We start from the raw sequence: 49,297 nt of genomic DNA, 5'->3' as shown, positions 1-49,297 counted from the left end.
TGTGTAGTTGCAAGTGAAGATATAAACACTGATAATGATGCAATTGCAAATGTTGAAGATCTTGAAGTGCAATCAGCACCAATAGATGACATTGATGATGATTTAAGTACGAATAATGGCATTGATACAATATCAGCCGATTCAAATAATAAGAAAAAAGATCCGAATTTGGATTGTGAACTTGAAAAAACCGATGCATATGTTACCATTACCGCTAATGTTAATAAAAATGCAACTGGTAATGTTGCAATCAAAATTAAAGAAGTCAATGCTAAAAATTATAAAGTAAATACCACTGTTAAAATTAAAAACGGAACTGCAGTCTGGTCAGAATATATGGCATTTGATAAAGGGGATTACAATGCAGATATAACTTATTTGGGAGACAACAATTACCTTTTAACTTCCAAAACCAAAGTATTTGAAATAAAAAAATTAACAACTGATTTTGCTGTTCGCGTTTCAACATCCCAAAGCTTTGTTCAACTAGTAGCAATAGCCAATGCAGATGCAACAGGTACTGTAACAGTCAACATTAAAAGATTTGAAGAAGAAAACTACGCCGAATATGCAACCATAGATATGGAAAACGGAGTTGCAGTATGGCAGAATGAAATAGTATTCCCTAAAGGAGATTATGTTGTATTCACTAAATATAACGGAAATGAGGAATACTTCCCTGCTACAAATACACAAACATTCATGATTAAAAAAGACAGAACTGACTTGAATCTTACAGTTACAACAGACGATAGTTTCGTGAATCTAAACGCTAGCGTTAATCCGAATGCAACAGGTAACGTCATAATCTACATTAAAAATGTTGATGAGGAAAACTTCACTAAATATGCAACCGAAAAAATAGAAAACGGAACCGCAATCTGGGGAGAATTCATATCATTCAAAAAAGGGGATTATGAATTAAAAGCTGAATACACCGGTGACGATAATTTCTTCAAAGCTGAAAATACACAATCATTTACTATTGAAAAAGAAATGCCTGAAATCAATGTTGAAATTATACCTGACAAACAATTCGTAACAATAGCTGCAGTTGTCAGTGAAAATGCAACAGGTAATGTGACAATCCGCATAAAAACTGCTGAAGAAGAAAATTTTACAGAATATGCAACCATAGATTTAGAAGATGAACTTGCAGTCTGGTCAGATTCAGTACCTTTTGACAAAGGGGATTACGTTGCATTTGTAATGTACAACGGAGATGAAAAATACTTCAAAGCTGGAAACACACAAACATTTTCAATTAAAAAACAAATGCCTGAATTTGATGTGAATATCTCTATCGATAAGTTTCTCATTGTTTTAAATGCTACACTTCCTGAAAATGCAACCGGTAATGTGACAGTCAACATTAAAAGGTCTGATGAAGAAAACTACACAGAATACACAATTCTTGATGTGACCAATGGAACTGCAATCTGGGCGGACTTTGCTCCATTCAACAAAGGGGATTATGTAGCATACACAAAATATAACGGTGATGAAAATTACTTCGATGCTGAAAATACTCAAAATTTCACAATTGAAAAGGAATTCCCTGGAATGATAGTCAGCAGCAACGTCAATGGCACAACTGCCACCATCAACGTTACACTTCCAGAAAATGCAACAGGCACTCTATCTTTCGTCAATAACCAAACCGGCGAAATTACAAATGTCACTTTAAGCGGAACTCCTATTACATTTATTGAAGAGATTGGTGAAGGATACAACGTATTCATGATTTACTATTCCGGTGATGATTATTACTTTGGAGTTGCAAATACCGTTGTTGAAACTATTCAACTGGAAACTAGTTTATACACTAAAGATACAATCAACGTTACTTACCTCAATACTGCTAAAAAAGTTATAAACTTGCTAGTGTTAAATGAAACAGGCAACCCAATATCCAATGGAGAGACTGTTACCATTACAGTTAACAATCAAACATACAACGGAACCTTGGAAAACGGTACTGTAACCATTAGCATTCTAGCTAGCTATGCGAAAAAATTCATTCCAAACACATATATTGCAAACGTTACATTTGATGGTAATGATAATCTTAAAAATGCTTCAACCAGTTTCAAATTAGTTGTTAAAAAAGGAACCCCAAAATTAACCGCAGGTGCAAAAACATTCAAGGTAAGTACCAAAACCAAGAAATACACCATTACTTTGAAAAACCATAAAAACGGCTTAATGAAAAATGCTAAAGTTACTATAAAAGTAAACGGTAAAACCTTCAAAGCTACAACAAACGAAAAAGGTAAGGCAACCTTTAAAATAACTAACTTGAAAAAAAGAGCAATTTATTACGCATTAGTTAAATACAACACAAGCAAATACTACAATACAGTAAGTAAAAAAGTAAAAATTACAGTTAAAAGATAAGGAGATTAAATTCTCCTAACTTTTTCTTTTTTTAAAATTAATCTATTCTTAACGGCAAATTACCGATAACATTCGCTTTTTTTGAAATTGAAACTGTATCTTCTAAACGAACTCCAAATTCACCTTCCAAATATATTCCAGGCTCTACAGTTATAACCATGCCTTTTTCAATTACTGTTTCATCACGCATGGAAAATCCTGGAGTTTCATGAATATCCAAACCTAAACTATGGCCTGTTGAGTGGATAAATTTATCCTCATAACCATAATCTTTAATAATATCACGAGCCACCTTATCAATCTCACAGCATTTAAGACCCGGTTCAATTGCTTTTATTGCCTTATCATGTGCCTCGGCTACAATATCCCAAATTTCCTGCTGTTTTTCGGTAAAAACCATTGTACGAGTATTGTCTGAACAATAACCTTCAAAAATAGCTCCCCAATCAATTAAAATGGGTTGAGATAATTTTTTAGCTTCGGGAATTGCATGAGGCAGACTTGAAGCAGGACCACTTGTTACGATTGTGTCAAATGATTCTTTTGATGCACCGTTTTCAATCATGAATCTGTTGAGGTCAAATGCAACCTCCTTTTCAGTTCCATTATTGTTTAAAATATCCAACTTTAAAAAAGCCTTTTGAGCAATTTCTGTGGCTTTTGTTATTTTTTCTATTTCTGAAGGAGTTTTGATCATTCTCTGTTTGTCAATGTATGTTTTTGAATCAACTTCAAAGTCATCCCTAAACTTGACATATGTGCTGAATGGCAGTGTTGGTTCAATAGCCAAACTTTTTATTCCTTCTTTTTTCAAATCATCAACAATTACCTCAAATGATTCATATTTCCTAACTTCAATTGATGAGTCCCTATTTGCCAGTTCCATGTCCATTCCTGATGCATAAATAATTGGATTTTCTTTTATTATGCAAAAAGCGAAGCTGGTAGGCCTATATCCTGAAATATATTCGACATTTGTAAATTGTGTGAGCAAATAAGCTTGAAAATTATCTTTTTCCAAATCTCTTAAAATATTATTTATATGCAAATCCATGTTTAATTATTTAGAAAAAGTATTATAAAAAAATAAGGAATCTTACGATGACTCTTTAAATTGCTCTGATTTTATTTGTGCATCTTTTATTTCGCAGTATACTGCCCCAATACCCAGATATTGAGTTGCAAATATTAAAAATCCGAAAACCATCTCCCATAAATTATCCAGAGCAAAATCATGTAATGAGATAGATTTGATTAAGGTTAAAATTGTAATTAGTAATATAATAACTGTATACTCTCTTACATAATTGCGAAAACCAAATATTCTGATGCTTTTGTAAATGGCTTTAACATTAAATGCTTGAAGGATGCTTTTAGTGTCCGCCAGTCTTGCCAGCCCAATTTCGGCCAAAAAGGCGGTGATATAAAATACAACACCTCCTATAATGATAAACATCAGCATATATTCTGGAGAATTAATGAAAAACATATGAATTGTCTCTCGGTAGTGCAATAGCAGTTCGTGCAAATCAAATATCGGAACGCCAAATAATAATGTAGTAACTGACAATAAAAATGTTTGAAAAGAAACAAAAATCGCATAAACAATAGTTGATTTAATTCCAAAATTAACAACATCACTAGGTATTATCTTAGGTAACCTATATCCGTGATTTATCCTATCATGAGCAATAATCATTCCATATCCATTCAATAGAATTAATACTATGACTTGAGTTAGTCTACCCACTTCCCAACCAAAATAAGTTGTAGAATAATCCGGAATTAAATTGAAAAAAAATATCAATAGACATATGAATATGAAAAATACAACATTATAACTGCAGTAATCCCACACTTTTTTCAGTTTTGATAATGGCATAAATTACACACCAATATTATTTTTTTGAACTTAACTTATAAAAAACTATTTTTCAATCACAGATTAAAAAACATGAAATCAAATTGAAAATCAAAAAAAAGATAATTTTATTAAAGTCAAATTAGATATTTTAACATTATGTTTAAATTTACAAGTAGCGAAGTGAGAGATTTAATAATTGCATTTATTGTTATTTCGCTTTCTTTTGCAATAGCAAATTCCGGAAGGAATATGACTGCTGCACTTCATATATTGCCTATGATTATGGTTGGCGTAGGTGCAGGTTTCATATTGCACGAACTCGGACATAAATTTGTGTCAATGAAATATGGATACTGGGCAGAATTCAAATTATGGCCTCAAGGATTACTGTTTGCACTCATTACATCATTTTTCGGATTCGTATTTGCAGCACCTGGTGCAGTTTACACTTATGCGAATTACATGACTGATGAAATTAACGGTAAAATATCAATTGCAGGACCGATTGTTAATATAATCCTTGCAATAATCTTTTTAGCCATATGTGTAGCGGTTTACCCCTCAGCAGTTTACCCTTCTGCAATTTACTCCGAGACTTCAGTATTAATATTTATTGTTTGTGCTTTGGGTTATTCAATCAACAGCTTTTTAGCAGTGTTTAACTTACTTCCAATTGGAAACCTTGATGGATCAAAAGTATTGAGATGGAATATTGGAATCTGGATTATTACAATTGCCGTTGCAGGAATTATGACATTTATGTCAATGACAATGGGTGTTGAAAATATTGTTAGATTAATTATGGGAATTTAAAATGACGGAAAAACTTACATACTTCAAAGGTACTCATAGAGTAATTGCTCCTAAAAAAACAATTGAAATTAATGAAGATAAGCTGAAAATCGCTGGAATTACCCGTATTGCAGATATAACTGATTTAGATAGGATTGGACTTCCAATCTATACTGCAATTAGACCCACTGCTGAAGAAGGGGCAGTGAGTATTTATGGTGGAAAAGGAATCTCAAAAGACCATGCTAAGGCTTCTGCAATGATGGAAGGTTTTGAGAGATATTCCGCTGAAAAACAGACTTCAGATGATACCGTAATAGCCAATCTAGATGAGATATCAAAAAAAGGAAATTATATTGATCCAAAATCTTTAAACCTGCCAAAGGAATTGGAAAAAGGCGACATTTCCAGTTTGAATTTGGAGTGGAATCTGGCTCATGACATAATTTCAGGTGAGGATTATTATGTTCCATCAAATGCGGTTTATCATCCATATACTCATGAAAATTCTACAAATAGCCTATTTAAATCAAATACCAACGGTTTGGCTTCAGGTAATGTCCTTGATGAAGCAATTTTGCATGGAATGTTTGAAGTAATTGAGAGGGATGCATGGAGCATTTTTGAGCTTACCCATAAAAATTATGCGCAAATTGATTTAGACAGCATTGAAAGTGAAATCGTCAATGATGCCATTGACAAATTCGAATCTGAAGGCATTAAGATTAAATTAATGGATTTTACAGCAGACATTGATATTCCAACAATCGCCGCATCAGCCGATGATACAGTAACAAAAGATGCGGGACTTCTGACTTTGGGAATGGGAACTCACCTTGATCCCGAAGTTGCAATCCTAAGGGCTTTAACAGAAGTGGCCCAAAGTAGAGCAACTCAAATTAATGGAGCTCGTGAAGATACTGTAAGGGCAGATTTTGCCCGTGAAGCCGGCTATGAGCGAATGAAGAGAATAAACAAATATTACTTCAGAGAGGAAGATGAAAAAATCAGTTTAGAAGATATTGAAAATAAATCCACAACATCAATAACCGAAGATATTGAGATTGTTAAAGACGAACTGATATCTAATGACATCAGCAAAATTTTATACACCGATTTAACAAGACCCGAATTGGGCATCAGTGTTGTTCGTGTCATCATTCCCGAAATGGAAATTTATGCAATAGACCCTTCAAGAGCAGGTTATAGATTTTTAAAAGTATGATAACATGACAAAAATAATCATTTATGCAGGACTGTCACTTTCATTTAGTGAAGCAAAAGAGATTTTAAACAGCGACGATAACAATGAAGTAATCTATAAAAGGCCGATTCAAAGAGGGGATTTGAGTTTGGCAATGAAAGAAAATCCTGACATTATTGGAATAATTGATGGAGTATTTCATCAAAACTCTGCTGTCGGCCATAAGGAAATCTTGAATGCAATCAAAAATGGCATTGAAGTTTATGGCGCTTCAAGTATGGGTGCATTGAGAGCATCCGAACTGGATACCTTGGGAATGACTGGCATAGGTTATGTTTACAACCAATATGCAAGTGGTGAAGTCGATTCAGATGACGATGTGGCAGTAATGCTTGATTCAGAAACCCTGGAAGCCCTTTCAGAACCTCTGATTAATATGAAATATGTTTTTACAAATGCAGTTACTGAAAACATCATTACTGAAGATGAAAAAGATGAACTGCTTCAAATAGCAAAAGAGACATTCTATCCAAAAAGAAATTATGCCCAAACATTAAAATCATCAAGTCTGGACAATGACAAGAAAGATAAACTTATAGATTTTATTAGAACATCACCTGACATTAAAAAGGAAGACGCAAAAAAATTACTTTACCATATAAAAAATGAACTATAACTACCTTTTTTAATTAACACATATATCTGCGAAAAAACAATTTATAAAAATTATAGATTGAAATTAAGTAAACAAAAATAACGTAAAAGTAAATAATAAAAATAGAATAAAACTATCAATTTAATTAATTGATAATTAATGTTAATGAAAGGAGTAACTCCTTCATCAAACACCACAAAATTAAAAAATTAAAACTCACTTATTCATTTCCTGATATTTTTTTAAAACAATGTCTGGAGTTTCAATAGTTTTTTCAACAGTTTTTACAACTTCACTAGCTTCAAATTCTTCGGAAACTTTTGACAAACCCTTTAAAATCAATTGTTTGCCATCAATTTTAAAACCTACATCATCAGCTTCAATCTCTATCAAACTGATTTCAAGGTCGGATGCCTTTTCCAAATCATTATTGGCCTTAAGTTCATATTTGAGTTTTAAACCCTTATGGGGCATCAACTCATTGATTGTCCTTTTGATAACAGACTCGAAAAGTTCCAAGAATTTGACAACTGGAGGCAAGTTATTAGCCCACCAATAAGCAAGAACAGAGTTAAGAACAATTTCGTGTTCGACAAAATCATCATATAATCTTGCACGAACACAAACCGCACTATCACCAACTGTTTTAATCACCAATACTGGACTAACAGCCATTATATCACAGTTATTCTACTAAAGCTTTGATTAAATCACTAGCTCTGACAAGACCAACTAAATCTCCTTCAACACCAATAACAGGAATTTGTTCAATGTTTAAGGATTTCATTTTTTTAGCGCAGTCAGAAACTTTAGTTTTAGAGTTAGCCACTTCAACATTGCCCACAGCAACATCACTAACTACTTTATCTGTAAATTTCAAGTGATTTTTTTCGATGTATAATACGGAAGTACTATCCCAAGACCATTTATCTCCTTCAGTACCTACGGTAGAGCTGTGTTCACTTCTTTCAGAAATGATTTCAATTTCAGAGATAAAATCTGTTTCGGTTAAAATACCAGATAATTTTGCATCATCATCCAATGCTAAAATGGATTTTAAACCAAACTGATTCATAGATTCAAAAGCAACATTTAATGGAGCTTTTTCCCAGGTGGTTGGAACAGTTGTAATCATATAATTTTCAACTGCATCATCAACAGTCATTTTGGTTAAAGCTTTAGATACCAAATCAAATGATGTGATAATTCCAACAAGTTCGCCGTCATCATTTACAACAGGAACTCTTCTAACATCATTTTCAATCATTTTTTTAGCTACTTCAGTTACATCTTCACTCGGACTGGCAGTAACCAAATCTCTAGTCATCAACATTGCAATTTGTTCTTCGTCAGGATTATTAATTAAATCAGAACGGGTTACTAGTCCTACTAAAATATCAGTACCATCTTTAACTACAGGAAGTACTGCTTTGTTTTCTTTTCTCATTAAGTCTAAAACTTTTTCTCTGTTACCTGGAACGGAAACGCTGACTACATTTTTAGACATTGTTCTTTTAACTAACATAAAAACACCTATATTAACAATATAATAATAAAAATAATACTCTAATGGATTACAAGCACTGCGCATTTAGCTGAATTTACAACCTTATCTGCTACACTACCCATGATAAACCTATCAAAACCAGATTTACCTGAACTACCCATAACAATCAAATCAATATCCTCTTCAGCTGCCACTTCTAAAATACAGCTTGCAGGAGAACCTTCTTTAATTACATGAGAAATCTTTATATCCTCTGCATTTAATTTATCAAATTCTTCAAGATTCTCTTGAGATCTTTCGTTTAAGACTTGATTTAACTGGTATACTTCATCATCCAATGGAAGCCCACTAATGAAATTATTTTCTGTGACACTCACAGCAACTATTTCAGCACCTGTAACACCTGCTAAAAATAATGCATGTTTTTGAGCTTTCTTTGCAAATTCTGATCCGTCAGTCGGAACCAATATTTTTTTATACATCATTAACAACTCCCATAATATATAGATTTATATCCATGATATTATACAATACATTTTTTATTAATGGTATATAATATATTTTTCGTTTCTAGCCTATTGCATATATTAAGGTATGGATTTTTAGAAAAAGATTTGAAAATAATAAATTCGGCGGAATAACCCTCATCTATAACAGATTTTTGTACAATATTATTTACATCAAAACTGCAAACATTGGTTGTAGCCATTTGTAATAATTGCTGAGGATTTATATAAGATTTATAATAGAGAGACATTACTTTCAAGGTAAATTCCAGCTCCCTTAGCATATTTGGAGAGTTCAGCATTACATTATCAGTTCCAAGCAGTGGTCTGATACCCAAATTCAACATTTCATTTAATCTGCAAACACCAACGTTCAATGTTGCATTAGCTCTAGGACAAACCACAACATTAGGGTTGGATTTTGAAACCAATTCCAGGTCATTGTTTTTGGGATTTGTAAGATGAACCAATTGGTCAAATTCATTAATGACACCCTTTTCAATTTCCGTTTTATTGAATTCATTTAATGATTCAATTTGGTTTGATTCAGATTCTGCAACATGAATTGATGAAATCTTACCCTGTTTACTGCATTCGCTAACAATCAAACTTGCAACCTCTTCAGTTATTTCGCCAAAACCGCTTGGAGCAATTCCATCTGCAACCTTCAAAAGTTTCCTTAAAGCTGTTTTGACTTTGCTTAAATCAGGATCATCACCATAAAAACTATCGTCACGGCCCAAAATTATTGGTTTAATTGGAATATCTTTAGAAGCCTTCCTTAGAAGTTTAACACCCTCAATTCCACCTTCACGATAATCTATGAAATGGGTGGTTCCTGAGTTGACCATGTCCCACATTGATTCCTGCATGGCATTAATCAGCTCTTCATCAGTTGCATTTGCCAATGCCTTATGTTTAACTCCATCCGGAGGCTTTACCATTTCGCTTAAGGATAAACCGTATCCCTCATCTTTAATTATTGAATCTCCGATATGAATATGGCCATTGATAAATGAAGGACATGCTACAGCACCATCTGCATCGATTATTTTGCCTTCTTTTGCATCCTTTTTTATTTCGATGATTTTACCTTCATCTACAACAATGTTTTCCCTAGACGGAATTAAATTTTGACCTTTTAAAATGATTGCGTTTGAAATTGTAAACATTAATGTAAAGTCTAATTTTTTTTATTAAAATATTTTTTCATTTTAACAAAATAAAGGGCAAACATAGAATATTTTAAAAAAATAACCCCTTATTGTCCAGTATTTGTCAATTGCCTGATTTTTATCTAAAAACGTTTTCAATTCAAAAAGAGTAATATATTAAAAAATATATAACTATAATCAACATCAAATAACTTTTTTTATTAGGTGATTTCTATTAACTCTCAAGAAATAAGATACTTTTACAGGAATATTGTTAAAACCGGTAATGTATACAGAGTTAAACACAATAATAAAGATTATGGAGAGTTTAGAAAATTATCTGACGCATTATATGAAAGAGATGCACTGTTTTTTTGTAATTTTGACTATGACCTGCTTGTTGAATGTGATCTTGAAAACAAGTATGAAAATATGGTGTTGCCTCCGTTTCCAGAAAAAAGGCCGAGAGGTAGAATAAAAGGAACAAAATTCAACAAAAAAGAAAGAGAAGGAGAAATCCTGTTTGACCATAAAGTTAAGGGTTTTTACATTAAGAGAATGGGCGAAATTATCGGTTACTACGACACAATGACTGAAGCGTTTTATTATAAAAAACTCCTTATGGACAATGACTGGGATAAAAGCGTTTTAAAAACAAACATCAGCAAAAGAATTGAAGTCAATATTGTTATTGATCAAACAAAAGAGTATGAGGTCAAATTAAACTTCTGTCCTAAGTGTAAAAGCAGGTTAAAAATTGGCGAGACAGAATGTCCTTCTTGCGGTATCAATATTGGAGAATACCTTTCAAATAATTAATAAAAAAAAGGATAGAGAAAAATTATTCTCCATCAGCATAGTCATTTAATGATTTTACATTAATTTCTCTATTTTGCACAGCAGCAATAGCATTTAAAGCTGCTCTTGCACCGGCCAAAGTGGTAACATAAGGTATACCAAGCTCAATAGCCAATCTTCTGATAATATATCCGTCTTTTGCAGATTGTTTTCCTTCAGAAGTGTTAATAATCAGATCAATTTCCTTATCAAGTATTGCATCCCTAATGTTAGGAGAGCCCTGTGAAACTTTTTTGATTATTTCAATATCTTCTAAACCTGTGGCTTGACCAGTACCATTGGTTGCAGCAATTTCAAATCCTAAATTAGCAGCCTTTTCTGCAATTGGTCTGATTTTTTTCTTATCCTGTTCTTTAACGGTGAGGAATATTTTTCCTTCTTTAGGAAGTTCCATACCTGCAGAAAGTTGAGATTTATAGAATGCCATTCCAAAGTTTTCATCTATACCTATACTTTCACCGGTGGATTTCATTTCAGGACCCAATATGGTGTCAGATTCAGGCAATTTTAAGAATGGGAATACTGACTCTTTTACTGCAACATGGTCTATTTTAATTTCTTTGGTTAAATTGAAGTCTTTTAATTTTGCTCCATGCATAATCCATGTTGCAACTTTTGCTAGAGGCACTCCAATAGCTTTACTTACAAATGGAACTGTTCTACTTGCACGAGGGTTTGCTTCAATAATATAGACCATTTCCTCATCAAGTTTTACTGCATATTGAATATTCATTAAACCTTTAACATCCAATTCTAGAGCTAATTTGGTTGAATTTTCACGAATGACATCTAAAATATGTGCAGGAATAGTTTGAGGAGGTATTACACATGCGGAGTCTCCGGAGTGAACACCAGCTTCTTCAATGTGTTCCATAATACCGGCTATGAATACATCTTCACCATCACATAAAAGGTCAACATCCAATTCAATTGCATCTTCTAAGAATTTGTCTACTAAAATCGGGTGGTCAGGTGAAACTTTTACAGCTTCTTTCATATATTCTTCAAGCTCATTAACATCATAAACAATTTCCATCGCTCTTCCACCAATTACATATGATGGACGTACCAATACTGGGAATGTGATTCTTTCTGCAATTTCTTTTGCCTCATCGAATGAGTTTGCAGTTCCATATGGTGCCTGATGAATGTGTAATTTTTCTAAAAGTTCAGCAAATAATTCCCTGTCTTCTACTCTATCAATGCTTTCATATGGAGTACCAAGTATTTTTACGCCGGCATTAGCCAGAGGCACTGCTAAATTAATTGATGTTTGACCACCGAATTGTACAATAACCCCATCCGGTTTTTCTTGGTCGATTACACCCATTACATCTTCAAAAGTCAATGGTTCAAAGAACAGTTTATCTGAAATATCGTAATCTGTACTTACAGTTTCAGGGTTGTTGTTAATCAATATAGTTTCAATTCCATCTTCTTTTAAAGCTAAAGATGAATGTACACAGCAGTAATCAAACTCGATACCCTGACCGATTCTGATTGGACCTGCACCAAGAATGACAACTTTCTTTTTAGTGGTTGATACCAGTTCATTTCCAACATCGTAGCTGCTGTAGTAGTAAGGAGTTTTTGCCTCAAATTCGGCAGCACAGGTATCTACCATTTTATATGACTGTTTGATGTTGTATCTTGAAAGCAAGTTTCTGACATACTCTTCAGTCTGGCCAGTTAATGAAGCTAATCGTTTATTGGAGAATCCTAACTGTTTTGCTTTTCTTAAGTAGTACTCATCATCTAGCTTTTCGGCGGTTACATCATTTTCGAAATTAACAATGTTTCTGATTTTGTATAAGAAGAAATTATCGATTTTTGTAAGTTCTCTTATTTTATCAATGTCCATTCCGTCCTTGATTGCGGAATAGATTTGGAAATAAATTAAATCAGTCGGATTTGACAAGTCTTCTTCTGACCATTCAATGTATTCAAATCCGTCAAAGCCCATGTCAAGGGACCTTAATGCTTTTTGGAATGCTTCTTCAAAGGTTCTTCCGATAGCCATTACTTCCCCTGTTGCCTTCATTTGAACTCCTACCTGACGGCTGATTCCTTTGAATTTGTCAAACGGCCATCTTGGGATTTTAATTACAACATAATCGATGGCAGGTTCAAATGATGCAGGAGTTTCTTTAGTGATATCGTTTTTGATTTCATCCAAAGTCATTCCTAATGCAACTTTTGATGAGATTTTTGCAATTGGATAACCTGTTGCTTTTGATGCGAGCGCACTACTTCTTGATACACGAGGGTTTACCTCAATGACTTTGTATTCATCTGTTTCAGGGTTTAGTGCGAATTGAATGTTACATCCTCCGCGAATTCCTAATGCTCTGATAATCTTGATTGATGCATCACGCATTTTTTGAATGGTTTCATCACATAAGTTCTGAATTGGAGCAACTACAACACTGTCTCCTGTATGGATTCCCATCGGATCTATGTTTTCCATAGTACATACGATGATACAAGTGTCTTCCTTATCCCTCATTACTTCAAACTCTATTTCTTTCCATCCGAGAACAGATTCGTCGATGAGAACCTGATTGATGAAACTCATGTCCAAACCATGATTTGCGATTTCAATTAATTCATCTTCGTTATGTGCAATTCCACCACCGGTTCCACCTAAGGTGAATGCAGGCCTTACAATTACCGGATAACCGATATCCTTTACAGCCTCAAGTGCAGCATCTACACTTTCTACAGCATGACATTTTGGAATTTGTTCTCCAATTTCTTCCATTAAATTTGCAAATAAATCACGGTCTTCAACATCTTTAATTGTTTGAACATCTGAACCTATGACCTTAATTCCTTCAAGCAATCCTAAATCTCCAAGACCTGTTGCAATATTTAATCCTGTTTGTCCACCCATAGTTGGTAAAATAGCATCAATTTCTTCTTCTTCAATAATTTTAGCAACAATTTCTGGAGTTAATGGTTCGGTATAAACTGTATCAGCCATATCAATGTCAGTTTGGATTGTAGCTGGATTACTGTTGACCAAAACAGTTTCAATACCTTCTTCCCTTAGTGATTTACATGCTTGTGAACCTGAATAATCGAACTCTGCAGCTTGTCCAATTTGAATAGGTCCGGAACCAATAATTAATACTTTTTTAATATCCTTATCAACTGGCATATATAATCCTCATTAATTTTTTTAATAATCTTCCATCACCTGATTAAACTCATCAAAAATGCTTCTTGTATCGTTTGGACCAGGGCCTGCTTCAGGGTGGTACTGAATACATTTTAAAGGCAATTCTTTGTGAGAAATACCCTCTGGAGTTCCATCATTTAAGTTAATTTGAGCTAATTCCAAGTCTGTTTCTTTTAGAGATTCTTTATCAATTGTAAATCCATGGTTTTGAGATGTGATAAATACTTTTCCAGTAGCCAAATCCTTTACCGGCTGGTTTTCACCACGGTGACCAAATTTCATTTTATATGATCTTGCTCCAAAAGACTTAGCGATTAGCTGTTGACCCATACAAATTCCAAAAATAGGCAATCTGCTGGATAATTTTTTCATGGTTTCAATTGTCTCAGTTACTCTGTCCGGATTTCCAGGTCCGGAAGTAATCATCAAACCGCTTGGAGAGTAATCCAATACAGTCTTATAATCAGTATCATAAGGGAACAATACAACACCAATGTCCCTTTCTAAAAATGAGTTAATGATATTTCTTTTAACACCGCAATCAATCAATGCAACTTTCTTATCTGCATCTTCATTGAATACTTTGATTTCTTTTGTTGAAACCAAAGGAACAACATCTATATCTTCAATGCTTGGTTGTGATTTTGCCATCTCAATCAATTTATCATCATCAATATCTTCTGTTGTGATTGCAGCTTTAAGTGAACCTCTTTCACGGATTTTTAATGTTAAATCCCTGGTGTCGATTCCGCTAATTCCAGGAGTTTCAAATTCTTTTAAAAACTCATCCAAAGTTTTTTGAGGTCCGAAGTTGGAAACTTCACGACAAACTTCACGACAAACAAATCCTTCAACCTGCACTTTATCAGATTGATACCACTTCTCACTTACCCCATGATTTCCCTCTAAGGGATAAGTAGACATTAAAATTTCTCCTTTAAAAGACGGGTCTGTTAAAGATTCAGTGTAACCCCCCATACCAGTAGAAAAAACAAGTTCTCCCAATTTGGTGGTTTCATAACCGAATGCTTCTCCTTTTAAAATTGTACCATCTTCCAAAGCCAATTTAGCTATTTTTACCATTAAATCACCATTATAAAAAAATATAATTCTCTATCTTTAATATATATCGTTTTACTATATTATTAATTTATTGTTTTCAGACAAATATTCAAAATTGAAAGAAAAATATGGGATGGAATTCAGTAAAAAACATATTCAATTAACGACAAAATATCAGTAATTAATTTAAAAGAGAAAAATATAAAATGGCCAGCCAATTAGAAAAATCAGTGAAAAAACATTTGAATGACAAGGATTATGCCAAATTTAAAAAATTAATCAGTGAAAATAAGATTTATGAAGTTCCAAGTTCATTAACCGGTGAACTTAGACCTTATCAAAAAATCGGTTATTCATGGCTAATTCAAAATATCAGATATGGATTTGGAAGTATACTGGCTGATGACATGGGGCTTGGAAAAACCATACAGGTACTGTCCTCAATCCTATATTATAAAGAAAAAAATCTGTTAGACGACAAAACAGTCCTGATTATTGTTCCTCCAACATTAATATCCAATTGGGAAAATGAGATTAAAAAATTCACTCCAGATTTGACTTATTTTATTTACCACGGATCCAACAGGACATTTCCATTGGACAACTATGACATCATATTAACTTCCTATGGAGTTGTCAGACTAGATTTGGACATGTTTGTTGACCAGAGATGGTTTTTATGCGTTATCGATGAAGCCCAAAATATCAAAAATCCGAATACCGAACAGACAAAAGCCATTAAAAGCGTTAGTGCAAGGTCCAAAATTGCCCTAACAGGAACTCCAATTGAAAATAAATTAATGGATTACTGGTCAATATTCGATTTTGTAAACAAAGGATATCTCTCAACAAAAGATGACTTTAAAAGACAATACGTCATGCCAATAGAAAAATTAGAGGATGAGGAAGTCTTGCAGGATTTGAAAACAATAGCTAAGCCTTTTGTTTTAAGACGTCTTAAAACTGATGATGACATTAAAAAGGAATTGCCTGAGAAATTTATCAATGACATTTACTGCACATTGACCAAAAAGCAAATAAAACTCTACAATGCCATTTTAGATGAGATATTCTTTGATATTGAGAATTCAAAAGGAATCCAAAGAAAAGGAATAATCCTTAAGATATTGACTGCCCTGAAGCAAACCTGCAATCATCCAGCGCAGTTTTTAGATATTAAAAATCCTAAAATAAGTGAATCTGGAAAAATGGAGCTTTTAGCAGACATATTATCCAACATTTTAGATGCTGATGAAAAAGTTTTAATATTTACCCAATATGTGGAAATGGGTAAACTTATCCAGAAATTAATTTCCAAGAAGTTTAAACAAGAAGTGCTGTTCTTGCACGGTTCACAGTCAAGAAATGAAAAGGCAAATGTTATTGACACATTCCAAGAAGATGACGATTATAAAATTTTAGTTGCAACACTCAAAACCGGAGGAACCGGTTTGAATTTGACTGCTGCCCAAAATGTTATCCATTATGATTTATGGTGGAATCCTGCGGTTGAAAATCAGGCAACAGACAGGGTGCACAGAATTGGACAGGAAAATGATGTCATGGTATATCGATTTATTACAAAAGGAACTCTTGAAGAAACAATTGATGCCATAAGCAAACATAAGACAGATTTGGCGAGCAAATCCATCAGTAATGACGAGACATTTTTAACTGAAATGACAAATGAAGAACTAAAAGAAGTTTTGAAATTAAGATTATAATCTTAAAATCTCATACTGAAGTTCAAACTTCTTGACGAATGAGTTAAAGCACCAATTGATATGATATCCACGCCTAACTTGGCATAATCCAAGATAGTGTCTTCAGTAATGCCGCCGGACACTTCAATTAATGAATTTTGACGGATATTTAACTCATTTAATCTGTCAATAACATCACTAACCTCAGTAGGGCCCATATTATCCAGCATTACAATATCTGCTCCATTTTTTACGCATTCGATTGCATTATCCAAGGTTTCCACTTCAATTTCTATTTTTTTAGAAAAACTAGTATTCTTTTTAGCTTTTAGTAAAGCATCCAAAGGATTTTCACATGTAGCAATGTGATTGTCCTTAATCAGAACCATGTCATCCAAGCTAAATCTGTGAGTATCTGCTCCTCCAACTTGAAGTGCATATTTATCAAATTTGGCGATTGCAGGTGAGGTCTTGCGTGTTCCTGCAACCCTCACATCATAATCCTTGACAAGATTAACATAATGATTGGCTGCGCTAGCCACTCCACTCATCCTCATGGATAAATTCAAAACTGTCCTCTCCAGAAGAAGAATTGTTCTTGCATCTCCTGAAACAGACATTATCAAATCATTTTTAGATATTGAAGAGCCGTCCTTTAACCAGAAATTGACTTTAACACCATATTCTTCAAATACGCCTCTAATTACATCCATTCCTGCTAAAATTCCTTCATCTTTTGAAATTATCTGGGCAGATATTTCCAAATCTTTTTCAACAACGGCATTTGAAGTAATATCACCGAATCCTTCATCTTCAGCCAACATGTATTCAATAATTTTATCCAAAAAATCACCTAAACTTTAATAATTAATTAAAATATATATTTATTCTATAATATAATGATGAGTGATTTATATGGAAATAATATTTTTAGGAACTTCTTCAGCAGTTCACTCAAAAGAGAGAAATCAAGTTTCAATTGCAGTCAAGGCATTCGGAAAAGTGATGCTATTTGACTGCGGAGAGGGAACCCAAAGACAAATGCTTCACACAAAAGTAAGTCCTATGAAAATATCTGACATATTTATCACACATTTTCACGGAGACCACATTTTAGGCCTTCCTGGACTCATACAATCCCTGGGACTGCATGGCAGAAAAGAAAAACTAACCATATATGGTCCAAAAGGATTACATAAAGTCAGAAATGCAATATTAAATTTCGGTTATTGCAAATATGAATATCCTCTTGAATTCATTGAAATCGAATCTGGAATCATTGAAGAGACTGAAGAATACATTATTCGATGCCAATCCGTCAGACATAATGTTCCCGCTCTTGCATATTCAATTGAAGAAAAGAAAAAGCCAAGATTTTTGAGGGAAAAGGCTATTGAATTGGGGGTTCCTGTAGGTCCCCTCTTCGGTAAACTGCACAATGGAGAGGAAGTTGAAATTGACGGGAAAATCATAAAACCCGAACAGGTTCTTGGAGAACCTCGAAAGGGAATTAAAATCACATATTCCGGAGACACCAGACCCTGTGAAGAAATGATTGACTTTGCAAAAGACAGTACCCTTTTAATCCATGAATCAACATTTACATGCCAGGATGAAGAAAATGCGGAAGATCATGGGCATTCAACAGCCGCTGATGCAGCATATGTTGCAAAGCAATCAAACAGTAAAGAATTGATATTGACACACATCAGCACACGTTATAATGGAGAATTTTCTAAAATTATATTGAATGAAGCACGAGAAATTTTTGAAAATACTGAAATCGCTTACGATTTAATGAAAATTGAACTTAAATGATACTATGAATCCATCAATAATTGATAATAATTTACAAATTATATTTTACATAATAATCATTGTTATTTCAATTACAGTCATAACAAAAGTTATTTCCAAATTTATGAAAAAAAGGGAAAGCAATGGCAAAGATATGACTGCATCATATCTAATAAAAGACATTATAACTTACAGCTTATATTTTGTTGCATTAATGTATATTTTACAGTTCTTTGGAGTAAATCTTGCAGGAACATTATTGAGTTTGGGTATTGTAGGTATCGCTGTGAGTTTTGCGGCCAAAGATATTATTTCCAATTTATTTTCAGGAATCATATTAATATTGGGAAAAAGTATTAAAGTTGGAGATACCATTGAAATTGAAGGTAAAAAAGGAACTGTTGAGAGTATTGCGTTTAGATCAACTGTTATCGTTGATAGTTTAGGCATAAGGGATCATATTCCAAACTCCATATTAACAAACAATCCCTATTATGAATTTAAACCTAATGAACTGCGCAAAGTCGATCTTTATGCAGGATTGCCTTTATATGTTGACGTGTTGGATTTTAAAGAATACATTATTAAGAAAATTGTAACTTATGATGCAATAGATAACGCTATAATGCCTTCTGTTCTTGCAGAGAAAATCTGCTTAAGAGAAGTTAAAGTTAAAATATCCTTTTGGGTAAAAGATTTTGACAGTGCCGACAGATGGCAGTTAATAATGAATACCAGAGATGAATATAAAGTAATAATTGCTAACGATACTAGAAAATATATACAAATGATTGGTGAAAAAAATGAGTAGCTCAATACAAGATGAAATTTTAAAGTTAAAAGAAGAAAAAAATGCTATTATACTAGCACACAACTACCAACCAAAAGAAGTTCAGGAAATAGCTGATTTTCTTGGAGATTCTTTAGAGTTATGTATAAAAGCATCAGAAATTGATGATAAGGATATGGTAGTATTCTGCGGTGTTGATTTTATGGCAGAAACTGCATATATTCTAAATCCCGATAAAAAAATTGTAATACCTACAATGGAAGCTGAATGTCCAATGGCTCATATGCTGCCTGAAGAGGTTCTCCTGGAAGCTAAAAAAGAACACCCTGATGCAGGAGTTATTCTTTATGTGAACAGTATTGCAGAAGCCAAACAGCATGCGGACACATTATGTACTTCAGCCAATGCCGTGAAAGTTACCGAAAGTTTACCTCATGATAAAATCTTATTCGGACCAGATAAAAACCTGGGAAACCATGTTGCAGAGCAAATAGACAAAGAAATCATTCATGTGCCTAAAGACGGCCACTGCTATGTTCACAGATTATTCCACATTGAAGATGTCAATCTTAAAAGGGAACAGTATCCTAATGCAGAAATCATCTGCCACCCTGAATGTGACATGAAAGTTCAGAATGCATGCGATAAAGTAATGTCCACAGGAGGAATGTTAAGATACATTGCCCAAAGCGACAAAGAGGAATTTGTAATTGGAACAGAAATCGACATGATTACAAGAATCAACTCTGAAGTTCCAGGAAAAAAATTATATCCTCTTCTTGAAGGGGCCATCTGCAAAACAATGAAACTTCATACATTGGAAAAAATAAGAGATGCACTTGTTAATGAGGCTCCGGAAGTTGTCTTGCCAAAAGAAGTTGCAGATAATTCCAGAAAAGCAGTTGAACATATGCTTAACGCATCAAAATAGCTAGTTTTTAACTAGCTTTTACTTTTTTTATTTTTAAAATCTGTTAAAAATTTCTTTAAATGCTCATTGATTACGGAATAATCATCATATCCTGCAGGAGTTCTAACCGAATCAAATAAAATAATCTCACAATCCTCAACCAATTCTTTTACTGGAAGAGAGTCATACCTATACGAATAATAACTTTCGTCAGTATTTCCCAAAATTAATGTTTTTGCTTTAATATTAGGCAATTTATCTTTATAATCAAAATTTAAAAGTACATCATTTTTATACTTAATGTCATAAACATCCTTGAATAAACCGTCTTCAACAAAATCATCCATTAAAACATCTATTTCATCATTAGACATTTCTTGAAGCAAATCTCTTGGAAAATAATTTGAATAAACTAATCTGTTAATAGAAACCATTGTATTGGATAATGAAACCTCATAATTTTCAGAATAAAAACCTTCAGCAGATACAATAATGTTTTCCACGGCTCTTGAAATCGCATATCTATATCCACTGGTTTTAAAAGAACTATCACAGACTATAATAAATTCCATGTCATCCGGATATTCACAAGCCCATGCATAGACTACATATCCTCCCAATCCTCTTCCGGTAACACCAAGCACTTTTTCAATATTTAAGAATTCTTTTAAAAATTGTTTTTTGAAATTGACACAATCAATGATGGAAAATTTTGGAAAATCAAATTTCAACCCTGTTGAAGAGGGAGAACAGGATTCCGGAAAACCGAGAGAAGTAATTGATATTATGCAATATTCATTTTTGTCAAAAGAAGCTCCTTCAGAAGTAAGCTGATAAAAATCATTTACTGAAAAACAGTTTCCGTTATAATTATGGCAGTAGACAACAGCATTAACAATGTTTCCATTATCATCATATTTAGGAGTGCCCATTATATAATATTCCACTTTGACATCTTTAAGAACACTGCCATTTTCAAATTCAAATTCCTCTAAAGTATAACTACCATACCCCAAAAATGATGCATCAAACTCCAAAAAATGCCCCCATCATAAAACATTCTATAAACCAAAGAATATATACATTACTAATTGAATCATGAATTAAGCATTATATCAAAAAAAGATTAAATATTTAATTTAATTAAACTGTTCTAAAAATGAAACTACTTCCAAACCAACATCTGAATAATCAGGCTCTTCATAAAAACTTTCTTCACCTTTAATAACAATTATTTTAGGATTATCCAAAATGTCCTTTAAAGGTAGGATATCCTTTTTAGTGTTAAAGGATAAATGATCCTCAATTCCTATAATCAATGATTTTGCTTTGATATCTGATAATTTATCATAAGTGTCATACATTAAAAGACACTGATTTCTTGATTTGAAATCATAGATATCCATGAATAATATTTCATCGACATAATCCTCCATCAGCACATCCATTTCATCATTGGACAACTCATTGAAAATTCTTTCTGAAAAATAAGTCATGAACATCAGTCTTGCAATTGCTACAATCAGTTTGGACACAGAAACGCTATATCCATCAACATAGAAATCATCACAGGAATCAATCATTGCCTCTACAGCCTTAATCAAAACATAACGATGCCCGTAGGTTTGATAAGTAGAATTAAGCACTATTATAAATTCCATTTCCTCAGGAAACTCACTTGCCCAGGTATAAACTTCAAATCCTCCGGTACCCTCACCAATAAGTCCAAAAACTTGTTTAATCTTGCCGAATTTTTCAGACAAAAATTGCCTTTTAAAATTCACCCTATCCTTAACAGTATAATCAGGGAAATTATATTTCAGACCTGTTGTAGATGGTGAACATGACCCCGGAGCTCCAAGAGAAGTAATTTTGATAAAAAAATATTCATCCTTATGGGCATCAAATATGACGTCATGAAAATTGGATAAAATGGAGTGTCCTCCGACAACTGTTGGAAAATAAATAACTGCATTGACAATATTTCCGTCTTCATCATATTTAGGAACCCCAGTTACTGAGTATTCTACATTAACATCCTTCAAAACTCTTCCAGATTCAAATTCAAAAGATTTCATAACATGATTATCATAGTTACTTTCGAGGTTCACAAATATCACCCTGCAATAATAATTATCTTTTTATAAATTATATATATTTTAGGTATAAGTAAAAATTAATGGACATGGAAAATTCACATGTCCTCTAAAAAACTAGACAAAAACATATTCATTTCGATTTCTTCACGCGCTATGAAGTCATTCATCCTGAATTGGGCAACATCACTTTGAAAAGGATATAATCTGTCTTCAAAATACATTTTTAGTTTGAAAAGATTGCCGTCTATTTCAGTTTCCTCATCCAGATTATCGTTTAAAAATTCCATCTGATTCAAGGTTAAGTCGCTGACAGAATATTCGACAAAATTTCTGTCATCCGTTTTGCCGTAATCGGTTATGCTAACTATCATCAAAACCACTTAAGAAATCTTTTAGCTCATAAGAGATGTTTTCAAGTTCATTGAAACATAAATGACCTAATTCCGAATCCATTATCAAAAGTTCAGAGTTTTCAATCATTTCAGACATTGGAATTGCATCAAGTTCCGGAGGGAAATGCGGATCCTGTTTGCATGCAATAATCAAAACTTTTGATTTGATTTTATCCAAATCATCCTCAACATTGAAATTCATGCTTGCCCTATTGCAGTATTTCAAATCATAGATATCGGTTTCAATCATTTCATTTCCAAATTCCTCAAACTCACAACTTAATTCTTCATTTGTCTTTGCTCTTAGGGCTTCTTTTGAAAGTCCGAAGTTAAATTCTGCAAGACAGGCTATCCTTAAAGTTCTGATTAATGAATAGGTTAGCTCACCCTTTGCATAATCAGGGTCTGATTCAATAATTTCATCAACAAACCTTGAAAGAATAAAGTCATGACCTGCAACCTTGTAGCTGCTTACACCGCAAATGATGAAATCCTGAAAGTCAGGATATTCAATTGCCTGAGTCAGACCTACAAAACCTCCCATGGAGTTGCCTATCAAACCTAAAACATGAGCAATATTAAATTTTTCAGATAAAAACTGTTTTTGAAAATTGACAACATCTACCATAGTGTATTCTGGAAATTTATTTTTAAGACCAGTTAATGAAGGAGAGCATGATCCTGATGAACCTAAAGCTGTTATGCTAACAAAGAAATATTTTTCTGCATCGAAAGGACAATTTTCAAATGTCAAAGGCAAAATTTTCCCCATTCCTGCAAAACTGCCTAAAGAACCTCCACAATAAAGAATAGTATTGTTAATCAATCCATTTTCATCATATTTTGGAGTCCCATAAGTCATATATTCCACTTTAACATCCTTTAACACTTCACCATTTTGAAATTCAAAAGAATCCATTATAAATTGCTTTTTTTCATTTTCAAAAAATTCTTCATCAAAAATATTAATCCCTCCTATTAAATCAATTTGATTAATCTATATATTAAAAACAAAGTATTTAAATTAAACTAAACAATGTTATTGTGATGAAATATAAAATTTTAGAAAAACCCAGTTATGATGAAGCATACGATTTAGTTCATGAAGCTTTAAGAAAAAGGGCTACAATAGTGATTTTTGCCTGCTGTAAAGTAAATTATGAAGGTCGTGCATTAAGTGAATTAAACTGGGGAGAGAGAATAATAATGATAAAACCTGATGGAGCGTTTTTAATCCATCAGGAAAAAAAGGTAGAACCCGTAAATTGGCAGCCACCAAAATCAAGAACCAGATGCTATATTAAAAATGACAATCTCTTTTTAGAAAGTCACAGAAGAACACCTAAAGAGCTGTTAACCGTTGAGATTAAAAAAATCCAGTTTATCACATTTGCCAATATCGAAGACTTTGAAGAGCTTGAACAGGCAGGGTATGAAAAGGATATGGGAGACATGATAATGGATAAGCCCCATATGATTGAAGAAGGTTTTACACCGACTGCAAGAGAATACAGTGTAGAGCATGGATTTATAGATATTTTAGGAAAAGACAGCGACAATAATTTAATGATATTGGAGCTGAAGGCTCGAAAAGCAGGCGTCACAGCAGTTAAACAACTTAAAAGGTATATTCAGGATTTTGAAAATACTGAAAATGATTACTTAAAAGACTGTAAAGCCGAAAAGAAAAAAATCAGAGGTTTGCTTGTTGCACCTTCCATTATGGATGATGCACAGGAAATGATTGAGGAGGAAGGAATTGAATTTGTTTCAATTGAACCTCCGCGTGAGTTAAAAAGAGATAAAAAAGTTACATTAGATGCATTCTAATTTAATGCATCTTCAATTTTTTTAAGTTCATCTGCATGGAATTTTTCAGTGAATTCATTTGCAGGTGTTGCAGTTGTAACATGACACTCTTTCTGCAGCTTATAAATAAGATACTCCTCATTTTCAAGAGGAATTGAGTCATCCTCATCCAATAATTCCAAACCATCCAATTCAGACAATATATTCTCATATTCTTCATTTTCAAGGGAAATAATTTCGTCAACTTCCATATCCTGAAGTTTTGGATTTAACTGCATCGCAATAGCTACAAATCCATTAACAGTTTTATCAGAAATTGAAAATTCTGATTTTCTTATTTCATCCATAGACAATTTGATATGGGTGATAGTGTTTTTTGTGACTGGAACTTCACTGGATAAACCAATCTGATTTATTTCATAGTTATTTTTCCAATCTCCTATTTTATAAATTGCATAATTTATATCATTAACATTAATTAATTCTTCGCCATCCATTATATCACATTTACAAATATCTTTTTATAATAATAAAAACATTATTATTAATATACATTAGTTTTATAAAATGTAAATTTCAACGGAGGTTAGGCTGTGAAAAAATGTCCTGAATGTGGAAATCCTAGTTATGATGGTGCTCCTGTTTGTGGAAATTGCGGATATCAATTCCCAAAACCAAAAGTTGCCGCCAGAAAACAAAGAAGTATCTTCGATGGCGAACCTGTGGTGGAAAAACAACCTAAAAAACAAAAAGAACCTAAAAAGGAAAAACAAAAAGCAAATAAACCTTCCAATGAACCAAGTGTATTAGAAATTATCAAAGAAAAGAAACTTATTATTGGAATAATATTGCTTATTACTTTAATTGTGATTTGTGGAATTGTCCTTACAGGATCAAATAAAAATAGCACACCTATTCAAACTAGTGATTTAGCTGAATATACTACAGGTGATTTTTCATTTAAATACCCTAAAGATTGGGAAAAAGTAAATCTCACCGATACTGATCATGAAACTGCAATATTCTTTAAGAATGGAAACAACACTATTATTGAACATTATAACATCACTAGTAGTGCAACATCCCTGAAAGATATAAATCAACAAAGAATTAGTCTCGCATTAAGTAGCGGCGATGCAGTTGAACTTGTTGAAACCGTTACACTAGATGGAAGAAACGGTTCAAATATAATCTTGGAAAATGCTGATGGAAATTACACCAGATATGTTTCAATGTTTACTGATGGCAAATTGTATGTTTTCAAAGTAACTGGAGACTCACTTAATGCAATTACTTCAGACAACATTAATACTGCAATAAATTCCGCAGACATTAAATAAGTATGATTAATTTCATACTTTTTTCTATTTTTTAAAGTGTTATTATGACTAAAATTAAACTTGCCCTTTGTCAGATTAATGTTATTGATGATAAAGATGCAAATCTGGAAAATGCCAGATTAATGATAAATAAAGCTTCTCAGAAATCTGATTTTATTGTTTTGCCTGAAATGTTCAACTGCCCTTATTCCAATGACAAATTTATTGAATATTGTGAAGAAGAAAAAGGCAGCTATACATTAGATAAAATTTCTTCATTGGCCTTTGAAAACAACGTATATATACTAGCAGGTTCGATTCCTGAAAAAGAAGATGATAAACTGTTTAACACATCATACCTCTTTGACAGACAGGGAAAAATAATCGCAAAGCACAGGAAAATGCATCTGTTTGACATTGACGTTAAAGATAAAATTACTTTTAAGGAATCGGATGTGTTGACCGCAGGAAATGAATTTACAATAGCCGATACCGAATTTGGAAAAGTAGGCATTGGAATCTGCTACGACATTCGTTTTCCGGAACTTGCAAGAATCATGACTGAAAATGGTGCTTTGATTCTATTTTATCCTGGTGCATTTAACATGACCACCGGTCCGGCGCATTGGCAATTGCTTTTCAGGTCAAGAGCCCTTGATAATCAGGTTTATTGTGTTGGTGTTGCTCCGGCATTAAATAAAGATGCCAGTTATCACAGTTACGGGCATTCAATTGTAACAAGCCCTTGGGGAGAAGTACTGGCTGAAGCAGGTCAAAAAGAAGAAACAATATTTTGTGAAATTGATTTGAGTGAAATAAAAAAAGTAAGGGAAGAACTTCCGCTTTTGAAAAACAAAAGAGAAGATCTCTACAAAGTTATTGAAAAATAACTATTTTAATTTGGCCAATCTTTTTTTGAAGTAATCAACTTTTTTAGTGCCGTCGAATACTTCAATAGCTGTTTCTATGACCCTAACTTCATTGTCATAGTCATTGGCTTTTCTGTAAAGAACACATAATCTTTTATATGGAGCATCTTTTGGCTGTTTTGTTTCAACATATCTTTCGTATTCTTTAATAGCTTTTTGAACATTGGTTTTTTCCATTTCCTTAAGTGTGCTCATTGGAATGAGTTTAACAACTGATTCACCTGAAGCCTTAGCTTTTTGTCTTTTTTGAGCTTTTTTAATAGCCTTATTACAGGATTTTTTGAAGTCTTTGTCCTCTTCAGCTTTTCTTGCTTTTTTAATTAGATCTATTGCATCATCTGTTGCAATATCTCCCAATGCCTGAATTGCAGCTAGTTTTACACCCCAATCTTCATCTTCAAGACATTTTGCAATAGTGTCCAGCTCGCTTTCGGCTTGAAGTTCTCCAAGTGAACGTACGGCAACTTTTCTAACTCCAAAGTCTTCATCTTCACATGCGTCAACAAAATAAGGAATAACTTTTTCATCTTCAGTTTCTTTAAGTGCAAATGCGAGGAAACGTTTATCTTTTCCATCAGCATTTTCAAATTCTTCAATTAATTTATCAACAGCTACATCACCCATGCTGCCCAATATTTCGGCTGCTTTAAATCTAACTTGTGCACTTTCATCAGTAGTTGCTTTAATTAATGGTTCGATAGCTTCTTCATCAGTAACTCCAACTAATGATTCGATAGCTTCTTTTCTAACTTTAACATCATCATTTGATAAATTGTTAATAGCTTCATTTAAATCTGTCATGATATTAATTAGATTTTAAGAATATATAATCTTTTAACATTAACATCTGCGATTTGACAACCAAAAACCAAAATGATATATATCCCATTAAAAATAATCCGCCAAAAAAAGACAAACGTTAATGTTAATGTAAGAATCTGGAAAAAATATCAGATAAAATAAAATAAGTTGTAGGATAATCGATGAAAAAAATAAAATAAAAATAAGAGAAAAATTCTCTTATTTAAATAGCGGTCCAACCACCGTCAATACAGATTAATTGACCTGTACAGAAACTGGATGCGTCAGATGCGAGGTAAATTGCAATACCGTCTAATTCACCAGGTTTACCTAATCTACCTGCAGGACAGTATGCTGCAATAAGATCCATGAATCCTTCCATTTCAATTGAATCAACGGTTAATTCAGTTTCAAATACTGCAGGACCAATTGCGTTAACAGTAATGTTGTATTTTGCCCATTCAACAGCTAAGTTTTTGGTTAAGTTCATTACACCACCTTTAGCTGAAGAGTATGCACTAATTCCTCCACCAGGGAAGATTACTCTTGAGTGGATTGAACCAATGTTAATGATTTTACCGTATTCTTGTTCAATCATGATTTCACCGACAGCTTTACACATGTAGTATACACCGCTTAAGTCGATGTGAATGTGTCTTTCCCATTCTTCATTGGATTGGTCGGTAACCATTTTGTTGTTTCCCATACCTGCTGCGTTAACTAAAATATCAATTCTTCCGTAAGCATCCATGGTTTTTTGAACTGCTGCTGTGATACTGTCGTAGTCACCAACGTCACATACTGCATAGATTACTTCAGTTCCGTATTCTTTTTCAATTTCAGCTACGTTTTCAAGGAGTCTTTCTTCTCTTCTTGCAAATAATGCTAATTTAGCACCTTGGCTTGCATATGCTTGAGCAATTTGCCAACCAAGACCAGAAGAAGCACCAGTTACAACTGCAACTTTGTCTTTAATATCAAAATAGTTTTTCATATTTATAACCACCTTAGGCATGAGCCTATGAATAATAATTTAAAAATCAAACTATTTAATTATTTTTATTTAATTTAAAGCCCATATAATCGAAAAAATAATCAAAATCATAATAATTTCTATAAAATATTCAAGACTGTTTAAAAATGAATAAAAAAATAATAATAACTGTATACTAAATTGTACAACAATACAATGATGCCGTTACTTCATAGAGGAAATTCATATTGACTGGTAAGAATACCTGATTTATTTAAATTGTCAAATACAAAATTAGTAAATGACAAAGTTTTATTACAGTTTTTCGATAAAAGAATAAGATAAGAAAAAAAGTAGAAAATAGTAATTTTTCCACAAGAGGAATATGCATGATTGAAGAGCAAACCAAAAGTTATTCTAAAAAACAGATTTTTGAAATATTGCATCCATGGGTTAGAGAATGGTTTGACTCCCAATTCGATGATTTCACCCCCGCTCAGAAAAAATCAATCATAGACATCCACAAAAAGAACAACATACTAATTTCATCACCAACAGGGTCAGGTAAGACATTAACTGCATTTTTATCAGTAATAAGTCAATTAACAGAATTGGCTGAAAAAGACCAATTGGAAGATAAAGTCTATTGCATTTACATTTCACCCCTAAAAGCATTGGATAACGATATTGAAAAGAACTTAGATGAACCACTGAAGGGAATTGAAGAAATTGCAGGCAGAGACTTGGGAATTAGAAAAGCTGTCAGAACCGGCGATACCTCACAATACCAAAGACAAAAAATGCTTAAAAAACCGCCACACATCCTGATTACCACCCCTGAAACATTGTCAATCTTACTTGTAGCTCCAAAATTCAGAGAGAAATTGAGCGGAGTCAAATATGTCATTGTTGATGAAATTCACTCTTTAGCCGAAAATAAAAGGGGAGTTCATTTAAGCTTATCACTGGAGAGATTGCAACATCTTCTTGGCCAATATACAAGAATTGGCCTTTCAGCAACCGTCAGCCCCATAAAAGAAATTGCCCGCTTTCTGGTAGGTTATGAATATGGCGTTGAGAGAAACTGTAAAATTGTGAATATAAACTATCTAAAAGAGCTGGATATGGAAGTAATGTGTCCTGTAAGCGACATCGTACTGGCCGATGAAGAAGACACCCGCCTTGGAATGTATGACCTGTTAGACGATTTAATCTGGGAAAACAAAACAACATTAATATTTACAAATACCCGAAGCGGAACGGAACGCTTTGTTTATAATCTGAAGAAAATGTATCCAATGCATTACAATGACACAAACATTATGGCCCACCATTCATCACTTTCAAAGGAAGTTCGTCTTGAAACAGAAAACAAACTAAAAGAAGGTAAATTAAAGGCAGTTATATCCTCCACATCTCTTGAACTTGGAATAGACATCGGATACATCGATTTGGTTGTTTTAATCAATTCGCCGAAATCCGTTGCAAGAGCACTTCAGAGAATTGGTAGAAGCGGCCACAGATTGCATGAAAAATCAAGAGGAAAAATCATCGTTACCGACCGTGACGATTTGGTGGAGTGTTCAGTACTCTTAAAAAATGCAAAAGAAGGAAAAATCGATAAGATCACAATACCTACAAACTGTCTGGATGTTCTGGCACAGCACATCTATGGAATGAGTATTGAAAATCCATGGGACATTGATTATGCTTATGACGTGATAAAAAAAAGTTATTGTTATAAAAATCTCGAAAGAGATGATTATGAGGATGTTTTAAGCTATATGGCAGGAGAATATCCTGAACTTGAAGAAAGATATGTTTATGCAAAAATATGGATTGACTATAAAGAGAATACATTCGGAAAACGTGGAAAACTGGCAAGAATGCTTTATTCAACAAATATCGGAACAATTCCCGATTCTTCAGGAGTTCTGGTTAAATGTGATGGAGAAACCGTCGGAAAAATAGAAGAAACATTTATGGAAAGGCTAAAAAAAGGAGATACATTTGTTTTAGGAGGCAGAACCTACAGATTCAACTATGGAAAAGGAATGACAATCAATGTAACTCCTGCAAGCGGACCTCCAACAATACCTTCATGGTTTTCACAACAGCTCCCATTAGCATTTGATCTTGCAATGGACATTCAAAGATTCAGAGCACACATGGATGTTAAATTCAGGTATAGGCGAAGTAAAGAAGAGATAATGGAATTCATTCATGAATACCTCTATGTTGATGATTTTGCGGCAAATTCCATTTATGAATACTTTGTAGAACAGTTTAAATATGCCCACATTCCAAGTAACCGGAGACTGTTGATAGAATACTATAAAGGGTTTGGTGGAAGGAAATTCATAATATTTCACTCATTATTCGGAAGAAAAGTTAATGATGCACTATCCCGTGCGGTTGCATATGTAGTTGCAAGAAGGTACAACATCAATGTTACGATTTCCATTTCAGACAATGGATTTTATTTAAGTTCAGACGGTAAAATCGGAGGCCTTGAATCATTTAATGAATTAACACCTGAAAATTTCGAAACAATTCTTACAAAATCACTGAATAAAACCGAAACACTGGCTTCCAGATTCAGACATTGTGCCGGAAGATCACTAATGACCTTGAGACGATACAAGGGAGAATCAAAATCCGTTGGGCGCCAGCAGGTGCGGGGAAAAATATTGCTTAAATTCGTTCAGGATATGGATGATGATTTTCCTATTTTAAATGAAGCAAGAAGAGAAGCCCTAGAAGATTATATGGACATAAATAATGCATTAAAAGTAATTGAAATGGTTGCAAATGAAGAAATGGAAATAAAAACAATCAATACAGTCATTCCAAGTCCTTTTGCATTCAATTTAGTTTCACAAGGATATCTTGATGTTTTAAATCAAAATGATAGAGGAGAATTTACAAAAAGAATGCATCAAGCAATTCTTGACCAAATAAAAGATAAACTAAAAGATATATATTGAACAAAAAACAATATATTCAATGAACAAATAAATACAATTATAATTTAAGTTTATAAGTGATATCATGACAAAGTGGAAAGCAGTTTTTATTGGATTTATATTAGCAGTAATCGTGAAAGCTTTTTTTGCACACTATGAGTTTGTGGGATTACTAATTGTTGGCTTCATTACTGGATATATTGCCCATAGCGGATTTTTTGGAGGGCTGTGGAATGCTGCTGTTGCAGGAGCATTTGGTACAATCGTCTGTGCAATATTATTCATCATACTTGCAACATTTGGCGGAGCAATGATTGGAATGTTCGGAGGCTTAACCGGATTTACAATTTCAGGAATTAGTGGTTTAACCGCCGTTATAAGCGATTTAATTTATTATGCAATTGTCATGGGAATTACAGGAGCAATTGGAGGAGCAATAGCTTCTAAAGACAGAAATTAAGTTTTTGGAGATTATATAATGAAATATGATTTAGGATTAAATATGAAAGCATTAGTATTCGGAGCGGCAATAGCTGCGGGATGCATACTGCTTGGATTTCAATACAATGACTGGCTTTACCCATTCTCAGCAATAGGACTTTTATATGCCGGATATGGACAAGGAAACATAAAAATGGGAACATTAATGGGTGCATTGGCTTCCACACCAATTGCAATATTATTTTTAGAAGGATATTTTGGTCAACCTTCTGGCTTTTTCGTGACTGAAACTGGAATCTATGCAGTTGTAGGTTTAATTATCCTTGTTGGAGCAATGGTTGGTTTTGTTGGTGCATGGACTAAAAGAAGCCGTGAAAAAGCAATGATAGAATACGAAAAACAACAAAAAATTGGTAAAAATAAAAATAAAAAGAAAAAAGCTGAAGTTCAAAAAACTAATGAAAAAACAACTTTTGTAGATAAAATATTTAAAAAATAATAACAAAATTATGTTATTATTTTTTCTAATTCATCTCTTTCTATTCCTCTTTTAATTTCAACAGCTACTCTTCTACCCATACTCATTGGTTTACCATATGTTAAGTAGGAGTAAGGAGAACCGTCCATAAATGTGTTTGTTCCACCATCAGTTCTTGCACTGATTTCAAAACAGATTACTTCTAAATTATCGTTTACTAAAGTTTGCATACAGAATGGACCATTTAATCCAGGAGCAACTAATTTTTTAGCACTTTCGGTTAATTTATCAGCAATGTCAAATACCTGTGGGAGTAAAGATTCACGAATAACAGCAGGGTGGTTACCAGTAACTACATAAGATGGGCTTAAATCAATGTCTAACTGATCTTTAGCAGGCATTCTTACAAAGCCGTCAATACTTGATTCGTATCTTGTATCCATACCCATTAATTCAACTGTATCGTCAAGTGCTGAGTAGAAATAGTGTATACAGTAATTACATCCAGAAACATATTCTTCAATGTGTGCTGCTTTTGCATCGTCGTCATCTAACCATCCACGTGCTTTCATAGCTTCAATTTTGTCATTGAATTCTTCAGTAGATGATGCTACAAAGTAACCTCTTCCACCTCTTGCTCCAGGGAATTTAACCATTACCGGCCTGTCAATTTCTGAAGGGTCATCGTATTTGAATGGAATTCTTACGCCTCCTTCTACAAGAAGTGCTCTTTCCTTATCCCTTTCAGCTTCCCATCTGAGTACGTCCCTGTTACCAAACATTGGAACATTGAATTTATCTTCAACATTTTCAAGTCCAGCATATGCAACAAAAGATCCATGAGGAACGACAATAGCATTCATATCTCTAAGTTGTTGCTGAACTTCTTCATTAACAATGTCTTCAAATTCGTCAATGATAATGTATTCATCAGCTACATCAAAACGTTTATACGGAATTTCACGACCTTTTTTACAAACAATTGCTGTTCTAAATCCTTCTTCTTTAGCACCTTGCAAGATGTGTAAAGAAGTATGACTTCCAAGAGTGGCTATAGTGATTTCATCCTTGTCATATTTAGCCAAAATATCTAAAATATCTTCCTTTTTAACTTCACCCATTATATCTTCTCCTCAAAGAATGATGATATTATATATGTTTTTATGAATTTATAATATTTTTTATTTGGATTAATATTAAAAATAATAACAAACAAACATTATTATGAAATCACAAAGGAAAAGATAAAATGTTAATCGGTTTAATTTCAGATACTCATATCCCCGACAGGGCTAGAATAATACCTCAAAATGTTATTGATGCATTTAGTGATGTTGATTTGATTTTGCATGCTGGAGATTTAACTTCTCTTGAGGTTATTGAAGAATTGGAAAATATCGCACCAGTCATGGCAGTTCAGGGAAATATGGATAGAGCCAATGGAATTAATCTCCCGAAAGCAAAAACATTAGAAGCCGAAGGCGTAAAAATTGGATTAATACATGGAGAAGTTTATCCAAGAGCAGATACACAGCAATTAGTGTATCTGGCAAAAGAACTTAATGTTGACATATTAGTTTCCGGCCACTCACACCAACCAAAAATAGAACAGACTGACGGAGTTCTGTTAATCAATCCAGGAAGTCCAATCGTGCCGAGACTTGCAGATAGAACTGTAATGTTACTTGAAATACATGATAAAGAAGTAGACGTGCAAATCGTTAAGGTTGGAGCGCCGGTGTGCAGTGCACTAGATTTTGATAAATTCAAGAGGGATTAAAATGGGAAGCAGATGGCAAGTAGAAAAACATAAGGATCCGTATTATAAAAAAGCAAAACAGGAAGATTATCGTTCAAGAGCATCATATAAACTCAAACAACTCGATAAAAAATTCAAAATCATAAAACAAGGCAATACCGTTGTAGATTTGGGAGCTGCCCCAGGAGGATGGTCACAAGTAGCTCTTGAAAAAGTTGGAGAAGACGGAATTGTAGTCGGCGTTGATTTGAACAGATTTAAAAAATTCCAGGAAGAAAACTACTATGGAATCAGAGGAGATTTTACAACTCCAGAAGTCCAAGAAAAAATTATCGAGCTGATTGGAGGAAAAGCAAAAGTTGTAATGTCCGATGCATCACCATCACTAAGCGGAATTAAAAATATCGACCAGCTGAGGTCAATAGATTTGACAAATGCAGTCATTGGAATAGCTGAAAATATTCTTGAAGAAAAAGGAAATCTGGTTATGAAAGTATTTCAAGGCCCTGAATATAAAGCAATGCTTGATTCTCTAAAAGGAAAATTCAGACAAGTCAAAACAACAAAACCTGCATCATCCCGTAAAAAAAGTTCTGAAATGTATGTAGTGGGACTTGGATACAGACCTAAAAAAAATAGAAAAGAAAATAAAAATTAAAGATTATTGTATGCATTATTAGCTGCTTCCAATTTCTCTTTGGCAAAGGAAATTCTACTATCCACCTCATTAGATGGTTTACCTGCATCTAAAGCACTTTGAACATTTTCAATAGCTGAATTTGCTCTTGACAGTTCAATTTTAGCAGCATTATATGTTTGAATATCATCAGCGCTGCCTGCATAATAAGTAGCTTTAACACTGTCAAATTTAATTGACAGATTGTCATATGACGCTTTAAGCTCTGCAAGCTCATCATACTGATTTCCAGATGATATTTCATTGGTAATTCCTGATGAAACCATACTGTATCCCACATAAGCTACAACAATGATTGTTGCAATTATCATAATGATTCCAACAACAGAAATTAACATAGAAGTTGATTTAAATAAGCTTAATCTTGATTTTCTCATAATAACCTCAATTTAACATATAGTTTTTATGTAACTAATAAGTTTATTACTTTAAGTATATAATCTTTTACTTATCAAATGCTCTCATACAATATTTTTTTATAGTGTGAAATCTTAATAAAAATATAATGAATTCCACTACAAAATCTCAAACATTAATTAGAAAATTCGAAGAATTTTTCGCAACATCCTACAAAGACGATGTGTTCGAAATACTGGAAAAATACCCGGATGAACGATCACTCAATGTAGATTACAATGCATTGGAGTTATTCGATCCTGACTTGGCTGATTTATTAATAGAAAAACCTGAAGAAGTTATTGAATCTGCCCAAACAGCGATTAAAAATATTGATCCGCTGGTAAAAGATGCTGATTTAAATATTCGTTTTGAAAATCTTTCCAATATAATTCAGCTAAAAGACCTATTAAGTAAATATATCGGCACCTTTGTTGCAGCAGACGGCATTGTGAGAAAAACTGACGAAATAAGACCTCGTATTGAAACAGGTGTTTTTGAATGTAGAGGATGTATGAGATTGCACGAGGTCGAACAGAGTTCCGGAAACAGAATCATAGAACCTTCATTATGTAGTGAATGTGGTGGAAGGTCATTTAGATTACTTCAGGAAGAATCAAAATACATTGATACACAAACTGCAAGAATGCAGGAACCTTTGGAGAACTTATCTGGAGGAACTGAACCTAAACAAATGCTGATGATTCTTGAAGATGATTTGGTGGATGAACTAAATCCCGGAGACAAAGTAAGAATTACAGGAACCTTAAAAACATTCAGAGAAGAGAGAAGCGGCAAATTTAAAAATTACATTTATGTAAACCATATTGAACCATTGGAACAGGAATTTGAAGAATTGCACCTCTCTGAAGAAGACGAAGAAAAGATTCTTGAACTGTCAGAAGACCCTAATATTTACGAAAAAATTATCAGATCAACTGCACCTTCCATCAGAGGATACAGAGATGTTAAAGAGGCCATTGCACTTCAATTATTCGGAGGAGCTGCAAAACAGCTTGAAGACGAAACCAAACTTAGGGGAGATATCCACATTTTAATTGTAGGAGACCCAGGTATTGGTAAATCCCAGATATTAAAATATGTTTCAAGACTTGCTCCTAGAAGTATCTATACAAGCGGTAAAGGTACAAGTGGTGCGGGTTTAACTGCAGCCGCAGTCAGGGATGAACTCGGCGGATGGTCACTTGAGGCAGGTGCATTGGTACTTGGAGACCAGGGTAACGTATGTGTTGACGAACTGGACAAGATGAGATCAGAAGACAGATCAGCACTTCACGAAGCATTGGAACAGCAGACTGTAAGTATTGCTAAGGCAGGAATTATGGCTACTTTAAATTCAAGATGTTCCGTTCTTGCAGCAGCAAACCCTAAATTTGGAAGATTTGACAGATATAAAGTTCTTGCTGAACAAATTGACTTACCTGCGCCAATTATATCACGTTTTGATTTAATATTTGTTATTGAAGACAAACCAAGTGTTGAAGGAGATACAAAATTAGCTGAGCACATCTTAAAAATACACCAGTCAAATACCGTCGAATATGAAATTGAACCCGAATTACTTAGAAAATATATTGCATACGCCCGTAAAAATGTTAATCCAAAATTAACTGATGAAGCAAATGACATCTTAAAAACATTTTATGTAAGCACAAGGAACAGCAATACAGAAGAGCAAGGCCCTGTACCAATTACAGCAAGACAGCTGGAAGCTCTTATTCGTCTGGCAGAAGCCTGTGCTAAAATTAAACTAAAAGACTTTGTTGAAAAAGAAGATGCGGAAAAAGCAGTTAGATTGACTTTAGCATGTCTTAAGGATGTTGGAGTGGACCCTGAAACCGGAAAGATTGACGTTGAAGTCATGGAAGGAAGAACACCAACTTCCGAGCGAGAAAAAATGCAAAAAGTAATGGAAGAGATTGGCCTTTTAGAAGAGGAATACGGAGGTCAAGCACCGATGAACGTGCTGGTCTCAAACATGGCCGACAAATACGACATGAGCGAAGAAAAAGTCGAATCCTTTGTTAGAAACTTAAATCAAAAAGGATTGATTTACTTCCCAACTACAGGATATATTAAGCGCGCTTAATATTTCCAAATCTTATTTTTTTAAAAAATTTCATGAAAAAATCCTAAAATAACAATACATTAATAAAGGATTAAAACTAAAATTAAAATATTATACTTATACTGATTTTTTAAGGAGAGATAACATGGACAAATATGAAGATTTATTAGAAAGAGCAATAGACCAATTACCTCCTGAAGTATTTGAACATAAAAGATTCAAAATCCCTAAAGCTTATTCAGATATCCAAGGTAATAGAACCTTTATTAAAAACTTTAAAGATGTTGCAGAAGGTTTAAACAGAGACCCTCAACATTTATTAAAATTCTTAATGAGAGAATTAGGTACTGCAGGAAACATTGAAGGTCAAAGAGCAATATTACAAGGTAAATTTACACATTACTTAATCAACGAAAGAATTGAAGATTATGTAGACAAATACGTAATTTGCCACGAATGTAACAGACCAGATACCAGAATTATTAGAGAAGGTAGAATATTCTTACTTAAATGTGCTGCATGCGGTGCTACAGCACCTTTAAAATCCTTATAATTCTACTTTTTTATTTTATTTTTATTGATATTATGTTTTGTCCAGAGTGCGGAAGTACAGATAAAGAAATGATTGGCGATGTCTGTATTGACTGTTTTTTAAAAGAATTTCAGATGATTGAAATACCTAAAAACATTGACATACAAATATGCAGCCATTGTAACAGTAAACTAGAAGAAGGAAAATGGATTGACGAGTTCATCCCAGAAGAAGAAATCATCTACCGTGCACTCGAGAGAAATATTAAAATCGCCGATGAAGTTTCAAATGAAATTATCAATCTTGAAATTGACCAAATAAAAGGAACAATAGCTGATTGTTTTGTTGAAGTTACAGGGGAAGTTCATGGAGTTCAGATTGAAGAAACTCATGAAACTCAGGTTAAAATTAGAAAAACAGTTTGCCCAACCTGCAGTAAAGTTCAGGCAGGATATTATGAAACTGTAATTCAGTTTAGAGCAGACAGACGCGAAATAAAACCTGAAGAATATGCCAAAGCCGATGAAGTAGTTGAAAGGACATTAATAAAACAATCCAAAGTGGATAAACTGGCATATTGCCCTCAAATAGCTAAACTCAAAGAAGGATATGATTACTATATAGGATCCTTTAAAACCGGGAAAAAAGTAGCAGAAGCACTAAAAGAAGAATTTGGAGGAATAATAAAAGAATCTCCAAGACTAATTAGTGAAGACAAATCTACAGGAAAAGGGCTTTACAGAATTTGGATTTCAGTCAGAATTCCAGAATTTGAAATCAGCGATTTTATCAGATATGACAATAAAATAATGCAAATAAAAAGCATTAGTAAAAATAGCTTTGTTGGAGTGGAAATTTCAACAGATAAAAAGCACAATATCCCTATGAAACATATGGAGGATATTGAACTTGTTAAAAAAGCAAGTGATATTGAAACTACCACAATAATTTCAAAATCTCCACAGTACCTGCAAATTTTAGATCCTGTTGATTACTCTGCAGTTGATCTGGATATGAAAGAGGAATTTGCAGATTTGAATGTCGGGGAGGAAGTGAAACTTATCAGATTGGATGGTTACGTTTATTTATTAATTTAAGTGATAAAATGAGCATTGAAGAAAAAATTCAGTTAATCGAGAAAGGAACCTTAGAAGTTATAGATACAGAAGAATTAAAAGAAGTACTCCAAAAAGAACAACCTATAGCTTATACCGGTTATGAACCTTCCGGAAAAATCCATTTAGGACATGCAGTGACTGTACAGAAATTAAAACAATTGCAAAGCTTAGGTTTTAAAATTAAAATCCTTTTAGCAGATTATCATGCATTTTTAAATGGAAAAGGAACCCTAGAAGAAATAGCAGAAACTGCCGAATACAACAAAAAATGTTTCCAGGCTTTAGGTCTTGATGAAACAACTGAATTTGTTTTAGGATCATCTTTTCAATTGGAACCTGACTACACTGATAAAGTTTACCAATTAGCCACTATGACAACCTTAAAAAGAGCAAGAAGAAGTATGGATCAGGTAAGTCGTGCAGATGATAATCCAAAAGTGGCTAGCGTAATTTATCCGATTATGCAAACAGTGGACATGGCTGCTTTAGAAGTTGACATTGCACTTGGAGGAATGGAACAGAGAAAAATCCAAATGTTAGCACGTGAAAACCTTGAAAAAATAGGTGAAAATGTGCCTGTTTGTATTCACACCCCATTATTGCACGGTCTTGACGGTGATGCCAAAATGTCTTCCAGCAAAGGAAACTACATTGCAGTAGATGATTCCGTTGAAGAAATCACCAAAAAAATCAAGAAAAGCTTCTGCCCACAAGGAGAGGTTGAAGGAAATCCTATTATTGAAATTGCAGAAACATTCGTTTTCCCAAATCAAGATACTTTACTTATCAAACGACCTGAAAAATTCGGGGGAGACATTGAACTTACACATGATGAACTGATTAAAGACTTCAGTGAAGGAAACCTACACCCAATGGATTTAAAAAATGGAATTAAAGACTTCTTAATTGAATTCTTTGCACCTGTAAGAGAATACATGGAGGAAAATTAAATGCAAGAAGAAAAAGAAGAGTTTCAAATGGGTTTGCCAAACGGTGTTGGAGAAGCCATGCTTGCTCACGCATATGAGAAATTCGACATCAAATTAGAACAGACCGAATTCGGCCCAGTTTTGATTGGAGAATACGATGAACTTGTTAAAACTAAAGAATTTTTAGCAAATGCTATCCAAGAAAGATTAAACGAATTGGAAGGAAAAACTTCTGAAAATAAAAATGAATGAATTAAATTAAGAGTTTCAATATCTCTTTTAATTCATCAATTTTTCTCATTTTTTCATGATCATCTACTTTTTTAACTCAGTTTCGGATTTAATCCCTAATCATGATATGCAGTCCGGACAAATTCCAAGATATGGTGCTACCGCCTTTTTAATATCTGAGGATACCTTATTTACACCATTATTGGCATCAATAATTTCATGGGTGTAATTTTTAGCCAAATTTAAATAGTTTTCCTTAACTCCGGTTAAAAATTCCTCATTTTCAAAAGTGTCTTTGCCGGAAGTCCTTGCAACTGATTTGGCAACATCCAAATCCATTAAAATTAACAGATCTGGCTTTTTAGCATATCTATTTAAAACTTCAACCCATTCTGCAGGTTCCTGATAAGCCAAACTTGAGATAAATGACCTGTCTGAAATTATTATTTTGGATTTGTCTTCCAACTTATCCATTATTAACATTCTATCGGCTGCAAACAGCAGAGCTAATGTTTTTTGCAGTCTTTCAGTTGTTGCATCAGGACGCTGTAAAATCTCTCTGATTAACTTCCCAACTTCAGAATCAGTTGGCTCAACCAATGTTTCAACCCTGAATCCATTGGCTTCAAGCCATTCTTTTAACATTCCAATTTGAGTTGATTTTCCGGCGCCGTCTATTCCTTCAAATACTATATACATAAAATAGAATATGTTTTAATTTAATATATAATTAATTACAAAAAGATAAATGAATAAATCAATTCAAGGTGTTTAAATAAAATGGTTTTAGAAGAATTATTAGCTCCAGCAGGTTCCTATGAAGTATTGGTTATTGCTGTCAATGCAGGCGCTGATGCTGTTTATATTGCTGGGCAAAATTATGGGGCGAGAGCATACGCTAAAAACTTCACTATCGAAGAAATTGAGAAAGCAGTCAACTATGCTCATTTGAATGGCGTTAAAGTCCACGTTACTGTCAATACGTTAATAAACAATTTCGAAATTGTGGATGTGATGAAATACTTGTTTAAACTGTATCAGATTGGAGTTGATGCAGTTATTGTACAGGATTTCGGATTAATCTGGCTTTTAAAAACATTCATTCCAGAGTTGGAAGTCCATGCATCAACACAGATGGGACTGAACAATTATTCATCAATCAAATGGGCCAGTAAAAACAATATTAAAAGAGTTGTGCTTCCAAGAGAAGTTAATATTGACCAAATCAGACAAACCACAGAACAGCTTAAAAAAGACAATATTGACATGGACATTGAAGTATTTGGACATGGAGCACTATGCTACTGTGTCAGCGGAAAATGTTATATGTCCTCATATAACAGTGGAAGAAGCGGCAACAGAGGAGCTTGTGCACAACCATGCAGAAGAGAATATCGCTTAAAGTACAGAGGATACAATATAGGTAACGGTTATCTTCTGTCAACACATGACCTTGCAACCTACAACCATTTGGATGAAATTGCAGATGCAGGAGTGAAATCCCTCAAGCTTGAAGGCAGAATGAAATCTGGAGACTATATAGGAACCATAGTAAACAGTTACAGAAATCTTATTGACGGAAAACCTGGAGATTATAAAAAAGACCTGCACCTTGTTTTCAACAGACAATTCACCGACGGATACATCATGGGAGATAAACCCGGAGACGTTATGGGAAGAGGCCATTCTGGCCATGAAGGACTCTACATCGGAGACATCACAAACATTGAAGACACCAAAGTCACAATTGAGATTAAAAACAAAGAAATTCCGGTCATCTTAGAACCTGGAGATGGAATTGCATTTAAATACAACGGCAAAATCAAAGGAATTTATCTGGAAAACATCATAAAACAGGATGAAAATGAAATCATTATAGACACCACACGCCTTGTTAAAGTCGGAACTGAAGTATTCATCAGCTATTCCAAATCCACTCATGATTATTTAAAGCAATTTGAAAAAGAAACCATAAAAAATAATGTTCCAATCAGCTTATCATTGACATGGGATGAAAATCTGAACCTCTTTACCAAAGTTGAATTTTACCTTGATGATGAGTTAATTAATTTCAGACACAAAACATTAGACAAATTTGAAAAGGCTAAAAATAAGCCTGTGACTGAAGAAACCATATCCCAACAGCTTAATAAAACCGGAGGCACACCATTTTACATTGAAAACATCAAATTCAACAACATGCCTCAGGACATTTTCATTCCAATTCGTGAAATTAACCAGATTAGGCGTGAAATCCTGGATACTGCTACAGAAATGCTACAGAATCATTACACCCCTACTAAAAAATCTGTGAAAGCAGTCCGTAAAAACTTAACCAAATTCTTTGAAGATTATGAAGCGGATAAAGGTAAAATCAAAAAGAAAAAACCTAAATTATCCATATTTATTGATGATTTGTCACAAATAAAAGCGGCTTCAGGATTTGATTTGAAAAGGATTTATTTTGATGGAAATTGCCACTACAACAATCCTGATGACTACTTTGAAAACATAAAGGAAACCCTGAAAAAAGGAAGTTTAATGGCGGCTCCAACAGAATTCGTTTGGGTATTGTCTTCATTCATCTCAGAAGAGGAAGCCATCAAATGCAATCAAATAATTAAAGATCTGGAAAATGAAGGAATAATAGTTTCAGTAATGGGCGATTTTCCGGCAATGAATGAAATATTCGACTGTGCAATTTATGGAAATCATAATTTGAATGTTTGGAATAGCTTTTGTGTTAGAAATTTAAATGCATCAGGATTCAAATCATTAATCCTATCATCAGAGCTTTCAGGTGCAGAAATAAAGGAATTGGTAAAAAGAAACCATGACCGAAACATTGATTTGGAGATGATTGTCAATGGAAATCTGGAAGTAATTGTGAGTAAGGATGATTTCACTAACCTGAATGATGGAAAAGACTTTATTATTTCAAATGATGCGGATTATGCAACCTTGGAAGACAAAAAACGGAAAAAATTCAAATATAAAATCTTTTTCGACTACAACAAACAAAGCCATATCATCAACAAGGATTGCTTATGCCTAATTGAAGAGATGAATAACATCAAAGAATTGGGTCTTGATTCATTGATTCTTGATTGCAGATATTCCAATGAAAAATACACATCACAGATTTTATCAATTTACACCGAAAGCCTTCAAAATAAGGATGATGAAGAGCTGACAAAATACAAATACCAAATCATGGATTTCTCACAATCCTACATTAACAAAGGCAATTTCATTGAAGGCAGATTACACGAGGACAAATAATGAGAATTCCTGAACTACTAGCACCTGTCGGATCAATGGACCATTTAAAAGTAGCAATTAATGCCGGAGCCAGTTCCGTTTATTTGTCAGGGAAAGATTACGGTGCCCGCAAATATGCCGAAAACTTTACACTGGATGAGATTAACGAAGCAGTAAACATGGCGCACCTCCATAATGTCAAGGTTTACGTTACTGTCAATACCTTAATTAAACAGGACGAACTGGAAGACGTGATAAATTACGCATCCCAGTTATATGCAATCGGCGTGGATGCGATTTTAGTCCAGGACTTGGGACTGGTGGAGCTGATAAACACTCATCTGCCCAAACTAAAAATACATGCATCAACACAAATGACTGCTGAAAACCAGCTTAAAATAAATTATATTGAAAGCAAAGGAATTAAAAGAATTGTTCTTCCACGTGAAATGCGAAAGGAAGAAATCGAACAGCTGAAAACAAATATGGAGCTTGAAATATTTGCACATGGGGCACTATGCTATTGTTATTCTGGCCAATGCCTTATGAGTAGTTTTAAAGGCGGACGAAGTGGAAATAGAGGCACCTGTGCCCAGCCATGCCGTCAGAAATATAAAATCCAAGGTATAAAAAGAGAAGACTATTACCTTTCCCCGTGCGATTTAAGCCTTTATAACCAATTGAAAGAAATTGCAGAGATGAATATATCCTGCATTAAAATTGAAGGCAGAATGAGAAGCAAAGAGTATTTGGCCATTGTGATAAGCAGTTACCGCAAAGCACTGAACAAATTAAAGAGCGGGAAAGAAATAAGAAGTGAAGAAATAAATCTGGTTTTCAATAGGGGATTTAGTGAAGGCCAATTCAGCCACCAATCCAAAAGAAGCCTGAGAGCGGGCCATATCGGATTGAAAATAGGGCGTGTCATTGATTCGCATAAAAACAGAATTGCAATCAGATTGGACAATTCTCTTAAAAACATTCCTGAAAAAGGAGATGGACTTTTAATTGTTAAAAACAGCAATGATTACGGTTTTGAAATATCTCAGAATCCAACAATAACAACTCTAAATCACTTTAAGAAAGGTAAAAATAAAGAAATTAAAGACTTGAACAGGAAAGACAGAGTTCTGATTGTTAAAAAAGTATGGCAAAACAAAAAAAGTGATTTTAATTTAAATGAATCAGACGTATATCTGACCAAAAGAAATAAACTAACTAAAAAAGTCAAAGAAATTGAAAACAAGGCAACCAGTTTTGTCAAATCCAAACTGACACTAACATTTTCAATTAAAAATAACTTCCCAATTCTTAAGGGGAAATTAACTTTGGCCAATAAAAAAGAGGTCAAATGTGAAGTGAGGGGAAACACTCCATTTGAAAAGCCCCTTAAAAAGGCAGTCAGTGCAGATACCGTTAAAAATCAGCTTTCAAAAACTGATAATTATCCCTACGAAATTGTACAAATTAACGTTAACTATGACGGGACACTGTTTATTCCAATAAGCAAGATTAATGAGCTAAGAAGAAACTTATTTAAAACATTGGAAAACGAAATCAATAATTTATACAAACATGAAACTAAAAAAATAAGCCTAAAAAACAACATTAACATTAACGGCACCACAGAAGCAAATATATCTTATTATACAAATAATTTAAATGACTTAAAAAATATTATCGGAGTCGAAAGAGTCTATTTGGAAATTCCAAATGACAATGATGATTTGGACATGGCATTTAACGGAAATCCGAATCTGAATTACATGATTAACTTTTTAAAAACAGCATGTGAAATATCCTACACCAAAGATTATGAATTAATCTGGAAATGGCCGGATATTGCTCATGACAAGCTAATTAAACTGCTAAATAAAGTCAGAGGAATCTTAAATAAAATGCATTATAACATCCCAATCATGGCCAACTCATTCAATGGAGAATACGGGCCATATTCCATGAATATTACCAACACTGAAACAATAAAAAGCCTTAAAAACTATAAAATCCTAACAGTATCACCCGAACTTACCAAAAAAGATTATGAAGACATTATTGCAAATTGTGAAACTCCAGATAAGTTAGAATTGCTGGTGCAGGGGTCAGTTGAGCTAATGAAAAGCAGGTATCTGCTGTTATATGGAAATGAACTTAAGAAAAATTATGAAAATTATCTTATTGATAGAAAAAACAGAAAGTACCCGATTCATAAAAGCATATCCGATGAGGAGATAATCATCTTTAATGACAGCGAACTTTCACTGCTTGAAGAAATCAACCATCTTAAAAATATTGGCTTTTGCAATTTCGCAATAGACGGTCGTTATAAAGATGAAAACCATTATAAAATAATTGATGTTTATAAATCCGCATTAAATGGAAAAATCAGCAAAAAAGAATTGTTAAAATACAGTCCCAAAAATACCTTGGGAAACTATCAATAATACTCATCAAATGCTCTCGGCAAATATTGAATATATACTTAAATACTAAATTATATTACAAAAGGGGTTTGGTAAAAATGCAAGGGGAAAGAATTACATTGCAAAATATAAAAGGAATAGGAGATAAAATCTCTGAAAAAATATTAAATAGTGTTGGAGGCGAAGAAGAACTCCAAAAAATAGTTGATAATGTCGATGTTGAAAAAATAGCTAATATCGAGGGGATAAGTCAACGAAAAGCAATTGAAATAATGAACCAATTGTTAAATATGCCCACTTATGAGTTTATAAAAAGCGACAGGGCTATGGAGCTTTATGAAGACATCATAAACAAAATATTATCCTATTCAAATACAACCTACTCAAAAAACAGAATCCTATTACTTTCTCCAACCAAAGATATTGATAAAATTAATTCCCAACTCGATTTTGTAATGAATGCTAAAGATCACGTATCACAACTCCCAATAATCAAATTAAGAGGCTTAATGAGAAATTTAAAAGAAGTTGAAGAGGCCAAACCCGAATATGATCCAAGTAAAGCCATTCTGGTTGAGCGTGAAGAGGATAACGCTTACCTCACAGACCTGGGTCTGAACCAATATTATCCAATCATTACTGCAAGTGATTCCCCATTGCTTCAGGAAGAAATGATGAATTACGATTTGGTATTTTATGTTTATTCGCAGGGAGTTCTTGATTTTGACGGAATGCCAAATCTTGTAATGATTAACATTGAAGAAAATGACTATGAAATTGTTCCGGAAAAAATAATTAATTTCTTTATTCAAAATAAGGATCTGTTTACAAGAGTTCATGAAATCCAGAAAATCAGAAATAAGGAAAGTGTACTTGGAGACATCATCCCCATCATTGATGAATTAAATATCATCGATAAAAGGGAAGTTGATATTGAAGACCTTGTCCTTTCTCTAAAAGATGAGATGGATGAAGAATTAGAAAAATCTATAAAAAATATTGATCTTGAAGGAGATGAAATACTCAACCTATTAAACAATAACTTCCCTCCAAAGATTAGTAAAATATTTGACGAAATTATAAATAAACGCAAGGACATCATCCGTGAAAAAACCGGAATGAGTTTTGACCCATATCTCAGGACATATCCAATCACAATTGACGAAACAGAAATCCAACGAGTAACCCTAGAACAGTCATCCAAAAAGGAAAACGATATTTTTGATATTAAAAAGAGTGCTGCAATTCAACTAAACTCCATTAAAAAAAGAGCTGTCGAAGAAGTTGAAGATGCAATAAAATTCGACTATGAATTCAGTTTGGGAAGCTTCGCATATGAATACGATTTGTGCAGACCTGAATTCGGCGACGAAATAAAATTGAATGGAGCATTGCATCTGGAACTGGCACTTAAAAAAGATAAGGATTATATTCAAGCTGTCGATTATCAGTTAACACAAGATGAAAACATTGCACTTTTAACCGGAGCAAACAGTGGAGGAAAAACCACACTTCTGGAAACACTAACACAAATATCCATAATGGCACAAATGGGACTTCCGGTAAGTGCAGATAGTGCTGAAATAAAATTATTTGATGAAATTTATCACTTCTCCAAAAAACGGTCACTAGATGCTGGTGCATTTGAATCGTTTTTGAATGTGTTCATACCAATCGTCACCACCAATAGTGAAAAGTTAGTATTACTAGATGAACTTGAAGGAATAACCGAACTTGATGCAGCAGTTAAAATCATATCCACATTTATTGATATGATAAAAGAATCCAATTCTTATGGAGTGATTGTGACCCATATGGCACGAGAACTAATGAATTACACTGATATCAGAGTAGATGGTATTGAAGCTAAAGGATTGGACGAAAATTATAATTTAATTGTTGATAGAACACCTAAAATGAATTTCCTTGCAAAAAGTACCCCTGAATTAATTCTAAAAAGAATATATGAAAAATCAGATGATGAATTAAAAGCAGTGTATGCCAGAATTTTAGAAAAATTCTAAAAACATATACTACTTTTTACTATTTTTAATCCATTTAACAATAAATTCATTAACTATTCGAAAACACTACATGTATAGTAATATAATTCAAATAATAAAATATGGGCAAGAAACTTTTTTGGAAACAAATAGATTAGAAGCATTTTATGATGCCATAATAGCAATTATAGTAACTGTTTTAGTACTGGAGTTACCTCAACCTGAAACTGCGACCCTTGCAGGAATATCTGCTTTAAAGATTTCATATTTCACTTATTTAGTTAGTTTTCTGGTTTGTGCAAATCTCTGGCAATACCATCATCTGATATATGCTCATGTAGAAAAAATTGATTCAAAAATTATTTGGTTAAACATTTTTTTAATGTTTGTAATCTCACTAATTCCCTATTTAACAATTTTTGTTGCAAATAATCCAAATTCCCTATTAAGTGAATCTTTATATGGTTTGGATTTCATTTTAATCTATATTATTTTATTTATCATGAGCAGATATTTAATAAAAATTAATGCCGATAACGAATACCTGCCTAGTGTTTTGGATTTGAAAAATGCGATAATCATTCCACTAATATTTCTAATTATAGGATTTATTATTGGATTTTTAGGCCATCCTATTGCAATTAGTATTGTTTGCTTGATTTTGATTATAAGATCAATTTTGCATTCAATCAGATAAATTAATTCAATGAATACCATTAAAATTTTTTACCAATTTCATAAGCTTCAATTAGCTTATTCGGCTGATTTCGAACATCACCCAAGCTTCCAACATCCAAAACATCCAATATCTGATAATGCATATTCATTTGGAACGGTTGTATTTTTGTAAGTTCAATATATGAATCATAATAACCTTCACGCCCCAAATGAGTAAAAATCAATGCAACTTTACCTGTTAATGGAATTAACGGATTATGAGTTATGCCGTACATTCTATCCAGCAATACTTTCAAATCACCAGTCATCTGACCAAAATATATTGGGGTTGAAACAATTAATCCTTCGGATTCTGCAATCTGATGAGTTACTGTCAAACCGTCATCCTTAAAAACACAGTCTTTTCCACTCATGCACACACCACAACCTCTGCATGCATGAACGTCCAAATCACCAATATAATGTTTAATTATATTATGGCCGTTTTCTTCGGCTCCACGAATCATTTCATCAAGTAACATGTCCGTATTTGCATGTTTTCTTGGAGATCCCATTATCGCTACAATATCCATTATAATCCTCCCATGTTATTAT

General features: G+C 33.4%; 46 protein-coding genes. 26 read left to right on the top strand and 20 right to left on the bottom strand.

The genetic code is table 11. The annotated features are described in order from the left end of the window. The coding region (locus ACJMLH_RS05010; protein ID WP_405275326.1) for a hypothetical protein at positions 1-2,397 on the top strand (2,397 nt) is incomplete at its 5' end. 37 nt (positions 2,398-2,434) lie between these two features. Here the strand turns inward: ACJMLH_RS05010 and ACJMLH_RS05005 are convergent. Together ACJMLH_RS05005 and ACJMLH_RS05000 are read right to left on the bottom strand one after the other, a co-directional pair. Next, entirely contained in the window at positions 2,435-3,451 is a 1,017-nt protein-coding gene (locus tag ACJMLH_RS05005; RefSeq protein ID WP_405275324.1) for a M24 family metallopeptidase, read from the bottom strand. Positions 3,452-3,493: 42 nt separating this feature from the next. Further along, complete coding sequence (locus tag ACJMLH_RS05000; RefSeq protein ID WP_405275322.1) at positions 3,494-4,279, bottom strand: DUF4013 domain-containing protein; 786 nt, start codon at positions 4,277-4,279, stop codon at positions 3,494-3,496. Between the two features lie 138 nt (positions 4,280-4,417). Between ACJMLH_RS05000 and ACJMLH_RS04995 the strand changes: the two genes are divergently transcribed. The 3 genes from ACJMLH_RS04995 to ACJMLH_RS04985 are packed head-to-tail and all read left to right on the top strand — an operon-like array spanning position 4,418 to position 6,933. Beyond that, the gene (locus ACJMLH_RS04995; RefSeq protein ID WP_405275320.1) at positions 4,418-5,074 is read left to right on the top strand and encodes a site-2 protease family protein; all 657 of its coding nucleotides are present in this window, start codon (positions 4,418-4,420) and stop codon (positions 5,072-5,074) included. 1 nt (position 5,075) lies between these two features. Then, entirely contained in the window at positions 5,076-6,278 is a 1,203-nt protein-coding gene (locus tag ACJMLH_RS04990; protein ID WP_405275318.1) for a YcaO-related McrA-glycine thioamidation protein, read from the top strand. Between the two features lie 4 nt (positions 6,279-6,282). Next, positions 6,283-6,933 carry a TfuA-related McrA-glycine thioamidation protein gene (locus tag ACJMLH_RS04985; protein WP_405275316.1) on the top strand — a complete coding sequence of 217 codons (651 nt, stop codon included), beginning with the start codon at positions 6,283-6,285 and terminating at the stop codon, positions 6,931-6,933. A gap of 195 nt (positions 6,934-7,128) precedes the next feature. Here ACJMLH_RS04985 and ACJMLH_RS04980 read toward each other — a convergent pair whose 3' ends face one another. Genes ACJMLH_RS04980 through ACJMLH_RS04965 form a run of 4 tightly spaced genes read right to left on the bottom strand, consistent with a single transcriptional unit; the run spans position 7,129 to position 10,097 of the window. Beyond that, a complete protein-coding gene (locus ACJMLH_RS04980; protein WP_405275314.1) occupies positions 7,129-7,587 on the bottom strand; it encodes a hypothetical protein in 459 nt (152 codons plus the stop codon). A gap of 10 nt (positions 7,588-7,597) precedes the next feature. Continuing rightward, entirely contained in the window at positions 7,598-8,437 is an 840-nt protein-coding gene (locus tag ACJMLH_RS04975) for a CBS domain-containing protein (RefSeq protein ID WP_405275312.1), read from the bottom strand. Positions 8,438-8,478: 41 nt separating this feature from the next. Continuing rightward, positions 8,479-8,901: a universal stress protein gene (locus ACJMLH_RS04970; RefSeq protein WP_405275328.1), complete on the bottom strand. Its 423-nt coding sequence runs from the start codon at positions 8,899-8,901 to the stop codon at positions 8,479-8,481. A 41-nt stretch (positions 8,902-8,942) separates the two neighbouring features. Next, positions 8,943-10,097, bottom strand: a complete 1,155-nt coding sequence (locus ACJMLH_RS04965) for an amidohydrolase family protein (RefSeq protein ID WP_405275309.1) — start codon at positions 10,095-10,097, stop codon at positions 8,943-8,945. A gap of 207 nt (positions 10,098-10,304) precedes the next feature. On the opposite strand from ACJMLH_RS04965, the gene ACJMLH_RS04960 reads away from it, so the two are divergent. Further along, positions 10,305-10,898 carry a zinc ribbon domain-containing protein gene (locus ACJMLH_RS04960; RefSeq protein WP_405275307.1) on the top strand — a complete coding sequence of 198 codons (594 nt, stop codon included), beginning with the start codon at positions 10,305-10,307 and terminating at the stop codon, positions 10,896-10,898. 22 nt (positions 10,899-10,920) lie between these two features. On the opposite strand, the gene carB is transcribed toward ACJMLH_RS04960, so the two are convergent. Next, a complete protein-coding gene (gene carB, locus ACJMLH_RS04955; RefSeq protein WP_405275305.1) occupies positions 10,921-14,097 on the bottom strand; it encodes a carbamoyl-phosphate synthase large subunit in 3,177 nt (1,058 codons plus the stop codon). 21 nt (positions 14,098-14,118) lie between these two features. Beyond that, a complete protein-coding gene (gene carA / locus ACJMLH_RS04950; protein ID WP_405275303.1) occupies positions 14,119-15,201 on the bottom strand; it encodes a glutamine-hydrolyzing carbamoyl-phosphate synthase small subunit in 1,083 nt (360 codons plus the stop codon). A gap of 185 nt (positions 15,202-15,386) precedes the next feature. Between carA and ACJMLH_RS04945 the strand changes: the two genes are divergently transcribed. Next, positions 15,387-16,904: a DEAD/DEAH box helicase gene (locus tag ACJMLH_RS04945; protein WP_405275301.1), complete on the top strand. Its 1,518-nt coding sequence runs from the start codon at positions 15,387-15,389 to the stop codon at positions 16,902-16,904. 2 nt (positions 16,905-16,906) lie between these two features. On the opposite strand, the gene nadC is transcribed toward ACJMLH_RS04945, so the two are convergent. Next, positions 16,907-17,728: a carboxylating nicotinate-nucleotide diphosphorylase gene (gene nadC, locus ACJMLH_RS04940; RefSeq protein WP_405275299.1), complete on the bottom strand. Its 822-nt coding sequence runs from the start codon at positions 17,726-17,728 to the stop codon at positions 16,907-16,909. Between the two features lie 70 nt (positions 17,729-17,798). Here nadC and rnz point away from each other — a divergent pair, with 70 nt between their 5' ends. Genes rnz through nadA form a run of 3 tightly spaced genes read left to right on the top strand, consistent with a single transcriptional unit; the run spans position 17,799 to position 20,401 of the window. Continuing rightward, entirely contained in the window at positions 17,799-18,701 is a 903-nt protein-coding gene (gene rnz / locus ACJMLH_RS04935) for a ribonuclease Z (RefSeq protein ID WP_405275297.1), read from the top strand. A gap of 4 nt (positions 18,702-18,705) precedes the next feature. Next, on the top strand, positions 18,706-19,491 hold the full coding sequence (locus ACJMLH_RS04930; protein ID WP_405275295.1) for a mechanosensitive ion channel family protein: 786 nt from the start codon (positions 18,706-18,708) through the stop codon (positions 19,489-19,491). Then, entirely contained in the window at positions 19,484-20,401 is a 918-nt protein-coding gene (gene nadA / locus ACJMLH_RS04925; protein WP_405275293.1) for a quinolinate synthase NadA, read from the top strand. Before ACJMLH_RS04930 ends, nadA begins: the two co-directional genes overlap by 8 nt. 11 nt (positions 20,402-20,412) lie before the next feature. Here the strand turns inward: nadA and ACJMLH_RS04920 are convergent, their stop codons facing one another. The 4 genes from ACJMLH_RS04920 to ACJMLH_RS04905 form a co-directional block, all read right to left on the bottom strand. Then, positions 20,413-21,417 carry a hypothetical protein gene (locus ACJMLH_RS04920; protein WP_405275291.1) on the bottom strand — a complete coding sequence of 335 codons (1,005 nt, stop codon included), beginning with the start codon at positions 21,415-21,417 and terminating at the stop codon, positions 20,413-20,415. A gap of 102 nt (positions 21,418-21,519) precedes the next feature. Further along, positions 21,520-22,491 (bottom strand): hypothetical protein, encoded by a 972-nt coding sequence (locus tag ACJMLH_RS04915; RefSeq protein WP_405275289.1) that lies wholly within the window; start codon positions 22,489-22,491, stop codon positions 21,520-21,522. Positions 22,492-22,574: 83 nt separating this feature from the next. After that, complete coding sequence (locus ACJMLH_RS04910) at positions 22,575-22,850, bottom strand: DUF5750 family protein (protein ID WP_405275286.1); 276 nt, start codon at positions 22,848-22,850, stop codon at positions 22,575-22,577. After that, a complete protein-coding gene (locus ACJMLH_RS04905) occupies positions 22,840-23,790 on the bottom strand; it encodes a homoserine acetyltransferase (protein ID WP_405275283.1) in 951 nt (316 codons plus the stop codon). The genes ACJMLH_RS04910 and ACJMLH_RS04905 overlap by 11 nt, the downstream gene beginning before the upstream one ends. 128 nt (positions 23,791-23,918) lie before the next feature. Between ACJMLH_RS04905 and nucS the strand changes: the two genes are divergently transcribed. Next, entirely contained in the window at positions 23,919-24,701 is a 783-nt protein-coding gene (gene nucS, locus ACJMLH_RS04900; RefSeq protein ID WP_405275281.1) for an endonuclease NucS, read from the top strand. Here nucS and ACJMLH_RS04895 read toward each other — a convergent pair. Then, a complete protein-coding gene (locus tag ACJMLH_RS04895) occupies positions 24,698-25,177 on the bottom strand; it encodes a hypothetical protein (RefSeq protein ID WP_405275279.1) in 480 nt (159 codons plus the stop codon). The two genes, nucS and ACJMLH_RS04895, sit on opposite strands and share 4 nt — an antisense overlap. A 96-nt stretch (positions 25,178-25,273) precedes the next feature. Here ACJMLH_RS04895 and ACJMLH_RS04890 point away from each other — a divergent pair, with 96 nt between their 5' ends. Both ACJMLH_RS04890 and ACJMLH_RS04885 read left to right on the top strand, forming a co-directional pair. Continuing rightward, a complete protein-coding gene (locus tag ACJMLH_RS04890) occupies positions 25,274-26,020 on the top strand; it encodes a zinc ribbon domain-containing protein (protein ID WP_405275277.1) in 747 nt (248 codons plus the stop codon). A 44-nt stretch (positions 26,021-26,064) separates the two neighbouring features. Continuing rightward, complete coding sequence (locus ACJMLH_RS04885) at positions 26,065-26,889, top strand: carbon-nitrogen hydrolase family protein (RefSeq protein ID WP_405275274.1); 825 nt, start codon at positions 26,065-26,067, stop codon at positions 26,887-26,889. Here the strand turns inward: ACJMLH_RS04885 and ACJMLH_RS04880 are convergent, their stop codons facing one another. Together ACJMLH_RS04880 and ACJMLH_RS04875 are read right to left on the bottom strand one after the other, a co-directional pair. Next, on the bottom strand, positions 26,890-27,729 hold the full coding sequence (locus ACJMLH_RS04880; protein ID WP_405275272.1) for a HEAT repeat domain-containing protein: 840 nt from the start codon (positions 27,727-27,729) through the stop codon (positions 26,890-26,892). A 223-nt stretch (positions 27,730-27,952) separates the two neighbouring features. After that, positions 27,953-28,723 (bottom strand): SDR family NAD(P)-dependent oxidoreductase, encoded by a 771-nt coding sequence (locus tag ACJMLH_RS04875; protein WP_405275270.1) that lies wholly within the window; start codon positions 28,721-28,723, stop codon positions 27,953-27,955. A 368-nt stretch (positions 28,724-29,091) separates the two neighbouring features. Here ACJMLH_RS04875 and ACJMLH_RS04870 point away from each other — a divergent pair, with 368 nt between their 5' ends. From ACJMLH_RS04870 to ACJMLH_RS04860, 3 genes are all read left to right on the top strand, one after another. Beyond that, entirely contained in the window at positions 29,092-31,689 is a 2,598-nt protein-coding gene (locus ACJMLH_RS04870) for an ATP-dependent helicase (protein ID WP_405275268.1), read from the top strand. Positions 31,690-31,753: 64 nt separating this feature from the next. Next, positions 31,754-32,128, top strand: a complete 375-nt coding sequence (locus ACJMLH_RS04865; protein ID WP_405275266.1) for a DUF5518 domain-containing protein — start codon at positions 31,754-31,756, stop codon at positions 32,126-32,128. 18 nt (positions 32,129-32,146) lie between these two features. Further along, positions 32,147-32,608 carry a hypothetical protein gene (locus ACJMLH_RS04860; protein ID WP_405275264.1) on the top strand — a complete coding sequence of 154 codons (462 nt, stop codon included), beginning with the start codon at positions 32,147-32,149 and terminating at the stop codon, positions 32,606-32,608. Positions 32,609-32,616: 8 nt separating this feature from the next. Here the strand turns inward: ACJMLH_RS04860 and ACJMLH_RS04855 are convergent, their stop codons facing one another. Then, positions 32,617-33,708 (bottom strand): formate--phosphoribosylaminoimidazolecarboxamide ligase, encoded by a 1,092-nt coding sequence (locus ACJMLH_RS04855; protein ID WP_405275262.1) that lies wholly within the window; start codon positions 33,706-33,708, stop codon positions 32,617-32,619. 128 nt (positions 33,709-33,836) lie between these two features. Here ACJMLH_RS04855 and ACJMLH_RS04850 point away from each other — a divergent pair, with 128 nt between their 5' ends. Beyond that, the gene (locus ACJMLH_RS04850) at positions 33,837-34,367 is read left to right on the top strand and encodes a metallophosphoesterase (protein ID WP_405275260.1); all 531 of its coding nucleotides are present in this window, start codon (positions 33,837-33,839) and stop codon (positions 34,365-34,367) included. Position 34,368: 1 nt separating this feature from the next. Further along, positions 34,369-35,004 (top strand): RlmE family RNA methyltransferase, encoded by a 636-nt coding sequence (locus ACJMLH_RS04845; protein ID WP_405275257.1) that lies wholly within the window; start codon positions 34,369-34,371, stop codon positions 35,002-35,004. On the opposite strand, the gene ACJMLH_RS04840 is transcribed toward ACJMLH_RS04845, so the two are convergent. Then, on the bottom strand, positions 35,001-35,420 hold the full coding sequence (locus tag ACJMLH_RS04840) for a hypothetical protein (RefSeq protein ID WP_405275255.1): 420 nt from the start codon (positions 35,418-35,420) through the stop codon (positions 35,001-35,003). The two genes, ACJMLH_RS04845 and ACJMLH_RS04840, sit on opposite strands and share 4 nt — an antisense overlap. A 128-nt stretch (positions 35,421-35,548) precedes the next feature. On the opposite strand from ACJMLH_RS04840, the gene mcm reads away from it, so the two are divergent. From mcm to ACJMLH_RS04815, 5 genes are all read left to right on the top strand, one after another. Beyond that, a complete protein-coding gene (gene mcm / locus ACJMLH_RS04835; RefSeq protein ID WP_405275253.1) occupies positions 35,549-37,549 on the top strand; it encodes a minichromosome maintenance protein MCM in 2,001 nt (666 codons plus the stop codon). Between the two features lie 124 nt (positions 37,550-37,673). After that, complete coding sequence (locus ACJMLH_RS04830; protein WP_067040760.1) at positions 37,674-38,081, top strand: translation initiation factor IF-2 subunit beta; 408 nt, start codon at positions 37,674-37,676, stop codon at positions 38,079-38,081. 32 nt (positions 38,082-38,113) lie between these two features. After that, positions 38,114-39,157, top strand: a complete 1,044-nt coding sequence (locus tag ACJMLH_RS04825; protein WP_405275251.1) for a 60S ribosomal export protein NMD3 — start codon at positions 38,114-38,116, stop codon at positions 39,155-39,157. Positions 39,158-39,165: 8 nt separating this feature from the next. Then, the gene (locus tag ACJMLH_RS04820; protein WP_405275248.1) at positions 39,166-40,128 is read left to right on the top strand and encodes a tyrosine--tRNA ligase; all 963 of its coding nucleotides are present in this window, start codon (positions 39,166-39,168) and stop codon (positions 40,126-40,128) included. Further along, a complete protein-coding gene (locus ACJMLH_RS04815) occupies positions 40,129-40,359 on the top strand; it encodes a hypothetical protein (RefSeq protein WP_405275246.1) in 231 nt (76 codons plus the stop codon). It abuts the gene before it with no gap. 99 nt (positions 40,360-40,458) lie between these two features. Here the strand turns inward: ACJMLH_RS04815 and tmk are convergent, their stop codons facing one another. Continuing rightward, positions 40,459-41,037: a dTMP kinase gene (gene tmk, locus ACJMLH_RS04810; protein ID WP_405275244.1), complete on the bottom strand. Its 579-nt coding sequence runs from the start codon at positions 41,035-41,037 to the stop codon at positions 40,459-40,461. 81 nt (positions 41,038-41,118) lie between these two features. Here tmk and ACJMLH_RS04805 point away from each other — a divergent pair, with 81 nt between their 5' ends. The 4 genes from ACJMLH_RS04805 to ACJMLH_RS04790 all read left to right on the top strand — a co-directional run bounded on the left by ACJMLH_RS04805 (position 41,119) and on the right by ACJMLH_RS04790 (position 48,722). Next, positions 41,119-43,620, top strand: coding sequence for a DUF3656 domain-containing protein (locus tag ACJMLH_RS04805; protein WP_405275242.1), 2,502 nt, complete (start codon positions 41,119-41,121; stop codon positions 43,618-43,620). Next, positions 43,620-46,043 carry a DUF3656 domain-containing protein gene (locus tag ACJMLH_RS04800; protein WP_405275240.1) on the top strand — a complete coding sequence of 808 codons (2,424 nt, stop codon included), beginning with the start codon at positions 43,620-43,622 and terminating at the stop codon, positions 46,041-46,043. The genes ACJMLH_RS04805 and ACJMLH_RS04800 overlap by 1 nt, the downstream gene beginning before the upstream one ends. 77 nt (positions 46,044-46,120) lie before the next feature. Then, positions 46,121-48,046 (top strand): MutS-related protein, encoded by a 1,926-nt coding sequence (locus ACJMLH_RS04795; protein ID WP_405275238.1) that lies wholly within the window; start codon positions 46,121-46,123, stop codon positions 48,044-48,046. Positions 48,047-48,164: 118 nt separating this feature from the next. Beyond that, positions 48,165-48,722, top strand: coding sequence for a TMEM175 family protein (locus ACJMLH_RS04790; RefSeq protein WP_405275236.1), 558 nt, complete (start codon positions 48,165-48,167; stop codon positions 48,720-48,722). 19 nt (positions 48,723-48,741) lie between these two features. Here ACJMLH_RS04790 and ACJMLH_RS04785 read toward each other — a convergent pair whose 3' ends face one another. Next, the gene (locus tag ACJMLH_RS04785; protein ID WP_405275234.1) at positions 48,742-49,275 is read right to left on the bottom strand and encodes a flavodoxin family protein; all 534 of its coding nucleotides are present in this window, start codon (positions 49,273-49,275) and stop codon (positions 48,742-48,744) included. Positions 49,276-49,297 lie beyond the last annotated feature (22 nt).

Origin of the sequence: Methanobrevibacter sp. (genome assembly GCF_045116495.1) — an archaeon.
GTDB lineage: Archaea > Methanobacteriota > Methanobacteria > Methanobacteriales > Methanobacteriaceae > Methanocatella.
This window is presented reverse-complemented; position numbering and strand designations above follow the sequence as displayed.

Bases quoted from the DNA above. Each gene is read 5' to 3' on its own strand.
- ACJMLH_RS04985 (WP_405275316.1), top strand. From the start codon at position 6,283: ATGACAAAAATAATCATTTATGCAGGACTGTCACTTTCATTTAGTGAA.
- ACJMLH_RS04970 (WP_405275328.1), bottom strand. From the start codon at position 8,901: ATGTATAAAAAAATATTGGTTCCGACTGACGGATCAGAATTTGCAAAG.
- ACJMLH_RS04825 (WP_405275251.1), top strand. From the start codon at position 38,114: ATGTTTTGTCCAGAGTGCGGAAGTACAGATAAAGAAATGATTGGCGAT.
- ACJMLH_RS04885 (WP_405275274.1), top strand. From the start codon at position 26,065: ATGACTAAAATTAAACTTGCCCTTTGTCAGATTAATGTTATTGATGAT.
- mcm (WP_405275253.1), top strand. From the start codon at position 35,549: ATGAATTCCACTACAAAATCTCAAACATTAATTAGAAAATTCGAAGAA.
- ACJMLH_RS04870 (WP_405275268.1), top strand. From the start codon at position 29,092: ATGATTGAAGAGCAAACCAAAAGTTATTCTAAAAAACAGATTTTTGAA.
- ACJMLH_RS04865 (WP_405275266.1), top strand. From the start codon at position 31,754: ATGACAAAGTGGAAAGCAGTTTTTATTGGATTTATATTAGCAGTAATC.
- nadA (WP_405275293.1), top strand. From the start codon at position 19,484: ATGAGTAGCTCAATACAAGATGAAATTTTAAAGTTAAAAGAAGAAAAA.
- ACJMLH_RS04980 (WP_405275314.1), bottom strand. From the start codon at position 7,587: ATGGCTGTTAGTCCAGTATTGGTGATTAAAACAGTTGGTGATAGTGCG.
- nucS (WP_405275281.1), top strand. From the start codon at position 23,919: ATGAAATATAAAATTTTAGAAAAACCCAGTTATGATGAAGCATACGAT.
- ACJMLH_RS04840 (WP_405275255.1), bottom strand. From the start codon at position 35,420: ATGAGAAAATCAAGATTAAGCTTATTTAAATCAACTTCTATGTTAATT.
- ACJMLH_RS04860 (WP_405275264.1), top strand. From the start codon at position 32,147: ATGAAATATGATTTAGGATTAAATATGAAAGCATTAGTATTCGGAGCG.
- ACJMLH_RS04965 (WP_405275309.1), bottom strand. From the start codon at position 10,097: ATGTTTACAATTTCAAACGCAATCATTTTAAAAGGTCAAAATTTAATT.
- ACJMLH_RS04975 (WP_405275312.1), bottom strand. From the start codon at position 8,437: ATGTTAGTTAAAAGAACAATGTCTAAAAATGTAGTCAGCGTTTCCGTT.
- tmk (WP_405275244.1), bottom strand. From the start codon at position 41,037: ATGTATATAGTATTTGAAGGAATAGACGGCGCCGGAAAATCAACTCAA.
- ACJMLH_RS04850 (WP_405275260.1), top strand. From the start codon at position 33,837: ATGTTAATCGGTTTAATTTCAGATACTCATATCCCCGACAGGGCTAGA.
- rnz (WP_405275297.1), top strand. From the start codon at position 17,799: ATGGAAATAATATTTTTAGGAACTTCTTCAGCAGTTCACTCAAAAGAG.
- ACJMLH_RS04820 (WP_405275248.1), top strand. From the start codon at position 39,166: ATGAGCATTGAAGAAAAAATTCAGTTAATCGAGAAAGGAACCTTAGAA.
- ACJMLH_RS04895 (WP_405275279.1), bottom strand. From the start codon at position 25,177: ATGGATGGCGAAGAATTAATTAATGTTAATGATATAAATTATGCAATT.
- ACJMLH_RS04910 (WP_405275286.1), bottom strand. From the start codon at position 22,850: ATGATAGTTAGCATAACCGATTACGGCAAAACGGATGACAGAAATTTT.
- ACJMLH_RS05005 (WP_405275324.1), bottom strand. From the start codon at position 3,451: ATGGATTTGCATATAAATAATATTTTAAGAGATTTGGAAAAAGATAAT.
- ACJMLH_RS04880 (WP_405275272.1), bottom strand. From the start codon at position 27,729: ATGACAGATTTAAATGAAGCTATTAACAATTTATCAAATGATGATGTT.
- ACJMLH_RS04990 (WP_405275318.1), top strand. From the start codon at position 5,076: ATGACGGAAAAACTTACATACTTCAAAGGTACTCATAGAGTAATTGCT.
- ACJMLH_RS04995 (WP_405275320.1), top strand. From the start codon at position 4,418: ATGTTTAAATTTACAAGTAGCGAAGTGAGAGATTTAATAATTGCATTT.
- ACJMLH_RS04875 (WP_405275270.1), bottom strand. From the start codon at position 28,723: ATGAAAAACTATTTTGATATTAAAGACAAAGTTGCAGTTGTAACTGGT.
- ACJMLH_RS04930 (WP_405275295.1), top strand. From the start codon at position 18,706: ATGAATCCATCAATAATTGATAATAATTTACAAATTATATTTTACATA.
- carB (WP_405275305.1), bottom strand. From the start codon at position 14,097: ATGCCAGTTGATAAGGATATTAAAAAAGTATTAATTATTGGTTCCGGA.
- ACJMLH_RS04855 (WP_405275262.1), bottom strand. From the start codon at position 33,708: ATGGGTGAAGTTAAAAAGGAAGATATTTTAGATATTTTGGCTAAATAT.
- ACJMLH_RS04905 (WP_405275283.1), bottom strand. From the start codon at position 23,790: ATGGATTCTTTTGAATTTCAAAATGGTGAAGTGTTAAAGGATGTTAAA.
- ACJMLH_RS04805 (WP_405275242.1), top strand. From the start codon at position 41,119: ATGGTTTTAGAAGAATTATTAGCTCCAGCAGGTTCCTATGAAGTATTG.
- ACJMLH_RS04830 (WP_067040760.1), top strand. From the start codon at position 37,674: ATGGACAAATATGAAGATTTATTAGAAAGAGCAATAGACCAATTACCT.
- ACJMLH_RS04785 (WP_405275234.1), bottom strand. From the start codon at position 49,275: ATGGATATTGTAGCGATAATGGGATCTCCAAGAAAACATGCAAATACG.
- ACJMLH_RS04800 (WP_405275240.1), top strand. From the start codon at position 43,620: ATGAGAATTCCTGAACTACTAGCACCTGTCGGATCAATGGACCATTTA.
- ACJMLH_RS05000 (WP_405275322.1), bottom strand. From the start codon at position 4,279: ATGCCATTATCAAAACTGAAAAAAGTGTGGGATTACTGCAGTTATAAT.
- ACJMLH_RS04815 (WP_405275246.1), top strand. From the start codon at position 40,129: ATGCAAGAAGAAAAAGAAGAGTTTCAAATGGGTTTGCCAAACGGTGTT.
- ACJMLH_RS04945 (WP_405275301.1), top strand. From the start codon at position 15,387: ATGGCCAGCCAATTAGAAAAATCAGTGAAAAAACATTTGAATGACAAG.
- ACJMLH_RS04795 (WP_405275238.1), top strand. From the start codon at position 46,121: ATGCAAGGGGAAAGAATTACATTGCAAAATATAAAAGGAATAGGAGAT.
- carA (WP_405275303.1), bottom strand. From the start codon at position 15,201: ATGGTAAAAATAGCTAAATTGGCTTTGGAAGATGGTACAATTTTAAAA.
- ACJMLH_RS04845 (WP_405275257.1), top strand. From the start codon at position 34,369: ATGGGAAGCAGATGGCAAGTAGAAAAACATAAGGATCCGTATTATAAA.